The organism is Bacteroides sp. L10-4, assembly GCF_013373675.1.
In the GTDB taxonomy this organism is placed as follows: domain Bacteria; phylum Bacteroidota; class Bacteroidia; order Bacteroidales; family Bacteroidaceae; genus Bacteroides; species Bacteroides muris.
Genome location: NZ_JABXJH010000039.1, coordinates 1 through 49967, shown reverse-complemented (window position 1 = coordinate 49967; position 49967 = coordinate 1). Strand labels below are relative to the sequence as shown.

General features: G+C 46.4%; 44 protein-coding genes, 2 tRNA genes and 3 pseudogenes. 31 read left to right on the top strand and 18 right to left on the bottom strand.

From position 1 onward, the window contains the following. The first annotated feature begins 359 nt into the window (after nucleotides 1-359). From miaA to HU824_RS13030, 8 genes are all read left to right on the top strand, one after another. The gene (gene miaA, locus HU824_RS13065; RefSeq protein WP_176469064.1) at nucleotides 360-1277 is read left to right on the top strand and encodes a tRNA (adenosine(37)-N6)-dimethylallyltransferase MiaA; all 918 of its coding nucleotides are present in this window, start codon (nucleotides 360-362) and stop codon (nucleotides 1275-1277) included. 59 nt (nucleotides 1278-1336) lie between these two features. Continuing rightward, nucleotides 1337-2263 (top strand): diacylglycerol kinase family protein, encoded by a 927-nt coding sequence (locus tag HU824_RS13060; protein WP_176469063.1) that lies wholly within the window; start codon nucleotides 1337-1339, stop codon nucleotides 2261-2263. Nucleotides 2264-2286: 23 nt separating this feature from the next. Then, nucleotides 2287-3087, top strand: coding sequence for a 3-deoxy-8-phosphooctulonate synthase (gene kdsA, locus HU824_RS13055; protein WP_136010607.1), 801 nt, complete (start codon nucleotides 2287-2289; stop codon nucleotides 3085-3087). A gap of 103 nt (nucleotides 3088-3190) precedes the next feature. Beyond that, nucleotides 3191-6019 (top strand): pitrilysin family protein, encoded by a 2829-nt coding sequence (locus HU824_RS13050; RefSeq protein WP_176469062.1) that lies wholly within the window; start codon nucleotides 3191-3193, stop codon nucleotides 6017-6019. Between the two features lie 83 nt (nucleotides 6020-6102). Then, nucleotides 6103-7590: a DUF5687 family protein gene (locus HU824_RS13045; RefSeq protein ID WP_176469061.1), complete on the top strand. Its 1488-nt coding sequence runs from the start codon at nucleotides 6103-6105 to the stop codon at nucleotides 7588-7590. A gap of 25 nt (nucleotides 7591-7615) precedes the next feature. Next, nucleotides 7616-8440: an ABC transporter ATP-binding protein gene (locus tag HU824_RS13040; protein ID WP_176469060.1), complete on the top strand. Its 825-nt coding sequence runs from the start codon at nucleotides 7616-7618 to the stop codon at nucleotides 8438-8440. After that, on the top strand, nucleotides 8437-8949 hold the full coding sequence (locus tag HU824_RS13035) for a C40 family peptidase (RefSeq protein ID WP_176469059.1): 513 nt from the start codon (nucleotides 8437-8439) through the stop codon (nucleotides 8947-8949). Before HU824_RS13040 ends, HU824_RS13035 begins: the two co-directional genes overlap by 4 nt. A gap of 77 nt (nucleotides 8950-9026) precedes the next feature. Then, nucleotides 9027-9911 (top strand): TraB/GumN family protein, encoded by an 885-nt coding sequence (locus HU824_RS13030; protein WP_176469058.1) that lies wholly within the window; start codon nucleotides 9027-9029, stop codon nucleotides 9909-9911. A gap of 502 nt (nucleotides 9912-10413) precedes the next feature. Here HU824_RS13030 and HU824_RS13025 read toward each other — a convergent pair. The 4 genes and pseudogenes from HU824_RS13025 to HU824_RS13010 form a co-directional block, all read right to left on the bottom strand. Beyond that, nucleotides 10414-10683, bottom strand: a pseudogene (locus HU824_RS13025) (glycosidase); the annotation flags it as partial. A gap of 216 nt (nucleotides 10684-10899) precedes the next feature. After that, nucleotides 10900-11439, bottom strand: a pseudogene (locus HU824_RS13020) (glycoside hydrolase domain-containing protein); the annotation flags it as partial. Beyond that, nucleotides 11431-11986 (bottom strand): annotated as a pseudogene (locus HU824_RS13015) (RNA polymerase sigma-70 factor); the annotation flags it as partial. The pseudogenes HU824_RS13015 and HU824_RS13020, both read right to left, overlap by 9 nt. A gap of 11 nt (nucleotides 11987-11997) precedes the next feature. Continuing rightward, nucleotides 11998-14229 (bottom strand): GH92 family glycosyl hydrolase, encoded by a 2232-nt coding sequence (locus HU824_RS13010; RefSeq protein ID WP_176469057.1) that lies wholly within the window; start codon nucleotides 14227-14229, stop codon nucleotides 11998-12000. Nucleotides 14230-14402: 173 nt separating this feature from the next. On the opposite strand from HU824_RS13010, the gene HU824_RS13005 reads away from it, so the two are divergent. From HU824_RS13005 to rpmA, 3 genes are all read left to right on the top strand, one after another. Beyond that, complete coding sequence (locus HU824_RS13005) at nucleotides 14403-15092, top strand: HAD family hydrolase (RefSeq protein ID WP_136010600.1); 690 nt, start codon at nucleotides 14403-14405, stop codon at nucleotides 15090-15092. A 614-nt stretch (nucleotides 15093-15706) separates the two neighbouring features. Continuing rightward, nucleotides 15707-16024, top strand: a complete 318-nt coding sequence (rplU, locus tag HU824_RS13000) for a 50S ribosomal protein L21 (RefSeq protein WP_136010599.1) — start codon at nucleotides 15707-15709, stop codon at nucleotides 16022-16024. A 22-nt stretch (nucleotides 16025-16046) separates the two neighbouring features. Next, entirely contained in the window at nucleotides 16047-16316 is a 270-nt protein-coding gene (gene rpmA / locus HU824_RS12995) for a 50S ribosomal protein L27 (RefSeq protein WP_136010598.1), read from the top strand. A 486-nt stretch (nucleotides 16317-16802) separates the two neighbouring features. Here rpmA and HU824_RS19815 read toward each other — a convergent pair whose 3' ends face one another. Together HU824_RS19815 and HU824_RS19810 are read right to left on the bottom strand one after the other, a co-directional pair. Next, nucleotides 16803-17033 (bottom strand): transposase, encoded by a 231-nt coding sequence (locus HU824_RS19815; RefSeq protein ID WP_255260519.1) that lies wholly within the window; start codon nucleotides 17031-17033, stop codon nucleotides 16803-16805. Then, nucleotides 16979-17281, bottom strand: coding sequence for a transposase (locus HU824_RS19810; RefSeq protein WP_255260518.1), 303 nt, complete (start codon nucleotides 17279-17281; stop codon nucleotides 16979-16981). Before HU824_RS19810 ends, HU824_RS19815 begins: the two co-directional genes overlap by 55 nt. Before the next feature lie 515 nt (nucleotides 17282-17796). Here HU824_RS19810 and HU824_RS12985 point away from each other — a divergent pair. From HU824_RS12985 to HU824_RS12970, 4 genes are all read left to right on the top strand, one after another. After that, the gene (locus HU824_RS12985) at nucleotides 17797-18966 is read left to right on the top strand and encodes a 6-bladed beta-propeller (protein WP_217994201.1); all 1170 of its coding nucleotides are present in this window, start codon (nucleotides 17797-17799) and stop codon (nucleotides 18964-18966) included. A gap of 123 nt (nucleotides 18967-19089) precedes the next feature. Further along, nucleotides 19090-20364, top strand: coding sequence for a serine--tRNA ligase (gene serS, locus HU824_RS12980; RefSeq protein ID WP_176469056.1), 1275 nt, complete (start codon nucleotides 19090-19092; stop codon nucleotides 20362-20364). A 261-nt stretch (nucleotides 20365-20625) separates the two neighbouring features. Continuing rightward, nucleotides 20626-22926 (top strand): bifunctional dihydroorotate dehydrogenase B NAD binding subunit/NADPH-dependent glutamate synthase, encoded by a 2301-nt coding sequence (locus HU824_RS12975; RefSeq protein WP_176469055.1) that lies wholly within the window; start codon nucleotides 20626-20628, stop codon nucleotides 22924-22926. Nucleotides 22927-23032: 106 nt separating this feature from the next. Continuing rightward, the gene (locus HU824_RS12970; protein ID WP_255260517.1) at nucleotides 23033-23404 is read left to right on the top strand and encodes a hypothetical protein; all 372 of its coding nucleotides are present in this window, start codon (nucleotides 23033-23035) and stop codon (nucleotides 23402-23404) included. Nucleotides 23405-23468: 64 nt separating this feature from the next. Here the strand turns inward: HU824_RS12970 and panD are convergent, their stop codons facing one another. Both panD and panC read right to left on the bottom strand, forming a co-directional pair. Beyond that, nucleotides 23469-23822, bottom strand: coding sequence for an aspartate 1-decarboxylase (panD, locus tag HU824_RS12965; protein WP_005823568.1), 354 nt, complete (start codon nucleotides 23820-23822; stop codon nucleotides 23469-23471). A gap of 32 nt (nucleotides 23823-23854) precedes the next feature. Further along, nucleotides 23855-24712 (bottom strand): pantoate--beta-alanine ligase, encoded by an 858-nt coding sequence (gene panC / locus HU824_RS12960; protein WP_176469054.1) that lies wholly within the window; start codon nucleotides 24710-24712, stop codon nucleotides 23855-23857. A gap of 246 nt (nucleotides 24713-24958) precedes the next feature. Between panC and HU824_RS12955 the strand changes: the two genes are divergently transcribed. Further along, on the top strand, nucleotides 24959-25777 hold the full coding sequence (locus tag HU824_RS12955; RefSeq protein ID WP_136010592.1) for a glycogen/starch synthase: 819 nt from the start codon (nucleotides 24959-24961) through the stop codon (nucleotides 25775-25777). 28 nt (nucleotides 25778-25805) lie between these two features. Then, complete coding sequence (locus tag HU824_RS12950) at nucleotides 25806-27392, top strand: DUF4270 domain-containing protein (protein ID WP_176469053.1); 1587 nt, start codon at nucleotides 25806-25808, stop codon at nucleotides 27390-27392. A gap of 83 nt (nucleotides 27393-27475) precedes the next feature. Here the strand turns inward: HU824_RS12950 and HU824_RS12945 are convergent, their stop codons facing one another. From HU824_RS12945 to HU824_RS12935, 3 genes are read right to left on the bottom strand one after another with little or no spacing between them, the layout of a single operon-like run. Beyond that, nucleotides 27476-28891, bottom strand: a complete 1416-nt coding sequence (locus HU824_RS12945) for a glycoside hydrolase family 57 protein (protein WP_136010590.1) — start codon at nucleotides 28889-28891, stop codon at nucleotides 27476-27478. Nucleotides 28892-28908: 17 nt separating this feature from the next. After that, the gene (locus tag HU824_RS12940; RefSeq protein WP_136010589.1) at nucleotides 28909-30177 is read right to left on the bottom strand and encodes a glycosyltransferase family 4 protein; all 1269 of its coding nucleotides are present in this window, start codon (nucleotides 30175-30177) and stop codon (nucleotides 28909-28911) included. A gap of 14 nt (nucleotides 30178-30191) precedes the next feature. Further along, nucleotides 30192-32132 (bottom strand): glycogen debranching enzyme N-terminal domain-containing protein, encoded by a 1941-nt coding sequence (locus HU824_RS12935; RefSeq protein WP_176469052.1) that lies wholly within the window; start codon nucleotides 32130-32132, stop codon nucleotides 30192-30194. 170 nt (nucleotides 32133-32302) lie between these two features. On the opposite strand from HU824_RS12935, the gene HU824_RS12930 reads away from it, so the two are divergent. After that, a complete protein-coding gene (locus HU824_RS12930; RefSeq protein WP_176469051.1) occupies nucleotides 32303-32995 on the top strand; it encodes a rhomboid family intramembrane serine protease in 693 nt (230 codons plus the stop codon). Nucleotides 32996-33095: 100 nt separating this feature from the next. Continuing rightward, a complete protein-coding gene (locus tag HU824_RS12925) occupies nucleotides 33096-33758 on the top strand; it encodes a Crp/Fnr family transcriptional regulator (RefSeq protein ID WP_176469050.1) in 663 nt (220 codons plus the stop codon). A gap of 19 nt (nucleotides 33759-33777) precedes the next feature. Here the strand turns inward: HU824_RS12925 and HU824_RS12920 are convergent, their stop codons facing one another. The 4 genes from HU824_RS12920 to mscL form a co-directional block, all read right to left on the bottom strand. Further along, nucleotides 33778-34470 carry an SGNH/GDSL hydrolase family protein gene (locus HU824_RS12920; protein ID WP_136010585.1) on the bottom strand — a complete coding sequence of 231 codons (693 nt, stop codon included), beginning with the start codon at nucleotides 34468-34470 and terminating at the stop codon, nucleotides 33778-33780. Between the two features lie 149 nt (nucleotides 34471-34619). Beyond that, nucleotides 34620-36173: a glutamine-hydrolyzing GMP synthase gene (gene guaA, locus HU824_RS12915; RefSeq protein WP_136010584.1), complete on the bottom strand. Its 1554-nt coding sequence runs from the start codon at nucleotides 36171-36173 to the stop codon at nucleotides 34620-34622. A gap of 76 nt (nucleotides 36174-36249) precedes the next feature. After that, the gene (locus HU824_RS12910) at nucleotides 36250-36645 is read right to left on the bottom strand and encodes an HU family DNA-binding protein (protein WP_176469049.1); all 396 of its coding nucleotides are present in this window, start codon (nucleotides 36643-36645) and stop codon (nucleotides 36250-36252) included. A 167-nt stretch (nucleotides 36646-36812) separates the two neighbouring features. Then, complete coding sequence (mscL, locus tag HU824_RS12905; protein ID WP_136010582.1) at nucleotides 36813-37253, bottom strand: large-conductance mechanosensitive channel protein MscL; 441 nt, start codon at nucleotides 37251-37253, stop codon at nucleotides 36813-36815. 140 nt (nucleotides 37254-37393) lie between these two features. On the opposite strand from mscL, the gene gap reads away from it, so the two are divergent. The 7 genes from gap (at nucleotide 37394) to HU824_RS12870 (ending at nucleotide 44618) form a co-directional block, all read left to right on the top strand. Continuing rightward, nucleotides 37394-38404: a type I glyceraldehyde-3-phosphate dehydrogenase gene (gap, locus tag HU824_RS12900; protein ID WP_005835458.1), complete on the top strand. Its 1011-nt coding sequence runs from the start codon at nucleotides 37394-37396 to the stop codon at nucleotides 38402-38404. Nucleotides 38405-38543: 139 nt separating this feature from the next. Beyond that, nucleotides 38544-40607 (top strand): M3 family metallopeptidase, encoded by a 2064-nt coding sequence (locus tag HU824_RS12895; RefSeq protein WP_176469066.1) that lies wholly within the window; start codon nucleotides 38544-38546, stop codon nucleotides 40605-40607. Then, nucleotides 40604-41122 (top strand): DUF4847 family protein, encoded by a 519-nt coding sequence (locus HU824_RS12890; protein WP_136010581.1) that lies wholly within the window; start codon nucleotides 40604-40606, stop codon nucleotides 41120-41122. Before HU824_RS12895 ends, HU824_RS12890 begins: the two co-directional genes overlap by 4 nt. Nucleotides 41123-41134: 12 nt before the next feature. After that, a complete protein-coding gene (locus HU824_RS12885) occupies nucleotides 41135-41611 on the top strand; it encodes a dCMP deaminase family protein (protein WP_136010580.1) in 477 nt (158 codons plus the stop codon). Between the two features lie 31 nt (nucleotides 41612-41642). Beyond that, nucleotides 41643-43382 carry a S41 family peptidase gene (locus tag HU824_RS12880; protein WP_176469048.1) on the top strand — a complete coding sequence of 580 codons (1740 nt, stop codon included), beginning with the start codon at nucleotides 41643-41645 and terminating at the stop codon, nucleotides 43380-43382. After that, nucleotides 43300-43830: a 5-formyltetrahydrofolate cyclo-ligase gene (locus tag HU824_RS12875; RefSeq protein WP_176469065.1), complete on the top strand. Its 531-nt coding sequence runs from the start codon at nucleotides 43300-43302 to the stop codon at nucleotides 43828-43830. Before HU824_RS12880 ends, HU824_RS12875 begins: the two co-directional genes overlap by 83 nt. Continuing rightward, nucleotides 43827-44618, top strand: coding sequence for a histidinol-phosphatase (locus HU824_RS12870; protein WP_176469047.1), 792 nt, complete (start codon nucleotides 43827-43829; stop codon nucleotides 44616-44618). Before HU824_RS12875 ends, HU824_RS12870 begins: the two co-directional genes overlap by 4 nt. A 4-nt stretch (nucleotides 44619-44622) precedes the next feature. On the opposite strand, the gene HU824_RS12865 is transcribed toward HU824_RS12870, so the two are convergent. Continuing rightward, nucleotides 44623-44913, bottom strand: coding sequence for a DUF721 domain-containing protein (locus HU824_RS12865; RefSeq protein ID WP_136010577.1), 291 nt, complete (start codon nucleotides 44911-44913; stop codon nucleotides 44623-44625). Then, complete coding sequence (locus HU824_RS12860; protein ID WP_176469046.1) at nucleotides 44910-46022, bottom strand: DNA replication/repair protein RecF; 1113 nt, start codon at nucleotides 46020-46022, stop codon at nucleotides 44910-44912. The genes HU824_RS12865 and HU824_RS12860 overlap by 4 nt, the downstream gene beginning before the upstream one ends. Nucleotides 46023-46259: 237 nt before the next feature. Between HU824_RS12860 and HU824_RS12855 the strand changes: the two genes are divergently transcribed. The 5 genes from HU824_RS12855 (at nucleotide 46260) to HU824_RS12835 (ending at nucleotide 49114) form a co-directional block, all read left to right on the top strand. Next, the gene (locus HU824_RS12855) at nucleotides 46260-46943 is read left to right on the top strand and encodes a tol-pal system YbgF family protein (protein ID WP_136010575.1); all 684 of its coding nucleotides are present in this window, start codon (nucleotides 46260-46262) and stop codon (nucleotides 46941-46943) included. A 144-nt stretch (nucleotides 46944-47087) separates the two neighbouring features. Next, on the top strand, nucleotides 47088-47582 hold the full coding sequence (gene ribH / locus HU824_RS12850) for a 6,7-dimethyl-8-ribityllumazine synthase (RefSeq protein ID WP_136010574.1): 495 nt from the start codon (nucleotides 47088-47090) through the stop codon (nucleotides 47580-47582). Between the two features lie 73 nt (nucleotides 47583-47655). Then, nucleotides 47656-47738, top strand: a tRNA-Tyr gene (locus tag HU824_RS12845). 8 nt (nucleotides 47739-47746) lie between these two features. Continuing rightward, nucleotides 47747-47819: transfer RNA gene (locus HU824_RS12840), tRNA-Gly, on the top strand. A 536-nt stretch (nucleotides 47820-48355) separates the two neighbouring features. After that, nucleotides 48356-49114 (top strand): helix-turn-helix transcriptional regulator, encoded by a 759-nt coding sequence (locus HU824_RS12835; protein WP_176469045.1) that lies wholly within the window; start codon nucleotides 48356-48358, stop codon nucleotides 49112-49114. A gap of 19 nt (nucleotides 49115-49133) precedes the next feature. Here HU824_RS12835 and HU824_RS12830 read toward each other — a convergent pair whose 3' ends face one another. Then, nucleotides 49134-49670, bottom strand: coding sequence for a hypothetical protein (locus tag HU824_RS12830; protein WP_136011518.1), 537 nt, complete (start codon nucleotides 49668-49670; stop codon nucleotides 49134-49136). Nucleotides 49671-49967 lie beyond the last annotated feature (297 nt).

Genomic DNA, 49967 nt, shown 5'->3' with positions numbered 1-49967 from the left:
TAGCAAACCTCTTCGGTTTGGCCGATGAGGATATCTATGATGTGATGATTAACAGGTCGGAAGAGATGAACCATATATGCGATATTTACAAATTAAAACTAGCAAGCTGAACTTGCGAAACTTAAATAAGATAAATACTCGTTTTCACGTCCTTTTTCACTTTTTTTGCTTCAAAGTAGAAAAGAAGGTATAACATCACGTAAAAAAATAAGCAAGTTCTTTCCATTATACTCCCAGTTTGCATTATCTTTGCACTAACACGAAGATAAGCCACACCTTAGCATAAAAAATAAATGAGTTCATTTTATTCTGCATTCGGTTTGCACTATCTTTGTAGTGAGATTAACAAGAACTTATATATGCCAGACTATGATTTAATCGCCATATTAGGGCCTACCGCTTCAGGAAAGACTCCATTTGCAGCCGCTTTGGCCGCCAAACTCCATACGGAAATCATCAGTGCCGATTCACGGCAAATCTACCGGGGAATGGACTTGGGCACCGGCAAAGACCTTGCCGACTATACCGTCGATGGAAAACAGATTCCCTATCACCTCATCGACATAGTCGACCCGGGATATAAGTACAATGTTTTCGAGTATCAACGTGATTTCTTGAATGCTTACGAGAGTATTAAACACAAAGGCCGCCTGCCCGTTGTATGTGGAGGAACCGGAATGTATCTCGAATCAGTGCTGAAAGGCTACCGTTTGCTACCTGTACCCGAGAATTCCGAGTTGCGCACCCGTCTAGCAGACAAATCGCTGGAAGAACTGACCGACATACTGAAAGCTTACAAAAGCCTGCACAATAGCACGGACCTGGACACAGCCAAACGTGCCATACGAGCCATCGAAATCGAAGAATATTATGCCCATACCCCAGTAGACGAACGTTCCTTTCCCCAGCTAAACAGCCTCATCATAGGTGTTGACATCGACCGAGAACTACGTCGGAAGAAAATCACCCGCCGCCTACGCCAGCGCCTAGAAGAAGGAATGATAGACGAAGTACGCCGTCTGATAGAGCAAGGCATCCAACCGGATGACCTTATCTATTACGGACTGGAATACAAGTATCTGACACTTTATGTCATCGGCAAGCTAACCTATGAAGAAATGTTCACACAACTGGAAACAGCCATCCACCAATTTGCCAAACGCCAGATGACTTGGTTTCGCGGCATGGAGCGGCGCGGTTTTACCATCCACTGGATGAATATCCGATGCCCAATGGAAGAAAAGATAGCTTTTGTAAAGAAGAAATTGGAAGAATGATAAAATGAGAAAGTGACCAAGTGATTTAAATCGTAAATAGTCAAATTGTAAATAGAATCATGAGTGCAGAACCCAAAAAGTTGGGAGTGATATACAACCCCAAAGCCGGAACGCGGAAAGTGCAGAAACGGTGGAAAGAAATCAAAGAATACATGGACAGCAAAGGTGTTCCTTACGACTATGTGCAATCCGAAGGGTTCGGTTCGGTAGAACGTCTGGCAAGTATCCTTGCCAACAACGGCTACCGCACCATTGTTGTTGTAGGCGGTGACGGCGCACTGAATGATGTCATTAACGGCATCATGCTTTCCAATGCACCAGACAAGGAAAATATAGCCATTGGCATCATCCCCAATGGCATAGGAAATGACTTTGCCGACTATTGGGAAATGAGTTCGGACTACAAGAAAGCGGTGGATTGCATCATCAACAACCGCCGTCGGAAAATAGACGTGGGTACCTGCTATTATTACGATGGTGAAAAGCATCTGACACGCTACTTTCTCAATGCCATCAACATAGGTTTAGGAGCCCGTATCGTGAAAATCACTGACCAGTGCAGGCGTTTCTGGGGAGTGAAGTTCCTCTCCTACTTCATGGCACTGCTATCCATTATCTTCGAACGGAAGCTGTACCGCATGCATCTCAAGATAAACGGCGAGCACATACGCGGACGCATCATGACTGTCTGCATAGGCAGTGCGTGGGGATACGGACAAGCGCCTAGTGCAGTGCCCTATAATGGCTGGCTGGATGTTTCTGTCATTTACCGTCCCGAATTGCTGCAACTATGGTCGGGATTGTGGATGCTTATCCAAGGGCGGATTCTGAACCACAAGGTAGTGATGCCCTACCGTACGCAAAAAGTAAAAGTGCTGCGTGCGCAAAATGCCTCTGTCGATTTGGACGGACGTATTCTCGATCGTCATTTTCCGCTGGATATCAGCATACTACACGAAGCGATAACATTGATTATACCCAATTAAAAATACTTAATCAGCAACAACTTATGATTGAATTAAAGAATAATCCTGCCGGAAACTTCTTCCTACTAGCAGGCCCTTGCGTCATTGAAGGGGAAGAAATGGCAATGCGTATTGCCGAACGTATCGTGACCATCACAGAAAAACTGCAAATCCCATACGTATTCAAAGGATCGTACCGCAAAGCCAACCGTTCTCGCCTAGATTCCTTTATGGGCATCGGCGACGAAAAGGCCCTGAAAATACTGCAAAAAGTACACACCACCTTCGGAGTACCTACCGTGACCGACATTCATGCAGCCGAAGAAGCCACTACGGCTGCCGAATATGTGGACATTCTGCAAATTCCCGCCTTCCTCTGCCGGCAGACAGACCTACTTGTAGCCGCTGCCAAAACCGGAAAAACCATCAACATCAAGAAAGGGCAGTTCCTCTCTCCGCTTGCCATGCGCTTTGCAGCTGATAAAGTTGTGGAAGCAGGCAATAAAAACGTCATGCTGACGGAACGCGGAACTACTTTCGGTTATCAGGACTTAGTCATTGACTATCGTGGCATCCCCGAAATGCAGACCTTCGGTTTCCCCGTCATTCTGGATGTAACACACTCCCTGCAACAGCCCAACCAAACCAGTGGTGTCACGGGAGGTATGCCGCAACTTATCGAAACCGTAGCCAAAGCCGGTGTCGCCGTAGGAGTAGACGGACTGTTCATCGAAACTCACGAAAATCCCACCGTAGCCAAAAGTGACGGTGCCAACATGCTGAAACTCGACCTGCTGGAAGACCTGCTAACCAAATTAGTCCGCATCCGGGAGGCAGTCAGATAAATTCCATTTATCCGGAATGGAATCCGAAAAAAACAACAAAAGTTGTGATTTATCTAAGGACTGTCCGACAGATAGTTCAAGAACAATTTAAATTTATAATAAGATGAAACATCTATTACGTGGTTTATGGATTGTAGCATTAATTCTTTGCTGCAATTTTCAGCAGGTATTTGCACAGCAAATGCCGCTTATCCCAATCGACAAAAATGTCCGTATCGGAAAGTTGGACAACGGATTGACCTATTATATCCGCAAGAACGGACAGCCCGCAAACCGGGCCGACTTTTACATTGCCCAGAAGGTAGGCTCCATTCAGGAAGAAGCCGACCAACGCGGCCTTGCCCACTTCCTGGAACACATGTGTTTTAATGGAACGACCCACTTCCCCGGTGATGCACTGAAACAATACCTGGAGCGTATCGGGGTGAAATTCGGTGAGAACTTGAACGCCTATACTTCCGTAGACGAAACCGTATACAACATTTCCAATGTGCCGGTCACTACTCCGGGAGCCATCGATTCCTGCCTGCTGATTCTGCACGACTGGAGTAACGATTTAACTCTGGACTCGAAGGAAATAGACAAGGAACGCGGAGTCATCAACGAAGAATGGCGTACCCGTATGAGCGCCATACAACGTTTCCAAGAAAAGATGCTTCCAGTCATGTTCGAAGGAACGAAGTATGCCACTTGTTTCCCTATCGGAACAATGGAGGTCGTAATGAACTTCAAACCGCAAACTTTGAGAGACTACTATGAAAAGTGGTACCGTCCGGACCTGCAGGGTATTGTGGTAGTTGGTGATATAGATGTGGATGCCATCGAAGCCCAAATCAAGAAAATGTTTTCTGATATTCCCGCCCAGCCCAATGCCGCCAAACGTGAGTACTATCCGGTAAACGACAACAAGGAGCCCATCGTATTGGTTTATCAGGACAAGGAACAGTCCAATGTACAAGCCCTCTTCTTCAACAAGCACGAAGCCACTCCTGACGAGCAGAAAGGCGACATGGGCTATCTGGTACAGAATTATGCAGCCACTCTCATCAACAATATGCTGAATGCACGTCTGAACGAATTGGTACAGACCGCCAATCCTCCTTATATATATGCCGCCACTTATGACGATGACTTCTTCGTAGCCAAAACCAAAGATGCCTTCACCGGTGTCGTTGTCTGCAAGGAAGATGCCATAGAAAACGGAATAGCCACTCTCCTGCGCGAAACAGAACGTGCCCGCCAATTCGGCTTTACGGAAACGGAATACAACCGTGCCCGTGCCGAATATCTGCGCCAACTGGAATCTGCCTATAACGAACGTGACAAACGCAAGAATGAAGAGTACGTGAATGAATACGTCCGCCATTTCCTCGACAACGAACCTATTCCGGGCATTGAGAACGAATACACCATCATCAATCAGATAGCCCCCGCCATTCCGGTTGCCGCACTGAACCAAATGATACAAGCCCTTGTGACAGACAGTAACCAAGTGGTTGCCATCCTCGGACCGGACAAAGAAGGCCTGAAAATGCCGACAAAAGATGCAATCAAGAAAATCCTGAAGGATATTAAAGCTGAAAAGCTGACTGCCTACGTAGACAAGGTATCAGACGAACCTTTGATGGCCGAAGCCCCGAAAGGCGGAAAGATTGTATCCGAACAGACGGACGATACATTCGGCACTACAACGCTGACACTCTCCAACGGAGTCAAAATCATTATCAAGAAAACAGACTTCAAGGCAGACGAAATCCGCATGAAGGGAGTCAGCCTGGGCGGTAGTTCCCTGTTCCCCGACTCGGAAATCATCAACATCAACGGATTGGATGCAGTGAGTGTAGGTGGTCTGGGTAATTTCAGTGCCGTAGACCTGGAAAAAGTCCTGGCCGGCAAAAAAGCCTCTGTCGGCTATGGTATCGGTGACAAGACAGAAACCGTCAATGGCAGCTGTTCACCGAAAGACTTCGAAACAATGATGCAGCTCACTTACTTGACATTCACCGCTCCACGCCGTGACGACGATGCCTTTGCATCCTACAAGAACCGCAACAAAGCTGCCTTGCAGAATATGGAAATGAATCCCCAGGTAGCATTCAGTGATTCTATCTCGGCCAGTATTTACATGCACCATCCCAGAAGAGCCAGAATAAAGGCGGACATGATTGACAAGATGGATTATGACAAGATTCTGTCCATGTATCAAGACCGCTACAAAGACGCCAGCGATTTTACCTTTATCTTTGTAGGAAATGTGAATGTAGAGGAAATGAAACCACTCATCGCCGAGTACCTGGGTGCACTGCCTGCCATCAATCGCAAGGAAACATTCAAGGACAATAAAGTCGACATGCGCCAGGGAGTTTATAAGAACGAGTTCATAAGGAAACAGGAAACTGCTAAAGCGTCGAATTTTGTCCTGCTGAACGGTGACTGCAAATACGACCTGAGAAATGACATCCTGCTGGATATGACCAGCCAGATTCTCGACTTGGTTTATACAGCCAAGGTACGTGAAGACGAAGGTGGCACATACGGTGTATATGTAGGCGGCCAGTTAAGCAAGTATCCGAAAGAAAAGGCCCTTCTACAGATTATATTCGAAACCGCCCCGGCAAAAAGAGAAAAGCTGATGCAGATTATCTTTGCAGAACTCGGCAACATCGCCAAAGCAGGTCCGTCGGAAGGAGACCTGAATAAAGTGAAGGAGTTCATGCTGAAGAAACATGCCGAAGACTTGAAGGAGAACAGCTACTGGCTGGGAAGCATTGACGAATACCTGTTCACCGGCATGAATCCGATAAAGGATTACGAACAGATTGTCAACAGCATCACCGTGAAGGACATTCAGAAATTCACCGATGACTTGTTCAAGCAGAAGAATGAGATTGAGGTATCAATGATCAGTCCTGAAACTCCCGACAAAGAATAAGAGAGCCATACACACAGAAGGCTGCGTTGTTCGATGAAAGGCAGCGCAGCCTTTTTCATACCAACTATATATATACAAATACCATGAGTCTTTTCTTAGATTTGCGCAAACACGGAAAACTGGCGGAGAAACGAAATCCGATGTACGAAAAAAGTAAATTCGGAAAATTCTGGATGTACTTCATGTTCGTCTTCTGGGCCGGTTACCTGATATTCTTCGGTACGACCTTTGCATTCGCCTTTGACGGCGGTGCCACAGAAGCCTATCACGTAATGAACTCCGGATTGATATTTGTCCTCGTGCTGGATTTCCTTATACGCTTGCCTTTCCAAAAAACGCCCACCCAGGAAGTAAAACCCTACCTGCTGCTTCCCATCAAACGGAACCGTCTTATAGATTTCCTGCTAATCCGTTCCGCACTGGACGGCTTCAACCTGTTCTGGCTGTTTCTGTTTGTTCCGTTTTCCATCATCACCGTCACCAAATTCTATGGAATCAGTGGTGTGCTGACCTATTGCATCGGCATCTGGTTGCTGATGGTATTCAATAACTACTGGTTCCTGCTGTGCCGCACACTGATGGGCGAGCGCATCTGGTGGCTGGCATTACCGGCAGTAGTATACGGTGGCATTGCCGCTGCACTATTCATTCCGGACAACAGTCCACTTTTCGACTGTTTTGTCAATCTGGGAGAAGGGTTCATCACCGGCAATATTCTGTCATTCATCGGTGTGCTGGTCGCCATCGCCCTCATGTGGTTCATCAACCGCACTCTGATGCAGAAACTCATCTACAATGAACTGAACAAAGTGGAAGATACACGGATAAAGCACGTATCCGAATACAAATTCCTCGACCGGTATGGCGAAATAGGCGAATACATGAGGCTGGAGCTCAAGTTATTGCTTCGCAACAAAATTTGCAAGCGTTCGCTCTATTCCATCACCGGCGTAGTAATAATGTTCAGTTGCATCATCAGTTTTTCCGACATCTATGACGGAGGCATGAGAGATTTCTTCGTTCTCTATAACTATATCATCTTCGGTATCATGTTTTTGAGCGGACTGATGAGCTACGAAGGCAACTACATTGACGGACTGATGAGCCGCAAAGAATCCATCTATTCGCTGTTGCGTGCCAAATACATACTGTACAGCATTGCATTGCTCATCCCTACGATTCTGATGATTCCAGGTATGGTTACCGGCAAGGTATCCGTACTCGGTTGCATTGCATGGCTGATATTCATTCCGGGCGCTGTATACTGTTGTCTGTTCCAGTTGGCGGTCTACAACAACAAGACCACCGACCTGAATTCCAAAATGACCAGCCGGCAGAATATAGGTACCGGTCTGCAGAACCTGATTGCAGGAGGCGCCTTCGGCATACCTTTACTTCTGCTTTTTGCACTGAATACCATTTTCGGCAAGGAAGTTACCCCCTGGATACTTATCGGCATTGGCGTGGCATTTATCGCCACTTCCAAATTCTGGCTGATGAATGTATATCACCGACTCATGAAACGCCGCTACAAGAATATGGAAGGCTTCAGGGACAGTAGACAGAAATAGAAATCATTAAACATCAATCGCTAACATGATACACATCAACAATTTGCAAAAGAATTTCGGTACAAAAAAGGCCGTATATATAGAGAACTACACCATCGGGCAAGGCGATATGCTGGGACTGGTGGGCAACAACGGTGCAGGCAAGACCACCCTCTTCCGCCTTATTCTTGATTTGCTGCGGGCAGACCGTGGCAATGTAACCATCAATGACATTGACGTCAGCAAAAGCGAGGACTGGAAGAGCTTCACGGGAGCCTTCATAGACGACGGCTTCCTGATAGACTACCTCACCCCCGAAGAATACTTCTACTTCATCGGCAAGATGTATGGTCTGAAGAAAGAGGAAGTAGACGAACGCCTGCTTCCCTTCGAACGCTTCATGAACGGCGAAGTGATGGGACAGAAGAAATTCATCCGCAACTATTCTGCCGGAAACAAGCAGAAAATAGGCATCATCTCCGCTATGCTACATCATCCGCAACTGTTGATTCTGGATGAACCGTTCAACTTCCTTGACCCCAGTTCGCAAGCCGTAATCAAACACTTGCTGAAAAGATACAATGAAGAACACGGAGCCACTGTCATCATTTCCAGCCATAACCTGAATCACACTGTGGACGTTTGTCCGCGTATTGCATTGCTGGAAAACGGTGTTATTATCCGCGATATACGGAATGAGGGCAACTCTGCCGAGCAGGAACTGGAAGCTTACTTCAACGTCGGCGTGGAGGAAGAGGCCGTAGTAGAAGAAACGGTAGTAAAAGCAGAAGCTGCCGTAGAAGAAATAACGGAAAAAGAAGAAAAAACAGTAGAAGAAAAAACAGTAGAAGAAAAAAACGTGGAAGCATGAAAAAATATCTTTCTTATATAGTAACCTTTACCGCAATATTGATAGGTCTAAGTTCCTGCCATACCTCCGCGCCACGGCTGGACTACAAAGCCCTGGCACAGGCATCCGTCCGTTTGGGAGTGGATATTGAACTGCGGGACAACCACAAGCTGTACATCCATGCCTCCGAATGGATAGGCACGCCCTATCGTGCAGGTGGCGACAGCAAACGTGGAACGGACTGCTCCGGACTGGTATCGCAACTGTATAAGAAAGTTTACCACACCCGTCTGTCGAGAAGCACAGACGGGCAACTGAAAGAGAGCAGCAAAATCTCCCGCCGCAACCTGTGTGAGGGAGATTTGGTGTTCTTCACCAGCCGTGCTTCCCGCAAGAAAGTGGCACATGTGGGCATCTACCTCAAAGACGGCAAGTTTATACATGCCAGTACCAGCCGGGGAGTCATAGTCAGCAACCTCCGGGAAAAATATTACACCCAACACTGGCTCTGCGGAGGCAGAATAAAGTAATACAGATTTTTCCCTTCTTGTGATTTTCCTTACTCTATCCCGACTGATAGTCCAGAAACAATTAAAAGAAGAAAACAATGAAGAAACTTTTAGGTATCCTCTTATTCATCAGCATTGCGCTGAGCGCCAATGCACAACTTTTATGGAAAGTATCCGGTAAAGGATTGGAGAAACCATCCTATATTTTCGGTACTTACCATCTCTCTCCACTCAGCATCAAGGACAGCATTGCCGCCATGCCGCAGGCCATGAACGAAACCACCCAAGTCTACGGGGAGGTCGTGATGAGCGAAATGGCGACACCCGCCTTCATGCAAAGCATGCAACAGCAGATGATGATGTCCAAAGACACCACGCTGCAAAGCCTCTTTACTCCCGAACAATACGAAGAAGTGGGCAAAGCCGTCAAAGAAAACATGATGGTGGACATTGCCATGCTGGCACAACTGAAACCGGCTGCCATCAACCAGCAGCTTGTCGTCCTGCTATACATGAAACATACTCCGGGCTTCAACCCGCAAGAACAGCTTGACACTTACTTCCAGCAGCAGGCCGGACAGCAAGGCAAGAAAGTTGGTGGTCTGGAAACAGCCCAGTCACAAATAGACATTCTGTTCAACAGCCAGACGCTGCAACGCCAGGCAAACCTCCTCTACTGCGCCATCAGTGACATTGAGAAAGGCATCGACCAAAGCAAACGCCTGATTGCCGCTTATGAAAAGCAAGATCTGGATGCCATGCTGCAACTGATGGAAGAGCGCGACGGTAATTCATGCGACCCGCTGCCCGGAGAGACGGAAGCATTGCTGGACAACCGCAACAAGGCATGGGTTGAAAAGATGCCTGCCATCATGACAGAAGCCCCTACCCTTTTCGTAGTCGGCGCCGGACACCTGCCCGGAGACAACGGAGTGTTGAACCTTCTGAAGCAACAAGGATACACCGTAGAAGCCATGAAATAAATCCGCTAACAATTCTCTCTAACAACTTTTAATGGCAAGCCATACAAAGCGTGACGGTCAAATACCATCACGCTTTGTTTACATACATACTTTACTGCCCTCACCATATCGTACTTCCCGAAGAATATACAACTTTTGCACCAAGGTCTTGGCAGTTATAGCGATAATGGTCATTTTTGACTTAATAAGAACGCAAGAAGCGAAAGTTATTATCCCTGCTACTCGGAATCTGGAGTTAGTGAGCATGCTGCCCATGCCGATGTCATTGCATGCACTCTGCAAAGTTACTGCAAACGGTCTGCAGTGACACTGCAAACTACTTTGCAGTAGCGCTGCAACAGCTTTGCAGTGGCGCTGCATCAGCTTTGCAGTGACGCTGCAACGGCTTTGCAGTAGCACTGCAAAAAGCATGCAGCAGCTTTGCAGTGATATTACACTAAGTATAAAACAGTTACGCGAGACGCTTTTCAGCAATACCAAGCGCCTGCCCACTGCTTGGTACTTATAAAATACTTGTGCGCTTCGTGAACTCCAGAATCTCGCGGATATAGCCAAAGGCAAGCCCCACTACCGTATCGGCTGCACCGTAGCATACAGCTACACGTTCTCCATCCTGCAATGCCGCACAAGGGAGCACCACGTTGGGAACATCACCTTGCAACTCATAAGGAGCAGCAGGCGCAAGCAGATACTCACGGGTGCGGTAGAGCAACCTGGCAGGATTGTCCTTATCCAGAATAGCCGATTCCATGGAGTAACGAAAACCGCTGCACTTACTAAAAAAGTATCTTTTTTATCATTAATCCTTTTAAAAAAAAGTTCCCCCGAAAACAAGTCAATATATCATTTTGCTCAATATTACTAACGAAGTAAATATCTATTCTCACCCGATTCAAGAAAGCCATCCCTAACACAGATAGCAAATAACAAAATGATATCTCAACTTATTTCCGAAGCAACCCTTTTCTTACAATATTATTACTACTCTTTACTTCTTCAGCTCATTCGAGAAAGAATAAGGATAGTCTTCCGGCTGCGTACCTCTCTTCATATTAGGCCGGCTGCCCATATCAAACCTCAAGGTACCGCCATTCAGCAAATCGCCATGCTTCAGGTAGTTCCTGGAATAATCCACACCGTTCACCGTGAGAGACTCGATATACATGTTCTCCTGTGAATTATCCGGAGCGTCAATAGTAAGGGACCTGCCGTTCTCGAAACGGAGTGTGGCCTTCCGGAACAGAGGAGCACCCAGCACATATTCGTCCGTACCCGAATAGACCGGATAAAAACCGAGTGCGGAAAAGACATACCACGCGGAAGTCTGGCCGTTGTCCTCGTCACCGCAATAACCGTCGGGACTGGCAGTGTACATGCGGTTCATAACCTGACGAAGCCAATATTGAGCCTTCCAAGGTTCCCCGGTGTAGTTATAAAGGTAAATCATGTGCTGAATGGGGTGGTTGCCATGGGCATAGTTACCCATATTCATCACTGTCATCTCACGGATTTCATGGCTTACTTTCCCGATGAAAAACAGGGCCGACAACAAGTCCAGATACCCCAGTTTGTCGCGCAGCAACTTCAAAGCCTTGTACATGTGGGTCTCCACCGTACGCAATGATACCCCCATCGTATCAGCTATCTCCTTATTCTTCATATCATGCAGATAGCTGAGTTTGAATACCATCCGGCACTTGTCCGGCAATTCATTGATGGCATCTGACAGCTTCCTCCTGAGCTCGGCATCCTCTATCCGTTTCACCACATCATTGCTGTCGGGCTGATAGAACCCAACCCTCTTTTTATGGATTTCGAGCATGACAGCCTCATAGCCACTTACAATGTCCCGGTGCTTCAGAACGTTCAAGGCACGGGCATACACCGCCCTATACAGAAAAGCTTGGATTTGCCCCCACCTTTATAGTATCTTTCCGCTTCCACAATTCCACAAAAACATCCCGTACCACATCTTCCGCATCCTCTTCTCCCACAATGTGTGTGGCGTAGAACAGCAGGTTAGAGTAATACCTGCGGAAAAGGGATTTATATGTCAAGTCGAAATGTTCATCCATATTTTAGCCGGTTATCGGGAGCGGTACCATGCCTGACCTAGCTTATCCCCCATTTCAAATTCGAAAACACTTCCATCCATAATCTGTTCATGCGTAATATAACTTTTACTATAGCTCTTACCGTTGAGTTTTACAGATTGGATGTAGCAGTTTTCCTTGCTCACCGCCGGTGCCAGTACCGTAAAAGTCTTTCCACCGGGCAGGTGCATCTTCATTTCCGGATATAGGGGAGTACCGATTTCATATTTTCCGCCAACCGGGTCTACCGGATAAAATCCCATCGCGCTGAACACATACCATGCAGACATCTGTCCGCAATCCTCGTTGCCACACAAACCGGCAGGAGTGTTCAAATAGAGTTCATGCATCACCCGGGCTGCATATTTTTGGGTTTTCCAAGGTTGGTCCACAGCATTGAACAGATAGACGACGTGATGGCTGGGCTCATTTCCATGCGCATACTGGCCAATCATCCCAGTGCTAAAAATAGGCAGCTCATCATCTGCAGAAGGATTGTAAGTAAACATGCTGTCCAATTTCTGGGCAAACCGTTCCTTGCCTCCGGTCAAAGCTATCAGACCGTCAATATCCTGCTGCACAGACCAGAAGTACTGCCAGCCGTTGCTCTCGCATATGTGCGGAGTATAGTCGTCCGGCGAGAAGTTCTGGATAAACTCTCCCTTGTCATCACGGGGTTGCATGAAAGAACTTACCGGATTATAGACATTCCGGTAATTACGGGAACGCTTATAAAACTCGTCCGCAACCTCCTTATCGCCCAGCTTCTCTGCCATACGGGCTATGCAATAGTCATCGTATGCATATTCCAAAGTCTTGGAAAGTGACCAGTTTTCCGAATTATACCAATCCGTCACATTATAAGGAACATAGCCATATTTCTTATACAGCCCGATGCCACGATAGGAATCGATATTGGCAGTAGCCACACAAGCCTCCAGGGCCTTTTTCGCATCAAAATCCCCAATACCCTTCAGATAAGCGTCTACAATGACCGGCACAGAGTGGTATCCTATCATCATATCGGTCTCACCTCCCTGGAAGTTCCATACGGGAAGGCGGCCGTTCTGTTCGAAGAAAGCGAGGAAGGACTTCACCATATCGTTCACCCGCTCCGGCTCAATAAAGGTATAGAGAGGATGAGCCGCACGGTAAGTATCCCACAAGGAGAAAGTACTGTAATTTGTCCAGCCCTCTGCCCGGTGCACTCGCTTGTCTGGACCGTAATAGGCACCATCCACATCACTGTAAATGGTAGGAGCAATCATCGAATGATACAAAGCCGTATAGAACTTGACTTTCTCATCGCGGTCATCGCATTTTATTTCTATCCGGGACAAATGTTCGTTCCAATCATCCTGCACAGCAGCCAGGTATTTGTCGAAATCATCATCGGGTACTTCGGCTGCCAGATTACGTGCCGCCCCTTCCATGCTCACACCGGAAATGGCAGTACTGACAAGAATCTGCTCCCCTTCCTTAGTCTGAAAGTCGAATCGTGCAATGACAGATGTCCCTATCCGCTTGCCTTCTTTCTCTATGGCAGCTGTATCGAGCTGCATCGCAGCAAACGGTTTGGAGAAACGTGTACGGAAGTAGAGGCGCTGGTCGCGTGCCCAACCGTCAGAGTAACGGTAACCTTGCACCGTTACCGAATCGACAGCTTCTATATGAGAATCATTGGTAAAATCCCAGTTCATAGCTTTCCTCAAGTTCAGGAAAACGGCAGCATCGGCTTTTGGGAAAGTATACCGCTGAATGCCACAACGCTCGGTGGCCGTCAACTCTACATTTATATTATAATCTTTCAGACGCACCTGATAATATCCGGCGCTTGCCGATTCTTCCGAATGAGAGAACAAAGAGTGAATGCCGAGCGGAGCTTCCGCCTCCTTATAAGGCAATGTCACCGGCATAAAAGAGATGTCATACAAGTCACCAGCGCCGGTTCCGGAGAGATGGGTATGGCTGAAGCCTGCAATGGTACTGTCCGGATAAAAATATCCGGAAATACGGTCCCAGCCCGGCAGTCCGTTGTCAGGACTGAGCTGCACCATGCCAAACGGCGCCTGGGCACCCGGATAGGTGTTTCCGGTAAAATCCGTACCGATAAAGGGATTCACGAACTTTGTATAAGACACACTTTTCACGTCCGACACTTGCGGGGTACATGCCCCAAAGAGTGAAAAGACTACAACCCAACAATAAGACTTTATTAAATTCATAACATTATAGAGTTAACATGTATAGTGTAACAACCCAACCGAAGAAAACACTTACACATCTTGCAACTTTTAAACAGAACTCACGCAAACAAAAATAATACAAATTTCCGATTAATCCTCTTTTTAATTTTACAAAAATATACTTTACACTATCTTTGCCACAAAAAGTCACAATGAATTACACGACCTATCTTTTCGACTTTGACTATACGCTTGCTGATTCTTCCCGCGGAATCGTCACTTGTTTCCGCAACGTACTGACCCGTCACGGATATACAGAGGTGACGGATGATGACATCAAACGTACTATCGGCAAGACTCTGGAAGCCTCTTTTTCCATCCTCACCGGTATGACAGATGCCGGACAACTGGCAGGATTCAAGGCGGAATACCGAAAAGAGGCCGACACGCATATGACTGTCAATACGATGCTTTTTCCGGAAACCAAGTCCGTACTGACTGCGCTGAAGGACTCCGGCGCCCGCATCGGAATCATCTCGACCAAATACCGATTCCGCATCAAGGAACTCCTCGACCAGCATTTTCCCGCAGACTTTATGGAGATTATCGTGGGTGGTGAAGACGTGAAAGCCGCCAAGCCATCCCCCGAAGGGCTGCTCCTTGCCATTAAACGACTGCATGTCAGCAAAGCCGAGACCCTCTATATAGGCGACAGCACGATAGATGCAGAAACAGCCCAAGCAGCCGGAATAGACTTTGCCGGGATTACCCACGGAGTAACCACTGTCAAAGAGCTGGAGAAGTACCCCCACCGGAAAATAATGAGCACTTTGGAAGAGCTGCCGACAGTACAAGAGAAACATTCCTCATATTCAAGATTGAAAAACTCCTCCTGCCGGTAACGCAACCTGCACCCGCTTGAATTGCGGCACCACCTATACCGGCAACTACTGCAACCGTTGCGGACAAAGCCGCAACACTCCACGCTACCGGTTGAGTAACACTCTCAAAAACATTGCCGGAGGCTTATTCAATATAGACAACGTTTTTGGGCGTACCCTTCTCTTGCATTATTGTGCTTCCATATCTTTCACCTTTTTCTGAAACGCCCTATCCATCGGCATTTCCGGTGAAACTTCTTTTCCCTTCGGAGAGTGGCGGTGAACACCTTCTCCGGCATGTTTGTCAGACTCCGGTGCCTATCGCGACAGACTCCGGTGTCTGTCAGATTAAACACAAGTGTCTGTCAGATTAGACACAAGAGTCTGTCAACTTGCCATATACAGTTGTCAACTTCAGGATGCTCAAGTAAAGGTTTACACTCTCCAAACTCCTTCTAGCTACCTCAAATTAAAGAGCCATGTATACAAAAAAATAAAAAAGCAAAAGAACATTTGCCCGATTAGAATAAAAAGAGTACTTTTGTGCCCGATTATTCCGCACCGGGTTCGACCAAGTGCTTTCTAAGTGATTAGAGACCACCCGACGGAGCTAACTTATACATTATATATAAGAAATGTACGCAATTGTAGAAATCAACGGCCAGCAATTCAAAGCAGAAGCTGGCAAGAAACTGTTTGTACACCACATCCAGAATGCAGAAAACGGTACAACAGTAGAGTTTGACAAAGTTCTTTTGGTAGACAAAGACGGCAACATTACCGTAGGTGCTCCCACCGTAGAAGGCGCAAAGGTTGTTTGCCAAGTCGTATCAAACATGGTAAAAGGCGATAAAGTTCTCGTTTTCCACAAGAAAAGAAGAAAAGGTTATCGCAAGTTGAACGGTCACCGTCAACAATTCACAGAGTTAACAATCACAGAAGTAGTAGCTTAATCAATTAAAACAGTAAGAAGAAATGGCACATAAAAAAGGTGTCGGTAGTTCTAAGAACGGCCGCGAATCACAGAGTAAGAGATTAGGCGTTAAGATATTTGGTGGCGAAACTTGCAAGGCAGGTAACATCATCGTTCGTCAAAGAGGTACTGAATTCCATCCGGGTGACAACATCGGTATGGGAAAAGACCACACTCTTTTCGCTTTAGTAGATGGAACTGTAAAGTTCAAAGTGGGCAAGGAAGACAGACGTTCAGTTTCTGTTATCCCCGCAGAAAATGCAGAAGCATAAGTTTCACAGACAAGAAATAAAAGAAAGGCTGGATTCTTCAATGAGTTCAGCCTTTCTTTATTATAATACAACATGCTTCAAACGAGTTGCATAGCAATAAATATAGAAAAAGTATTAAAAAATAAAATAAGATGTTTTTTTCCGCGACATTTGTGAAAAACAGGTAGTATGAAAACCCAATTGACCTATATAATCATATTTGTCCTTTCAATAGGATTGATTCTATCGGTCAAATCCGATCTCCAACTTCATTATACCCTAAAAAGTAGCATACAAAAACAAACAGAAAAAGAAATCGAACTAAATTCTATCTTGTGGGCAATAAGAGCCTGTTTAAATTTTCTTCAATAATAATCTTATAGTGGCTAATTTGACCATTTCCTCTGCCGAGTCGAATGTTAGTTCATAGTTTCGGCAGAGCCTTCTATTGTAATCCATCCATGAGAATGTTCTTTCCACAATCCATCTCTTTTGAATGGGTCTGAATCACTGTTCCTTGTACGCGCTGATAACAACCTGAATGACATATCCGAATTTCTTTCTTATGTTATCGACAAGTTCTCCTCGGTAACCTCCATCGACAAGGATGTTTTTTACACTGGAGCACATCTCCTTAAGAACCCTCATCAGCAAATAAGCGGCTTTACTGTCATGCACATTAGCTATGGTGACCATAACGGCAATAAGAAAGCCATGCTTTGACCACGTTTCACACATACATGCCCACGTAATTTCTCTAACAACAAGTCAAAATCCAATTGAGAGGCACATTTGCGATAGTAGTAATAGACCAACTGCCACTTGGGAAAGTCAAGAGGAAGCATCCGCCATTGACAACCTGTCTTTACCAGGTAAAATATAGCGTTCCAAATCAATCGCAAATCATATTTTCGCTTTCTTTCTTGCAGGTTCAATACTTTTGTTATATATTGCCAATCGGTTTCCGTTAAATCTGTCTGATACATCTTTTTTTAAGTTTGGTCGCTTCAAAGAAAGAAATAATCTGGCGGATACGGAAACCTCTTTAGAAAAAGATTTCAGGCATTTTTAAACAGGCTCTTAGAGATATTTTCTTCCCAGTCAAAGAAGTGCCCGAATTTACCTTTATGCATTTTCAAACAAATACAAAAAAAAATATTCTAATGATTGTTTAACCTTTTAAATTGTAAATGCCATGAAAAGAAAAGTTATTATTTTAGCTATTACCAGTTTGGTTATTATCATTTCTAATTTATTTTTTTAATCAAATAGCAAATCAATATTAATCACCGACTTTGATTTACTAAATATTGAAGCCTTAGCCCAAAATGAGAGTGAAGGTGACAATCAATGGTATCAACCTGAGACCCGAAGGTGTAAACTAGAATTAGGTGGAGGATAGTTTGAAAGTAGTGTAGAAAGAGTTTGCGTATTTTGCGTAGTACCATATTCTTGTACCTCAGTAGCATGTGGTGGAGTCTTTTAATAAAAAATAACTATTATGAAACAACTATATTATATCACAACTTTCCTACTTATTTTCTGTTCTTGCCAAAACAAGAACAGAAGTAACGAATCCTTATTTCAAGCAGAGAATATATCCACCGAAGGACTACAAACCATAACGGTGGAAGTAGAAGACTATGATTTCGAGTACTTAGGAAAATACCTCAAGGCCGCTTCTTATGTTCAACTGGCCGCCGAACCTTTAATTGGCGCCATCAAGGAAGTGCAGATAAAAAACGAAAAAATATATGCGCTTGATGCATTTTCCAGAATTGTTTGTTATGACATGCAAGGCAATGTCATCTTTAAGATAGATGCAGTAGGGGCCGGACCGGGAGAATATGTACGTATCAGCGCTTTTGCAATAAACGAGCAAAGCAGAGAACTGGTTATTTACGACAACCCGAAGACGACACTGCTATATTATAACTCCGATAATGGGAAACATATTAAAACAGAGAAGTTTCCCAAGCCCAATCCCGGTGCAATGGCTTCATCGGATGGAGTTTATTATTACGATAATCAGTTTCACAGTAATTACCCCAACGACAGTACACTGCACTATTCCCTATTATTATCAAAAAACGGCACTGATATTGTTCAACGCTATTTTGCACACAATCAAGCAGAAGCCGAATATCATTTCAGTGCCACACCACAGCCGTTCAGTTACAATGATTCCGTACTATACTATTGCAGAAACTTCGATAACATAGTCTACAAACTAAGCCCGAATGGTTTAAAGGCCGTTTACGAGATAAAGATTCCCAATCCATTGCCATTCTCGAAGATTGAAGAAAAAGCAAATGAGATGGGACTCATGAAATCAGCCTACTCTTTGGGAATAGAATGTATATACAAGTGCGAAAATTTGCTTTATTTCCAGTTTTATAAAGGCGGCTATCTGCAAGTTGTCCTCTATGACCTATCCCGGAAAAAGCAGATATATTGTGGAAAAAGACTGGCGGACAAAGCAGGAAGAGAAGTTCCCTTTTACCGATTAATCAACGGAGTGTACAAAAACCGATTCTGGGGGTATATAACCCCGGAAACCATCGAGTGGGCTTTAGCCAATGAACCAGACAAAGATTATCCTGAAATATTCCGCAGCTACAATCCCGATTCCGGCAATCCGATTATCGCATTCTATGAAGTTGTGAAATGACAGGAAGATAAAACCACGCAAATAGCAGGCAATACAAAAAATAAGCAACTATCTTTTTGTATTACCTGCTATTTGCGTTATCTTTGCCCTCAAAATCAGAGTATTTAAATTGTATATAAGAATATGCTTACCATCAAACAGATTACAGAAAACACCGACGCGGTTCTCCGCGGACTGGAAAAGAAGCACTTCAAGAATGCAAAAGAAACCATTGCACAAGTGCTGGACTTCAACAACAAAAGAAAAGCCAACCAAACCCTCTTAGATAAAAACCTGGCGGAAGCCAACTCACTCTCCAAATCCATCGGACAACTGATGAAGGAGGGCAAGCGAGAAGAAGCGGAAGCCGCCAAGAGCCGTGTGGCCGAACTGAAAGAGGGTAACAAAGAATTGCAAGCCAATATGGAGCAGGCTGCCAATGATTTGCAGACTTTGCTTTACACCATTCCCAACGTTCCCTACGATAGCGTGCCCGAAGGCGTAGGCGCCGACGACAATGTGGTGGAGAAAATGGGAGGCATGGAAACCGAACTTCCCAAAGATGCCCTGCCCCACTGGGAACTGGCCAAGAAATATGACCTGATTGATTTCGACCTGGGCGTTAAGATTACAGGCGCGGGATTCCCTGTATATAAAGGTAAAGGCGCACAATTGCAACGCGCCCTCATCAACTTCTTCCTGGACGAAGCACGCAAATCGGGCTATACGGAAATTATGCCGCCGACAGTGGTGAACGCTGCTTCCGGCTATGGTACGGGGCAACTTCCCGATAAAGAAGGACAAATGTACCATTGCGAAGTGGACGACTTATATCTGATTCCTACAGCCGAAGTTCCGGTAACAAACATCTACCGCGATGTGATTCTGGACGAAAAGCAGTTGCCCGTCAAGAATTGCGCTTATACCCAATGCTTCCGTCGCGAAGCCGGCTCATACGGAAAAGATGTACGCGGCCTGAACCGTCTGCACGAATTCTCCAAAGTAGAGCTGGTGCGCATTGACAAGCCCGAACATTCCAAGCAGTCTCATCAGGAAATGCTGGACCATGTGGAAGGATTGCTCCAGAAGCTGGAACTGCCCTACCGCATTCTTCGTCTTTGTGGCGGTGACATGAGTTTTACAGCTGCCCTCTGCTTCGACTTCGAAGTGTATTCCGAAGCACAAAAACGTTGGCTGGAAGTAAGTTCCGTCTCCAATTTTGACACTTATCAAGCCAACCGTCTGAAATGCCGCTACCGCACGGCAGAAAAGAAAACAGAGCTTTGCCATACGCTGAACGGTTCTGCACTGGCTCTGCCACGTATCGTTGCCGCCTTGCTGGAAAACAATCAGACTCCGGAAGGAATCCGCATTCCGAAAGCATTGGTACCGTATACCGGATTCGAGATAATTGACTAAAAGCCGCATCTTTTGTGCTATAAAAAGAGAATAGCACGCAGATGACAAATAAGGCAGATGACCACAGATAATTGTTGCTATAAATAATTAATCTGTGGTCATCTGCCTTATCTGTGTCATCTGCGTGCCATCCCCTCAACTCCCTCACCTCCATCATTTTTTCCATCCCCCTTTCTTTGTTATTAACAAATAACCCTTATCTTTGCAAAATCTATCAATCTGACAGTAATTACGTAATTATACCAACAAAATCATTAGATAATGAATAAAATCATTAGCAAAAAACATTTTTCAGAAAAGGTATTCAAATTAGTCATTGAAGCACCGCTAATTGCTAAGTCACGTAAGGCAGGACATTTTGTCATTGTGCGCGTAGGCGAAAAAGGCGAACGTATGCCGCTTACCATTGCAGAAGCCGACCCGGTAAAGGGAACCATCACTCTGGTGGTTCAGGAAGTCGGACTCTCCTCTACCCGTCTTTGCGAACTGAATGAAGGCGATTACATTACGGATGTTGTCGGTCCGTTGGGACAAGCCACCCACATTGACAACTTCGGAACCGTGGTTTGTGCCGGAGGCGGTGTAGGCGTAGCTCCCATGCTCCCCATCGTACAGGCGCTGAAAGCTGCCGGCAACCGTGTCATTACCGTACTGGCAGGTCGTACCAAAGAACTTATTATCCTTGAAAAGGAGATGCGCGAAAGTTCCGATGAAGTCATCATCATGACCGACGACGGCTCCTACGGACGCAAAGGTCTGGTGACGGAAGGTGTGGAAGAAGTCATCAAACGCGAGAAAGTGGATAAATGCTTCTGCATCGGCCCTGCCATCATGATGAAGTTTGTTTGTTTGCTGACAAAGAAATATGAAATACCCACCGACGTATCGCTGAACACAATTATGGTGGACGGCACGGGCATGTGTGGAGCCTGCCGCATCACGATAGGCGGAAAAACGAAGTTCGTATGCGTAGATGGCCCCGAGTTCGACGGACATCAAGTGGATTTCGACGAGATGCTGAAGCGTATGGGCGCCTTCAAAAGTATCGAACGCGAAGAAATGCACAAGCTGGAAGAACCGCAAACCTGCCAGGCCACCGGTGAGAACAAAGAAGACGAGAAAAGCCGTAACGCTGCCTGGCGCCAGGAACTGCGCAAATCCATGAAAGCCAAAGAACGCACGGCAATTCCGCGTGTGGAGATGAACGAACTCGATGCAGAATACCGCTCGCACAGCCGCAAAGAGGAAGTCAATCAAGGGTTAACGAAAGAACAAGCGCTGGCAGAGGCCAAACGTTGCTTGGACTGCGCCAACCCCGGATGTACGGAAGGTTGTCCCGTAGGCATCGACATCCCCCGCTTCATCAAGAACATCGAGCGCGGCGAATTCCTCGAAGCTGCCAAGACCCTGAAAGAAACCAGTGCACTGCCCGCAGTCTGCGGTCGCGTCTGTCCGCAGGAGAAGCAGTGCGAATCCAAATGTATCCATCTGAAGATGAACGAGAAGCCGGTAGCCATCGGCTATCTGGAACGTTTTGCCGCCGACTACGAACGGGAAAGCGGACAAATCTCCATACCGGAAATCAAGGAAAAGAACGGTATCAAAGTTGCCGTCATCGGTTCGGGACCTGCAGGTCTGTCGTTTGCCGGAGATATGGCAAAGTATGGCTATGACGTGACCGTTTTCGAAGCACTGCACGAGATTGGCGGTGTATTGAAATACGGCATTCCGGAGTTCCGCCTGCCCAACAAGGTGGTGGATGTGGAAATTGACAACCTTGCCAAAATGGGAGTGGAATTCGTCAAAGACTGTATCATCGGCAAGACGCTCAGCGTGGAACAATTGGAAGAAGAAGGCTTCAAGGGCATATTCGTAGCTTCGGGTGCAGGACTGCCCAACTTTATGAATATCCCCGGCGAGAACTCCATCAATATCCTCTCGTCCAATGAATACCTGACCCGTGTCAACCTGATGGATGCGGCAAGTGAAGATTCCGATACACCGGTTCCTTTCGGTAAATGCGTAGCCGTGATAGGTGGCGGCAATACTGCCATGGACTCTGTGCGTACTGCACGCCGCCTCGGTGCAGAGCGCGCCCTGATTATCTACCGCCGCTCGGAAGAAGAAATGCCGGCACGTATCGAGGAGGTGAAGCATGCCAAGGAAGAAGGCGTAGAGTTCCTGACCCTCCACAACCCGATTGAATACATCGCCGACGAACAAGGAAAAGTAAAACAAGTGGTGCTTCAGAAGATGGAGTTGGGTGAACCGGATGCCAGCGGACGTCGTAGTCCCGTACCCATCCCCGGAGCCACGGAAACCATCGACATCGACCTTGCCATCGTCAGCGTAGGTGTATCTCCCAACCCGATTGTCCCAAGCTCCATCAAGGGATTGGAATTGGGCCGGAAGGGAACGATTGCCGTCAATGATAATATGCAGTCGTCCATCCCGACCATCTTTGCCGGAGGCGACATTGTCCGCGGAGGTGCTACCGTAATCCTTGCCATGGGAGACGGACGAAAGGCAGCAGCAGCGATGAACGAACAGCTAAAAAAATAAGAATCTGTCATGAAAGGTGGAGACATACGAACTCCACCTTTTTTATTCTACTACAACCTCTCCCTCTGCTTTCCCCTTCTAACATACAATTTAATATTTCAAGAAAATGAAACGTATTCATCTATCCCTACTTCTCTGCCTGGCTTCCCTATTGGCAAGCGCCCAAGAGCCCCTAAACGGGGATTCCCTTGCTTCAGACTTTCGGTATCTGGTAAAAGAACTGGCAAATACCTATATGGAACAAACCTTATTCCGGCTACCCTATACCGGTATGCAAGGCTCTATCTCCAACTCCATACAAATATGCTTTCCGGGCAAAGACCGGTGTGCCCACACACTTTATCCGGACCTGATGCCCACCTATCAGGATTACCAAAGATATAATTTTGATGTCCAAACTGAGATTCTGTATTTACTCGACAAGATTAAATCGGCTCCTCATTCTCATACGAACCCTGCGGAGAAGTATCAGAAGTAAAAACAAAGCCCCGTTTACAGATAAATTGCAAACGAGGCTTTATTTCTATATTTCAATAAAGAGACTACTTCACCACCTTGTTCGTTGCCGGGTCGGGGAAAATCACCGTCGGCTTGAACGACTTGGCTTCTTCAAAGTCCATCAGCGCGTAGGACATGATAATAACAATGTCATCGGGTTGCACCTTGCGGGCTGCCGCACCGTTCAGGCAAATTTTGCCAGAACCACGCTCGCCCTTAATAATGTAGGTTTCAAAACGCTCACCGTTATTATTGTCGGCTATATATACCTTCTCGCCGGCAATCATGTTGGCGGCATCCATCAAATCTTCATCGATCGTGATGCTTCCCATATAGTTCAGGTTCGCTTCCGTGACGCGGGCACAATGGATTTTCGACTTCAACACTTCAATCATCATATCTTTATAAATTACGAATTACTAATTATAAATTACAAGGCAGCAGGCTCTTTGTACTTGATATTATCAATCAGACGAACTTCCCCGCAGAACACTGTGATGCAACCCACAGCATAAGAAGTTTCCTCCCAATCGGCAATCTTCTGTAAGGTATTGCCATCCACCAGTTCAAAGTATTCCAAACGCAATCCGGGGGCGGCTGCGATGGTGTCTTCCACAAACTTCCGTGTCTCAGCTACCGTGTGTGAGGCTGCAAAGGTACGACTTTCAAATAAAGTCTGGGAAATTTTCAGTGCATTTTTGCGTTCTTCGGCAGACAAACGGGCATTGCGACTGCTCAGAGCCAACCCGTCTTCCTCACGCACAATCGGACACCCTACAATTTCCAAAGGATACTTCATCTGGCAGACCATCTCGCGGATAATGGCCAACTGCTGGAAATCTTTCTCGCCAAAGTAGGCACAATCCGGCTTCACCGCATCAAACAGCTTGCTCACAATCTGGCAGACACCGTTAAAATGCCCCGGACGGAATGCCCCTTCCATCACTGTGTCCAGCGGCGCATAGCTGAAACGGCGGGTATCCGGTTCCGGATACATCTCCTCCACCGAAGGTGCAAAGACAAATGCAGCTCCACACGCTTCCAGCAGACGGCAGTCAGCCTCCGGCGTACGGGGATATTTCACTAAATCATTCTTGTCATTAAACTGAGTCGGATTTACAAAAACGCTTACTACAGCAGCGTCATTTTCTGCCACACAACGTTTCACCAATGAGGCATGACCGGCATGCAAGGCACCCATCGTAGGCACCAGACCTACCTTCTTTCCTTGGGCTCTCAAAGCCGAAAGTCCGGCCTGCAAGTCCTTGATAGTATGTACTATTTCCATTTTAATTGGTTATATGATAACTTGGTTGTTCGCAAAAGCGGTGCAAAATAAACCATTATTTAGCATATAAAGAAGAAATATCGCAAATTAATGCAAAACCCAATACACTTTCCAGCCAAGCCCCAAGCACTTTAATCACTGAAAAACAAACAGTTAACAATTCATAAGGAATTATAGACAGGCTACGTTTGCTTTATTGCCCGTTTTTTTTTATATCTTTGCAAAATAATTGAGAACATTGTTATTATGACAAAGGCGAACAAGGTTTTATTTATAACCCAAGAAATTACTCCTTACGTTTCAGAATCCGAAATGTCCCTCGTAGGCAGAAACCTACCTCAGGCTATTCAAGAAAAAGGCAGAGAAATCAGAACGTTTATGCCCAAATGGGGAAATATCAACGAACGCAGAAACCAGCTGCATGAAGTGATACGACTCTCTGGCATGAACCTCATCATTGACGATACCGACCACCCGCTCATCATCAAGGTTGCCTCTATCCAGTCTGCACGTATGCAAGTGTACTTCATCGACAATGACGACTACTTCCAAAACCGCTTGCAGGCAATGGATGAAAACGGTGAAGAGTATGAAGACAATGATGCCCGCGCCATCTTCTATGCCCGCGGTGTACTGGAGACAGTGAAGAAACTGCGCTGGTGTCCTGACATCATCCACTGCCACGGCTGGATGACCGCTTTGGCGCCTCTGTATATCAAGAAAGCTTACAAAGACGAACCTTCCTTCAGAGATGCCAAGGTCGTATTTTCTCTTTATGAAGATGACTTCAAGCAACCTTTCCACGCAGACTTCCCCAACAAGCTGTTGCTGAAAGGCATCACCAAGAAAGATATTGCCGGATTGAAGGAACCTATTGACTACGCTTCACTTTGCAAACTGGCTGCGGACTTCTCCGACGGCATTATCCAGCAAAGCAAGCATGTCGATGAGGAAGTGATGAACTATGCCCGCGAATCCGGAAAACCGGTATTGGAATATCAATCTCCCGAAAACTTTACCGAAGCCTGCAACGACTTCTACGACAAAGTATGGGAAACAAAATAAAAATAAAATTGATTTAGACAATAAAGCTATGAAAGTAAGATATCTGGGAACATTGCTTTTGGCAGTCCTGACTTTCTTTGGATGCGATGACAACACCGGTACATTAGGTTTGGGCATGTTACCCGATTCTGACCGCATGTCAGCGCATACTACAACTTTTGATGTAATAACACGTTCATTTGCCGTTGATTCCGTATTTGCCAAGACGAGTACCGGATATATAGGCAAGTTTTCCGATCCGGAATTCGGTTATTACGAAACAAGTTTCCTCACGGAATTGAACTGCACGGAGAACTTCTCCCTTCCTGAAGTGTATAAGGAAACTGAATGGGACAGCGAAGGAAATCCGACAAAAGCCACCGGTACAATGGCAGGAGACTCGGTAGTTGCCGTGCAACTGACCATACTTTATGAGAACTGGTTTGGCGACTCCTTGAATGCGTGCCGGATGAGCGCCTACGAGCTGACCAAAAAGCTGGATAAAAACCGCTACACCAACATCAAGCCGGAAGAATATTACATCGACGAAGGCGGCCATTTCAAATTGCTTGGACGCAAAGCCTATTCTGCTTACGATACTTCTGTACCTGACTCAATAAGAAATGCGACAGATGCGTATGGCACCAAGACCTTCTATCCCAATGTAACGTTCCCATTGGACAAGAAAGCCTTCGGCGAAGACAGAATATTGAAAGTTTATCGGGAACACCCCGAATACTTTAAAGACGCTGCAACTTTCATAGACAAAATTTTCAAAGGAGTATACGTGAAGAGCGATTATGGAGATGGAACCATCCTCTATGTGGATTATGTGGCTTTGAATATGCAATTCCGTTTCCACCACGTAAATGATACTACCGGTGTAGCACTGAAGAAAAAGGATGGTACAGACTCTTTGTTCTATAGCATGCAGACTGTATTTGCCTCTACCAAAGAGGTTATCCAGGCAAACCGGTTCTTGAATTCCGATTTGATAAAGGAAAAGGCCCAAAAAGAGACGGGACACACTTACATCAAATCTCCTGCCGGTATCTTCACCGAAGCTATCATGCCATACGATTCAATATACAACAAACTGTCCAATGACCCCCTGAATGCCGTGAAGTTGACTTTCACGAATTACAATATAAACAGCGACTACGAATATAGCATGAGTGCCCCCAATGACGTGCTGTTGATACGTAAGCAGGACTTGAAGAGCTTCTTTGAAGACAACAAAGTCAGGGATAATATCACCTCATTTACAACAACCCACAATGCATTTGCCACCAATCAATACGTATTCAGCAACATAGCCCGGTTGGTTACCACTTGCATCAACGAAAAACAAGCTGCCAAGAAAGCCGCCAAAGATAAAGCCGGCAGTTCTTGGAATGAGACAGAGTGGGAGAAAACTTGGAACAAAGAAAATGAAGACTGGGATAAGGTATTGCTGATTCCGGTTTCCATTACCTATGACAACAGTACAAACAGTAGTGGCAACAAAACCATGACCGGTATCCAGCATGATCTCAAGCCGGGATATGCCAAACTGAAAGGAGGTCCGGAAGAAGAAAACGGTAAAGTAAAATCTCCATTGAAGATAGAAGTAACATACACCAGTTTCAACAAGTAACTGACAGATATTCCATAAAAAAGCCTTCCGTTCATTGTAGAACGGAAGGCTTTTTTTATGATTGATGGGACAAGCTGCCGATATTATTCAACAGCCTTTTTAGTTGTTTTCTTAGCAGCAGGCTTTTTGGCAGAGGCCTTGGCCTTTGCCGGTTTTTCAGCGGCAGATTTAGCTGTAGCCTTGCTCTCTTTCTTTTCCGCAGCCTTTATCTTCTCCAGTTTGGTCTGCGCTTTCGCCAATTCCTTGTGAAGTTCCTCTATCTCGGTACCTTGGTTCTGGATGGTGGTCAGCAATGCATTCAGCTCTTCATTATCTATATCCACCGGATAGAGAGAATCTACACGTTTGATAAAGTCACCAAGAATATTCATATAATTGGTGAAAGCATCGAAAGGAGATTCATAAATGCCACGGTTCAAACCGACACCGCTTTGCTTGGTAGTCATGAAACGGAAGTTGTTACTTGCCTGCAGATAATCCCAGTCTTGCTTGATACGGCGGTCATCACAGAGATGGACACGTTCGGCAACACTATACAGCTTGTTGAATGCTTCACGCTGCATCACATTACCCAGCCAGCAGCTGGTATCTCTTTCTTCGTCCACCCAAGACATCGGGTATGGAACGTCCAACTGGGAAACAGATTTCAGTTTGGTAACGATTTCCGTCGGTGTAGAGAAAGTAATTCCCTTTTCTTTAGCACAATACGGCAATGCCTTCAGGAATTCCAGAATATTGGAAGACAACGGCTGTGCCATACCCAGAGCAGAAAGTTCCATAAAGATATTGATAACCTGCTCTTCTTGCGGCAAAGCATCAATCCAACTGATATATTTGTCGGCAAACAAAGGATACTCGCTCCACTCAGAGTTGGAGAAACGCAGGCTGATGTCGTCAGACAACTTAAAGTCACGCAACAGCAACTTCAAGTTAGGATTCATAGAACAGTGATATACATAGTGCGGACTCTTCCACCCCAGCACATGCTTGGCTCCTTCCGTCAGCATACCCTTGAATCCCAGAGCTGCCACCATCGCACCAATCTCGTCATTATAAATCAGGCTGGAATTACGGAATACCTTCGGCGCCTTACCGAACATTTGCTTCATCTTGGCACTCTGCCGCATCACTTCTTCCTTGAAACAATCTTCGTTGGCCAAAGAAGAAAGACCATGAGAATAAGGTTCAGCCAGGAATTCGCAACAGCCCGTTTCGCTGAGCTGACGCAGCAGGTCTATAACAGCCGGCGCATGTATCTCCAATTGCTCCAATGCCACGCCGGAGATGGAGAAAGCCACTTTAAACGCACCTCCGGAATTCTTCACCATTTCAATCAAGGTGTTCAATGCCGGGATATAAGAGCGTTCGGCTACATCATTGATACTGGTTTCATTGGCATAATCATCGTAGTAATAATGATCGGTACCGATATCAAAGAAACGGTAACGTTTCAGATGAATAATTTGATGTATTTCAAAATAAAGACAGATAGTTCTCATTTCTATTATTGTTTTTGTTATTTACCATAGTTTCTTAACACATCCTCGTAGAGGGCGCGGATTCTCAAGCCTACTTTTTCCCACGTAATTCCATCCACTTCCTTCTTGCCCTCTTCCTGCAGATATCGGAAGAGAGCGGGATTGGTGCAGAGGGAATAAATGGCATCTGCCATTGCATGAATGTCCCAATAATCGGTCTTGATGACCTTATCAAGGATTTCACCGCATCCCGACTGTTTGGAAATGATGGAAGGGGTTCCACACTGCATGGCTTCCAATGGAGCGATACCGAAAGGCTCGGAAACGGAAGGCATAACGAATACATCACTGTTCTTGTAAACCTCATATACCTGCTTTCCCTTCATGAAGCCCGGGAAATGAAAGCGGTCGGCAATACCCCGTTCGGCTGCCAGATTAATCATAGCATTCATCATATCGCCCGAACCGGCCATTACGAAACGAATGTTACGCGCACGTTTCAACACGAGTGCAGCAGCTTCCACAAAGTATTCGGGCCCCTTCTGCATCGTGATACGTCCCAAGAAGGTAACCACCTTCTCCTTGGTATGTTCGGGACGAGGTATATCCTGATATTCCTGCGAAAGCGGATATACAGCATTGTGCATTGCAAACACTTTGTTAGGGTTCTGGTGATACTGCTCAATCACCGTGCGGCGGGTCAGCTCGGACACACACATGATGCAGTCGGCATAATCCATACCGTTCTTCTCCATAGAATAGACGGTAGGATTGACTTTTCCACGCGAGCGGTCAAAGTCCGTAGCATGGACATGGATGCAAAGCGGCTTTCCGCTCACCATTTTGGCATGTACTCCGGCAGGATACGTCAGCCAGTCATGGGCATGGATAATATCAAATTCCTGCTGGCGAGCCACTACTCCGGCAATCACCGAGAAATTGTTTATCTCTTCGTGCAGGTTGCCGGGATAACCGCCGGCAAAATCCATGCAGCCTATGTCATTGACGTGCATATAAGAGAAATCCGAATAGATATGGTCGCGGAAAGAATAATAATCTTCCGGTGTCATGTTGCGCGTCAGCCTCGACTTCAAATAATTGTAATCGACATCACGCCACACGATGGGCACCTGGTTCATGCCCACTATCTTCAAGAAATCCTCTTCTTCACCCGTCGGCTTGGGCATGCAGAAAGTAGTTTCCACATCACCCTGCAAACTTAATCCCTTAGTTATTCCATAAGAAGCAACCGCAAGACCACCATATATTTTGGGAGGGAATTCCCATCCAAACATTAAAACTTTCATCTTCGTTCCTCCTTTTATAAATTATATTTAGACAATAACTTCAAGATACGCAGGATTTCTGCCGTATTCATGGCAAATGACACTGCCCCTCTTCCTACAAACGGAGGATTACCATCGAAGAGTTCGGGCAATGCGCCAATACAGTGGGAAGTCATTTCATCTTCCATACCGATAAGGTATCTTTCTACAAACGACACGCCACTCACTTTATAGATGCGCAGATATGCTTCCATGTAGAAACCCATCAGCCACGGCCATGCCGTACCCATATGATAAGCATAATCTCTTTGAATCTGAGGACCTACATAATTCGGATTGTATCCGCCACTCTTGGGGCTCAGAGTACGCAAGCCCTTCGGAGTCAACAGTTCTTTCGTCACAATATCGAGCACCTGCTTCTTCTGCGACCTATCCAAAGGAGAATAGTCAAAGGCAACGGTAAATATCATGTTGGGGCGTACGCTCCAATCCATCATATAACCATCCACATAGTCGAACAGATAACCATACTCATTACGGAAGACTTCTACGAAAGATTTTCCGGTTATTTCCGCCTGAGCGTCCAGAGTATCGGCAAGAATTTCATTGCCTCCCTCCCGAACCATATCGGCCACAAAACGCAAGGCATTATACCACAGTGCATTCACTTCCACAATGTAGCCCGTACGCGGAATAACCGGACGGCCATTGGCGGTGGAATTCATCCAGGTAACCGCTTTTTCGGTGCCATTGGTATACAACAGTCCGTTTTCGTGCAGGAAGAGATTGTCGTGCCTGCGTTCACGGATATAGTCAACAATCTCCTCCAGAAGATTACCGTACATCTGCCGGCAATTTTCACGCGAAGTCTCCTTGGCATACTGCTGTAAAGCCCAGATAGCCCACAACAGCACATCCGGATGCTCCATCTCGTATATCTTGTAGGAGGAAGGTTCTCCATTGATAAACTCGCGGATAGCCTTTTCCGCTGTTTTCATCACGTCTTCAAATTCATCCTGCTCGCCTAAGGCCAAAGTAAGACCAGGCAAAGAGATGAACAAGTCACGGGCGCGGCACTTGAACCAGGGATAGCCTGCAAGCACATAATGCTCCTCTCCCTGCTTGTTGTGGAACTGGTGCGCCGAATTTTTCAGACAGTGGTAGAAACTGTCACGCGGAGTGCGGTCGGCCACCTCAGACTCAAACGTCTGCTTCAACTTACGGGGAGAAATCTCGGAGATACCGGCAGAGAAGACCACGCTTTCGCCTTTCTTTATATCCACTTCAAAATATCCCGGCACATAAAGGTCTTCGTTGAAGTCATATCCGCGTTCCTGTTCTTTAGAATACTCGATACCACGATACCAGTCAGGCTGAAAGTGGAACTCATTCTTTTTGTTGAGCTGCATGAACAACTCAGGATAACCGGGATACATGCAAGTTTTAATGCCATTCTCCACCAACTGGTAGTCGCGGCTTGCCTGCGCATTTTCGTGCGTGTACTCGCGCACACTGCGGAATGCCAGGAAAGGGCGGAATCTGAGTGTGGTTGCCGAATGGGCATCGACCAAGGTATAACGAATCAGAATCCGATTTTCATGATGTACGAAAATCTTTTCCTTACGAAGGATGACGCCTCCTACACGATAAGTAGTTGTCGGGATGTTTTCACAGTCGAACTCTCGGATGTACTTGTGTCCATTGGGACTGAAGTGGTTTCCTTGATACTTATGTAACCCCAAGTTGAACTCCGCACCGTGCTGAATTACAGTTTCATCCAAAGAAGACAGCAGCACATGGTTTTCATCATCGAGATTGGGGACTGGTATCACCAACAGACCGTGATATTTGCGTGTGTTACAATCTACAATTGTTGTACAATGATAGGCTCCTGATCTATTCGTCCGCAATATCTCCCTTGGCAAAGATTCTTGCAGATTAATCATCAGGGTCTTGTCAAATCGTAAATAACTCATAGTTGTGCATTATTTAAAGGTTAATTATTTCGGTATATGCGCTACAAGCCATGTAGCGATGCCCAAAAATACGAATTAAAGCTTATAGCCAAAATAAAAAGTCAGTTTTTTTTCGGTTTTCGTCAAATATTCCGTAGTATTGTACAAAAATAGCAATCAACGTACGAAATATGAAGCATGACATACAGAAAATGGCATTGGCAGCGGTTATACCTCTATTCCTGCTATTCATTTTATACATTTTGAAGTTTTTGGAGATAGGCATGGATTGGAACTTCACGCAACTGGGAGTATATCCGATGGAACAGCGGGGCATGTTCGGAATTTTCGCACACCCACTGGTACACAGCAGTTTCAAGCATCTGTTCGCCAATACGATTCCACTTTTTTTCCTGATGTGGTGCCTGTTCTATTTCTACCGCCACATAGCCCCCTACATCTTTTTTGCCATTTGGATAGGATGCGGTACGCTTACCTTTCTTATAGGGAAACCGGGATGGCATATCGGAGCCAGCGGCATCATATACGGACTGGCATTCTTTCTGTTCTTCAGCGGCATACTGCGCAGGCACGTACCGCTCACCGCCATTTCATTGCTGGTAACGTTTCTATATGGCGGCCTGGTATGGAACATGTTCCCTCAGTTTGCCAAGACGACCACTTCCTGGGAAGGGCACCTCAGTGGAGCCATAGCAGGCACGTTGTGTGCCATAGGCTTTATGGGATACGGTCCCCAACGGCCTGACCCGTTTGCCAGAGAGGAAGACGAGGAAGACGATGAGGAAGATAAGGAAGACAATGAGGATGAGGACGATAGGAAGGAAGAGAAAAAGAACGAGGATTCGTCTACAAGGATTGAATAGCACGTTTAAGAAACAATAAAAAAACAAAAAGAGGGGTAAAGAGTTTACAGTACACCTTGATAATGTCTATTTTTGTTTCAAAACAAGAAGAAAAAGCATTATGAATACAATGTTTGATACATTATTGCAACTGCCACTCTTTCAAGGACTCGCACAAGAAGACTTTACCAATATCCTGGGAAAAGTAAAACTGGACTTTACGAAACACAAGGCAGGCGAAGTCATTGTGAAAGCAGGCGACACATGCAGTCAACTGATATTTGTATTGAAGGGTGAAGTTTCCTCATACACATCATCTGCGGATGCATCATACAGTTTCACGGAATATTATCAGGCACCCTACGTCATAGAGCCGCAATCTTTGTTCGGAATGAACACCTCCTACGTTTCAACCCACACAGCTCAGACAGAAACCCACACCGTAAGCATCAGCAAGGCTTTCGCCATGAGCGAATTGTTCAGATACGACATATTCCGCCTGAATTACATGAATATCATCAGCAACCGCGCCCAAAGCCTGAACAACCGTCTTTGGGCGAAAACCGCCGACAACCTTGAAAAACGTATCGGCAACTTTATCCTGACACATACCGAACGTCCGTCGGGCAGGAAAATACTGAAAATTAAAATGGAAGAATTGGCCCAGGTAGTCAATGATACCCGCATGGGAGTATCGAGAGCGTTGAACGGCATGCAGGAGAAAGGCCTGCTCGAACTGCGCAGAGGCGAGATAATGATTCCCGACGCGGAAAAGCTCTTATAGCCACCTGAGCCGGGGTTTACTACAGCACCTTGTCTATCGCTTTCTTTATCAAGGTTTCCATCACTTTATATCCTTCCAAAGTGGGGTGTACCCCGTCTTTGGTATACGAGGGGTTCAAAGCGTTATTACCGCCTTCCACTTCTACCATCTCACTGTAATAGTCGACATAAGGAATCTTGTTTTCCCGGGCATACTTCCGGATTCTGGCATTCAACTGCATTATCTTTTGAGGAGCATCCTTGACAGAAGGGTTCCAGCCAAAGGCAGCAGCAGGCAGCACAGAGGTCAAAATCACCTTTATCTTATTGGTCCGTGCCAACTCTACCATAGACACTATATTTCCAAAAGTGTATTCTTCATTATAAGCGCCTGCATTTTCCGCTACGTCATTGGTACCTGCGTTTATCACGACCAGCGCCGGAGCAAGCTTGATGACATCTTCGCGAAAACGGAGCAGAAAATGAGAAGAGGTCTGCCCGCTTATGCCACGGCCCACATAACCGTTGTCCTCAAAGAAAGCGGCATCGTTTGCCACCCATCCTTCCGTGATGGAGTTTCCCATAAAAACCACCCGGTTCTTTTGCTTTCCCTTTCGCAGCAATTCCTTGTTTGCCTCTGCATAGCGTTTCAAATTTCCCCAATCCTGCTTTTGTGCGTCAGAGGCTACCCAGGGGAAGCACAAAAAGACAGCAATCATACATAAAAGTTTCATCGTTCTATTCATTATTATTCTATTTATAAAAAACGGGAATGTGCCAAAACACCAAAAATATGAAAATCACCCCTGTCACAGATATCTGTAGCAAGGATGATTTTGTTAAAGAGAAGGTTTTGACCCCTCATCACTATCATTGGTCAATCTCACTCCCACTCTATTGTGCTGGGTGGTTTTGAAGAGATGTCGTATGTGACGCGGTTCACGCCTTTCACCTTATTTATAATGTCGTTGGACACCTTGCCCAAGAATTCATAGGGCAAATGCGCCCAGTCGGCTGTCATGGCATCGGTGGAAGTGACGGCACGCAAGGCCACTGCACGTTCGTAGGTACGTTCGTCGCCCATGACGCCCACACTCTGTACGGGCAGAAGAATGACACCAGCCTGCCACACCTGATGGTAGAGCGATGTCTCGTTGCCGTCGGCATCCTCCACTTTCCAGTCGCGCAAGCCCTGGATGAAAATATCGTCGGCTTCCTGCAAAGTATGCACCTTCTCCGGTGTTATATCCCCCAGGATACGGACAGCCAGTCCCGGACCAGGAAAAGGATGACGGGTAATCAGATGTTCGGGCATTCCCAATTCGCGTCCCACGCGGCGTACTTCGTCCTTGAACAGCCACTGCAACGGCTCGCACAGACGGAGGTTCATCTCCTCGGGCAGACCGCCCACGTTGTGATGGCTCTTGATGGTCTTACCCGTAATGTTCAGACTCTCGATACGGTCGGGATAAATGGTGCCTTGTGCCAACCAGCGGGCATCGGTTATCTTGTGCGCTTCGGCATCGAAGACTTCGACAAAATCGCGGCCGATGATTTTACGCTTCTGCTCAGGCTCGGTCACTCCCTCCAGATCCTTGAAGAACTTCTCGCTGGCATCCACGCCAATCACGTTCAGCCCTAAGCACTCGTAGTCGTTCATCACATTCTTGAACTCATTCTTACGAAGCAGCCCGTGGTCTACGAAGATGCAGGTCAGGTTCTTGCCGATGGCACGATGCAGCAACACGGCGGCTACCGAAGAATCAACACCGCCACTCAGTCCCAAGATAACGCGGTCGTTGCCAAGCTGCTCCTTCAGTTCGGCCACAGTGGTATCTACAAACGATGCAGCGCTCCAGCTCTGGCTGCAACCGCAAACGTCTACCACAAAGTTACGCAGCATCTGCGTACCATCCTCGCTATGGAATACTTCCGGATGGAACTGCACTCCCCACATGTCTTCACCTTCTGCCTGGTAGGCGGCAATCGCCACCTTATCCGTAGAAGCTATAGGCTTAAAGTTATCGGGAATGGCGGTAATCGTGTCTCCGTGGCTCATCCACACCTGTGTATTCTTCCTTACCCCTTTAAAAAGGACGTTCTCCGAATCGAACGAGCCGAGATGGGCACGCCCATACTCGCGGGTACCGGCTGGTTCCACCCGTCCGCCGTTGCTGTAAGAGATGAACTGTGCACCGTAGCAGATACCCAGGATGGGGTATTTCCCGCGAATCCCGCTCAAATCTACCTTGAATGCACTCTCATCATAAACCGAAAAGGGGCTACCCGAAAGGATAACTCCTTTTACACTCTCATCTCCGTATGGAAACTTGTTGTAAGGCACAATCTCGCAATAGACATTCAATTCGCGCAACCGACGGCCGATGAGCTGCGTGGTTTGCGAACCGAAATCAAGAATAACAATCTTCTCTTGCATATAAATCCGTATAGACTTTAATAAATGATTTGCAAAAGTAGAAAAAAGTAAGGGAATATCTCGTAAAATCTGCGATTTATTTCCCGAACTCCACCAATTCCACGCCTTCACCCAACACACGGCGATAACCGTCCGCTTGTTTGTTCCGCTCGGGAATGAACTGCACACGCACTGCCCGCACCTGCTCTACACTTACCTCTTCGGGGCTGTCCACCCCTTTTCCGGCACAACTCAGTTTGTAGTAGAACGACCCCAGACCGTCCAGATGCACACTGCGCCCGTTTTCGAGATAGAACGCCATCACTTCGGGCATGGCACGGATAACGGCATGCACATCAGCCGGGGTTACCGTGCATTTGCGACTGATGGCTTCGCCCAATTCTTGCGTATTCACAGGATGCTTCAACACACACGCACGAGGAAACCATTTGAATTTTCCCGCTATTTTGGCACGGCTTTTCTTAAAGAACATAATTTTTTCGTTATTTGAGATTCATACAAGCCGGAAGTCAGGCCGGCCATCCCGCAGGAAGAAGATTGATTGAAAGCCTTACAATGCTTTATTAAAAGGCTTTCAATCATCATTCACTCCTATACTCCGCATCTCTCCGTCCAAGAGGCAGGCGCACAGAGCCACAATCACTTCCGTTCTTTCAGCAAGTCACGGATTTCGGTCAGCAGCACCTCTTCCCTGCTCGGTGCTGGAGGAGCCGGAGGAGCGGCAGGTGCCTCTTCTTTCTTCTTTTCAGTCAGCTTGGTCAGCAACTTGATGAACATGAAAATGGAGAAGGCAATGATCAGAAAATCAAAAGTTACCTGAAGGAAGTTACCATAATTCAACGTAACAGCAGCAACCACTTCTTTTCCATCTTCCAAAACAGCCGGTTTCAGCACCCACTTTAAATCCGTAAAGTTGACACCGCCCACCAGCAATCCGATAGGAGGCATAATCACATCTGCCACAATGGAAGAGACGATTTTTCCGAATGCCCCACCGATAATCACGCCGACAGCCATATCTATCACATTGCCCTTCATGGCAAAAGCCTTAAATTCCTGTAAAAACGAACATTTTCCCATCTTTTCAATTATTTAATTATGATTTTGGTTACGAATATAAAAACATTTTCTTACTTTTGCACCGCAAATCTGGAAGAAATGCAATTTATAGACGAAAGTTTATTTTTAAACATTATAAAACCCTTAAAAGTTTAAACAAAATGATTAAAGTAGGTATTAATGGATTCGGACGTATCGGACGTTTCGTTTTCCGCGCTGCAATGAAGAGAAACGATATTCAGATCGTAGGTATCAACGACCTTTGCCCGGTAGATTACTTGGCTTACATGCTGAAGTATGATACTATGCACGGCCAATTCGACGGTACTATCGAAGCAGATGTTGAAAACAGCAAATTGATCGTTAACGGCCAGGCTATCCGCATCACTGCAGAAAGAAACCCAGCTGACTTGAAATGGAACGAAGTAGAGGCAGAATATGTTGTAGAATCTACAGGTTTGTTCCTGAGCAAAGACAAAGCACAAGCTCACATCGAAGCTGGCGCAAAATATGTTGTAATGTCTGCTCCTTCTAAGGATGACACTCCGATGTTCGTTTGCGGTGTTAACGAAAAGACTTACGTTAAGGGTACTCAATTCGTATCTAACGCTTCTTGTACTACCAACTGCTTGGCTCCTATCGCTAAGGTATTGAACGACAAATGGGGTATCACTGACGGTTTGATGACTACCGTTCACTCTACAACTGCTACTCAAAAGACAGTTGACGGTCCTTCTATGAAAGACTGGAGAGGTGGTCGTGCTGCTTCCGGTAACATTATCCCGTCTTCTACCGGTGCTGCCAAGGCTGTAGGTAAAGTTATTCCGGCATTGAACGGCAAGCTGACCGGTATGTCTATGCGTGTTCCGACTTTGGACGTATCTGTAGTTGACTTGACAGTTAACTTGGCTAAGCCCGCTACTTATGCTGAAATCTGCGCTGCCATGAAGGAAGCTTCTGAAGGCGAATTGAAAGGTGTTCTGGGTTACACTGAAGATGCAGTTGTTTCTTCTGACTTCTTGGGTGACACTCGTACTTCTATCTTCGACGCTAAGGCTGGTATCGCTTTGACTGATACTTTCGTTAAGGTTGTATCTTGGTATGATAACGAAATCGGTTATTCTAACAAGGTTCTCGACCTGATTGCTCATATGGCATCGGTTAACTGCTAATATACAGTTAGAAAATAATAAAAAACAGGCGGCTTCTATGAAGTCGCCTGTTTTTTTTGCAACTTTGCAGGAAGTTCGAGCTTTATTGATAAAAGTAATCATGAAAAAAATTATATTCACTTTAATTTCGTTCTGCATCATGACAAGTTGTACAACCGACCAGAAAAATCCTTTTTTCGAGACGTACTCCACACTACACGGGGCCGTTCCGTTCGATAAGATAGAAATCACCCACTTTGAGCCGGCAATCCGCGAAGGCATCCGCAGGCAACAGGCAGAAATCGATGCCATCACCGGCAATCCCGAAGCTCCGACCTTTGCCAACACCATATTGGCATACGAGAAGTCCGGTGATATGCTCCAGCGTGCCGGCACCGTGTTCGGCAACCTGCTTAGCGCGGAGACCAACGACGAATTGCAGGAGCTTGCACGCAAGATGATGCCGCTGATGAGCCAGCACGAAAACAACATCAGCCTGGACGAGAAGCTGTTTGCCCGTATCAAGACCGTCTACGAACAGCAAGACAAGGAAGGGCTGAACTCCGAACAGAAGAAACTGCTGGAGAACATCTACAACGGGTTTGTGCGCAGCGGTGCCAACCTCAAGGGCGAGGCAAAAGACAAATACCGCGCCTTGAGCCAGGAGCTCAGCCTGCTCACCTTGCAATTCAGCGAGAATGCGCTGAAGGAGACGAACGACTACCAACTGGTGATTACGGACTCCACCCAACTTTCCGGCCTGCCGGAAAGCGCCATAGAAGCCGCTGCAGAGACAGCTGGAGAAAAAGGCGTCGAAGGCTGGGTATTCACCTTGCAGGCTCCTAGCTATGGCCCTTTCCTGACGTATGCGGACAACCGTGACCTGCGTCATGAGCTGTATATGGCCTATAATACGAAATGTACGCACAACAATGCCAGCAACAACCTGGAAACCGTAAAAAAACTGGCCAATGTCCGTATGGAGATTGCCCAACTCTTAGGGTATGACAACTTTGCCGAATACAACCTACAGGAGCGCATGGCACAGAACAGTGAGTCCGTGTATAAGCTGCTGGACCAACTGCTGGAGGCTTACACGCCTACCGCCAAACAAGAATATGCCGAAGTGCAAGCCCTGGCACGCCGGACGGAAGGAGAAGACTTCACCCTGATGCCGTGGGACTGGGCGTACTATTCTCATAAACTGAAGGACCGGAAGTTCAATATTGACGATGAGCTGCTCCGCCCTTACTTTGAGCTGAACAATGTGAAGAAAGGCGTATTCGGTCTTGCCACCAAGCTGTACGGCATCACCTTTAAGAAGAATCCGGATATTCCCGTCTATCATAAGGATGTGGATGCTTACGAGGTATTCGACAAAGACGGGAAATTCCTAGCCGTGTTCTATGCCGACTTCCACCCCCGGGCAGGCAAGCGCTCGGGAGCCTGGATGACCAGCTACAAGGAACAGTGGATTGACGAAAAAACCGGCGAGAACAGCCGTCCCCACATATCCATCGTGATGAACTTCACCAAACCGACACAGGGCAAGCCTGCTTTGCTGACCTTCGACGAAGTAGAAACCTTCCTGCACGAATTTGGACACAGCCTGCATGGTATGTTTGCCAATTCCACCTACGGAAGCCTGAGCGGAACCAACGTATATTGGGACTTTGTAGAACTCCCCTCCCAATTCATGGAGAACTTCGCCATCGAAAAGGAATTCCTCCATACGTTTGCCCGCCATTATCAGACCGGAGAGCTGATACCGGACGAACTGGTACAGCGCATCGTGGATTCATCCAACTTCAACGCGGCATACGCCTGCCTCCGCCAGGTAAGTTTCGGCTTGCTCGATATGGCCTGGTACACACGCAATACCCCGTTTGAAGGTGACGTGAAAGCCTATGAAAAGAAGGCTTGGGAAAAAGCACAGATTCTGCCTTCTGTGGCAGAAGCCTGCATGAGCACACAATTCTCCCATATCTTTGCCGGAGGATATTCTGCCGGATATTATAGTTACAAGTGGGCAGAGGTGCTGGATGCAGATGCTTTCTCGCTATTCAAGCAGACGGGCATCTTCAACCCGGAGACCGCCGCCTCCTTCCGCGAGAATATCCTTTCCAAAGGCGGAACGGAGCATCCGATGGCTCTCTATAAACGCTTCCGTGGACAAGAGCCTACAATCGACGCATTATTAATCAGAAATGGAATAAAGAAATGAAAAAACTTATAAGAAACATCAGTTGTATGCTGCTCGTGCTTTCGTTGCTTCCCCTGCTAAGCAGTTGCGACAACGAGGACGATGTTATCGGGATATTCACAGGGAAGACGTGGAAGCTCAGCCGGCTCACCAATAAGGACAGTAACAGACAGTTCTATTCAGGTTTATGGCAGGATGAAAAGGCCGAGAGAAAAAGCAGAGAAGCACTTAAGACAGAAGGCAACTTCACTCTAAACTTTGAAGGTACCGAACTGGATGGAGAATTGATGGGCACCAGCGTCAACGGACAAGGCATCAACTCAAGCGTCAACGGAACCTGGAGTGCCGATGGAAAATCGCAATCATTGAACTTCAACCTAAAAATCAGCGGCTCTGCAGAGAGCGATGCACTGGCCAAGGCATTCATCTCCGGACTGCAAAACGTGTACAAGTATGAAGGGGATGCCAATTCACTGACCCTCTATTTTAAAGACGGACCGACAACCAGAATCATGGGATTCACCCCGCAACAATAAAACATAAATATAATGGACGATTCTACAAAAGACAAACAAGAAGCATTGGACAAGCGTTATATACGTATGGCAAGCATTTGGGCTGAAAATTCGTATTGCAAACGCCGCCAGGTCGGTGCACTGATTGTAAAAGACAAGATGATTATCTCTGACGGCTACAACGGTACCCCTTCCGGCTTTGAGAATGTGTGTGAAGAGGAGAACAACGTAACCAAACCATACGTGCTCCATGCCGAAGCAAACGCCATAACCAAAATAGCCCGTTCGAACAACAGTAGTAACGGTGCTACCATGTACGTCACTGCCTCCCCCTGCATAGAATGCGCCAAACTGATTATCCAAGCAGGCATCAAGCGAGTGGTCTACTCCGAAAAATACCGCCTGGAGGATGGTGTCGAACTTTTGAAACGAGCAGGCATCGAGGTGGTGTTTATTTCAATGGATAATGGAAAGTTAAAATCGGAGGCTGCTTGTGCATCCGAACAGTAAATTGTAAATAGTCTAATAGTAAATAAACATCATGAGTACAAAAAACACATCCCGCTTTATGCCGCTTATCATCGCAATCAGTGTAGTAGCGGGAATTCTTATCGGAACGTTTTACGCCAGGCATTTTGCCGGTAACAAACTGGGAATCATCAATAGCTCGTCCAACAAGCTGAATGCTTTGCTGCGTGTTATTGACGACCAGTATGTGGATACCGTCAACATGACCAATCTGGTAGAAAAGGCCATGCCGCAGATATTGGCGGAACTTGACCCCCACTCCACCTACATCCCCGCACAGAAACTGGAAGAGGTCAATTCCGAACTTGAAGGCAGTTTCAGCGGTATAGGTATCCAGTTCACCATTCAAGAAGACACGATACACGTGAACAGCGTGATTCCCGGCGGACCGTCCGAGAAAGTGGGTCTGATGGCAGGCGACCGCATTGTGATGGTCAACGACAGCCTATTTGCAGGCAAAGACCTGACAAATGAAAAGGCCATGCGCAATCTGAAAGGTCCGAAAGGCAGTCAGGTGAAGTTGGGTGTCAAGCGTGCCACGGAAAAGGAATTGCTCGAATTCACCATTACACGCGGCGACATCCCGCAAAACACCATTGATGCAGCCTATATGGTCGACGATGACTACGGATATATACAAATCAGCAAATTCGGACGTACCACGCATGTAGAACTGTTGAATGCAATAGCACAACTGAGTCATGAGAAGTGCAAAGGACTGATTATCGACCTGCGCGACAATACCGGAGGCTACATGGAAGCAGCCACGCGCATGGTGAACGAATTCTTGCCGGAAGGAAAATTGATAGTATATACCCATGGCCGCAAATACCCCCGCATGGAGGAATATGCCAACGGCACCGGCAGTTGCCAAAAACTGCCGCTGGTAGTATTGGTAAACGAAAGTTCTGCTTCGGCCAGCGAAATCTTTGCAGGCGCCATTCAGGACAATGACCGCGGAACCATTGTAGGACGCCGTTCCTTCGGCAAAGGACTCGTACAGCAGCCCATCGACTTCAGTGACGGTTCCGCCATCCGCCTGACCATTGCCCGCTATTACACTCCATCGGGCCGTTGCATCCAGCGTCCTTACGAAAACGGCAAGGACAGCAAATACGAAATGGACTGGATTACCCGTTACGAACACGGCGAATTCTTCTCCAAAGACAGTATCAAACTGGACGAAAAACTGCGTTACTCTACCGGCTTAGGTAGACCCGTATACGGAGGAGGAGGCATTATGCCAGACGTATTCGTTCCGCAAGACACTACCGGAGTATCTTCTTACCTGATAGAAGTAAGCAACAAGGGACTGATTCTGCAATTCAGCTTCCAGTATACCGATCGTAACCGCACGAAATTGAGTGAATACAACAATGAAGTGGATTTGTTGAAGTACCTTCGCCACCAAGGTGTTGTGGAACAGTTTGTACGTTTTGCAGACTCCAAGGGAGTAAAGCGGCGCAACCTGCTTATCCACAAGTCCTACAAGCTACTGGAAAGGAGCATTTACGGCAACATTATCTACAACATACTGGGGAGGGAGCAATACATCCGCTACATCAACCAGAGCGATGCTACCGTCAAGAAGGCACTAGATATTCTGGAACGTGGAGAGGCATTCCCAAAAGCCCCGGAAGCAACACCAATCATAGAGGATAAAAAAGATGATGGAAAAGAAAGAAGAACTGCGCAGGCAGATAGCTTTGTTGAAGACCCGACACAGCTCTTCCGCTATGCGTCAGTCTGCTGAAATACTTGCCGCCCTCGAAGCACACCCTACTTTCAGGGCGGCAAAAACCGTACTGCTTTACCACTCTCTCAAAGACGAAGTGGATACACACGAATTTATCCGGAAGTGGAACCGCAAAAAGCGGATACTGCTTCCGGTAGTTGCAGGTGACGGCCTGGAACTGCGACTGTACACCGGACCTGAGGACTTGAAACCCGGTGCATACGGCATCAAAGAACCGACCGGCAAGTTATTTACCGACTATGCAGACATTGACTTCATTGTGGTTCCCGGCGTGGCATTCGACCGTAACGGCAACCGTCTTGGGCGCGGTAAAGGTTACTACGACCGGCTTCTGCCCCACATCCCATCAGCCTACAAAGCCGGCATCTGTTTCCCGTTTCAACTCGTAGAAGAAGTTCCTGCAGAACCATTTGACATACGCATGGATGAAATAATAACGCAATGAAAACCAATTATCATACACACACCACACGCTGCATGCATGCCACCGGAGATGACGAAGACTATGTGCTCAGTGCCATCAAAGGCGGTTACCGGATACTCGGTTTCTCAGACCATACTCCTTGGAAATACCGTACCGACTACGTAGCCGACATGCGGATGCTCCCCGAAGAGCTTCCCGGCTACGTGGAGAGCCTCAAGATGCTCCGTGGAAAATACCACGACCGGATAGACATCAGGATAGGACTTGAATGTGAATACTTCCCCCAACATATCCATTGGCTGAAAGAACAAATCAAGAAGTACCGGCTGGACTATATCATCTTCGGAAACCATCACTACCACACCGATGAGAAATTTCCCTATTTCGGCCATCATACGGACAGCCGCGATATGCTCGACCTTTACGAAGAAAGCGCCATCGAAGGTATGGAAAGCGGATTATTCTCTTGTCTTGCCCATCCGGACTTGTTCATGCGCTCCTATCCGAAGTTCGACCACCATTGCTCTACCATCAGCCGGCACATCTGCCGTACTGCTGCACGCCTGAATGTCCCGCTGGAATACAATATAGGCTATGTAGCCTACAATGAAGCGCACGGTTTATCCACATACCCATGCCCGGAGTTCTGGCGAATCGCTGCCAATGAAGGCTGTACAGCCATCATCGGACTGGATGCGCATGACAACAAGGATTTGGAAACTCCGGTGTATTATGACCGGGCAGTCCGGGAATTGAAGGAACTGAAGATTGAAAGAATAGATGAGCTGAGGATGCTGACAGACCGGTGATAATTTATCTGAATATGATATTTGTTATGACCTGCGCCCCCACATGACGGTTCAAGTTGCGCACCAACAGCTCACGCCCCATCATCAGTTCCTGGCGCAGGGCAGCAGAAGCGAGGTGCACATAAAGCACCTGGTTCTTTATATAAAGTTCGCGGGTGTAGGAAGCAATGGTAGGCCCCAGCACTTCGGGCCACGCACTGATAAGCCGCCGTTCATTCAGCGGAGACTCCAGACTTTCCTGCCTGAGGTAATGACGGATAAGTTCACCTATCTGTTCGGCATTATTGCGTTTCATGCCTCTTCCTCCTTCATCTCGGCAACCGTTCCCTGCTCCACACGGAACATCTTATAATCACTGCCCACTTTATGCAGAATACAGTCCAGATGTTCACGGTTGGTATCTGTTATAAAAATCTGTCCAAAACTGTCGCTTGCCACCAACTTGATGATTTGCTCCACACGCGAGGCATCCAGCTTGTCAAAAATATCGTCCAGCAACAACAAGGGAACAGTAGTCCCGGTACGTTTCAGAAAATCAAACTGTGCCAGCTTCAACGCCACAAGATAAGTCTTGTTCTGTCCCTGCGACCCTTCACGCTTGATAGGGAAATCCCCCAAAAGCATATTCAGTTCGTCCTTGTGCACACCGCGCAACGAATAACCCATAATCCGGTCGCGTACACGGCTTTCCTTCAGCACTTCCAGCAAAGAGACATCGCGGGCATGGGAATCATAACTCAATCCCACCTTCTCTCTATCCTGCGAAATGAATGAATAGAAAGACTGGAAAATAGGAATAAACTCACGGATAAAGGCCTCACGTTTGCGGAACACCACTTCGCCGGCTTGCGCCATCATCTCCTCCCAAACCAAAAAGAGTTCTTCTTCCACCGGCTGTTCACTCTTCAGCAAGGTATTCCGCTGCACCAGGGCTTTATTGTATCGTATCAAAGCTTCCAGATACTCTTTGTCGTACTGTGAGATGACTACATCCATAAAACGTCGGCGCTCATCACTACCTCCTGCTATCAACCCCGCATCGGCAGGAGAGACCATGACCAAAGGCAGAAAACCTATATGATCCGACAAACGCGTATACTCTTTCTTGTTGCGCTTAAACTGCTTCTTCTGTCGTCTCTTCATGCCACAGTATATTTCCTCAGGGGTTCCGCCGGCAGCCTCATAAAATCCTTGAATAACAAAGAAGTCGGCATCATGGCGGATATTCTGGGAATCAATGGGATTACCGGCACTTTTACAGAAAGACAAAAAATATACCGCATCCAGCAGATTCGTTTTCCCCATACCGTTCTGTCCGAAAAAACAGTTCAACTTGGGCGAGAATGAAAGCTCTGCCTGCTCCAAGTTCTTATAATTGAGTATAGATATACGCTTCAGTATCATTATAACAACGATGAGTTCGGTTACAAAGATAATACAAAACCGAAAGCAGTACAAAATAAGCCTGCTTATTTTTAATACAGAGGTGAAGCCCGGCTCATTGAAAAGTAGAAATAATTCCAGTGTTTTCTGATACAAAACAAAAAAAGATGCCGCTAAATTTCGTTGATAGCTATAAAAAACTTACTTTTGCGGGTCGAAATAGATAAATAAGAATAATAACAAAAAGATTATATAAAAATGGCAGAACAAAAAAAGACGAATGAAGCCTTAAACGTGGAGGATGCACTGACACAATCGGAGGCCTTTTTCATTAAAAACAAAAAAGCAATCATCGGCGCTGTAGCAGCAGTAATCATCATCATTGCCGGCGTAGTGATGTACAAGAACCTTTATGCAGACCCCCGTGAAGAAAAAGCACAAGCAGCCCTATTTAAAGGACAAGAATACTTTGAGGCAGACGCTTATGCACAAGCACTGAACGGCGACAGCATCGGTTTTGCTGGATTTACAAAAGTTGCAGACGAATACAGCGGCACAAAAGCAGCCAATCTTGCAAAAGCCTATATGGGTCTCTGCTATGCACACCTCGGCAAATATGACGAGGCAGTGAAAGCATTGGACAGCTTTGACGGAGATGACCAAATGGTTGCTCCTGCCATGAAAGGTGCCATGGGTAACTGCTATGCGCAGCTCGGTCAACTGGACAAAGCCGCTTCTATGCTGCTGAAAGCCGCCAACGAAGCTGACAACAACTCACTCAGCCCCATCTACCTACTGCAAGCCGGAGAAATCTTGGTAAAGCAAGGTAAGTATGACGATGCAATCCAGGCGTATACCACTATCAAGGATAAATACTTCCGTTCATACCAGGCAATGGATATCGACAAGTATATCGAACAAGCCAAACTGTTGAAGAAGTAATATACCTTATTATAAAGACATCTTAGGCACGGATTACACGGAAAACACGGAAAATAGCCGTGAATCCGTGTAGTCCGTGCCTCTTTCTTCTCCCCTCTCTCTTCTATTTTCAATTATTAGTTTTTAATTCTTAATTCCTTATTTATGGCAACAGCTTATCACAATCTTTCAGACTACGATTTCAGTTCTGTACCCAGCGCGGAAAAAATGAAATTCGGCATCGTTGTATCCGAGTGGAATTATAATATTACCGGTGCTCTCCTAAAAGGTGCTATAGACACCTTAAAAAGACATGGAGCCAAAGATGAAAATATCCTGGTAAAAACAGTACCTGGCAGTTTTGAACTGACTTTCGGTGCCAACCAACTTATCGAATACAGTGAAGTCGATGCAGTTATTGCAATTGGTTGTGTAATCAGAGGAGATACTCCACATTTTGATTATGTTTGCATGGGTGCTACCCAAGGAATCACCCAATTAAACGCAAGTGGCGATGTACCAGTAATTTACGGATTAATTACCACCAATACAATGGAGCAAGCAGAGGATCGCGCCGGTGGTAAGCTGGGCAATAAAGGAGACGAATGTGCAATTTCTGCAATAAAAATGATAGATTTTGCTTGGAGTTTACAAAAATAGTCGTATCTTTGCACCGCAATTGAGAAACAAACCTACTCAATGAGAGAATTGAAATAGAATCTTAAGTGCAAAGGGGCAAATACCAGAGTGGCCAAATGGGGCAGACTGTAAATCTGCTGGCTTACGCCTTCGGTGGTTCGAATCCATCTTTGCCCACAAAAATTGCGGAAGTAGCTCAGTTGATAGAGCATTAGCCTTCCAAGCTGAGGGTCGCGGGTTTGAGCCCCGTCTTCCGCTCTTAAGAGAATCCTGAAAGTCAAGCAATTGGCATTCAGGATTTCTTCTTTTAATGCTGACTGATTAAGGCGAATACAGGAAGCTGCATATATGTCAACAACACTTTATCCGGTTATGGATATGCGGAATTTACACGTCCAAAGAAAAAGAATGGAGCAGCCCGAAAACCCTGTGGACATGTTAATAATTAACTAATCATATTTGTGAGTACGCAAACAAGTACATATATTTACAGAATAAAAAGGAGGATTTATGAGAACAGCCAATTACACAGATTTAAGAGCCAACCTAAAAGGTTATATTGACTCGGTTTTTGGCGATAACTAAATATATAAAACATATCCTATTGTAAATCAAAGATATTAAATCGATTAATTAGCTATTAAGTCACAAATTGGCAACAAAAGTTTGAGGTAATTTTACTTTTGTGATTTTAGCAGGAGGCGTTTCTTATATAGGTTCATCAAATCGGTTGAGACTATATTACGGCGGTATCGGCATTTTTTAGTAATTTAGCGGAGTGAATCTCTTTGAATATGGATAGAATGATAGACGATTTCTTCATACCCGACAATGAGGTCAGGCTCCCGGAGGAGCTTGACTACAGCCGTGTGTCGGAATATGTGAGGTCGGCTGAGGCGTTCTCCCGCTCGACTTATCAGAGCGTCTATATCATTGACTATTTCAGGCAGAATTTCTTGTATGTGTCGCCCAATCCGATGTTTCTCTGCGGACTGCCGCCGGAGCAGATGACGGCACTCGGTTACCGTTTTTATTCACGTTATGTGCCGGAGGATGAACAGCCGATGCTCATTAAACTGAACAGGGCAGGTTTCTCGTTCTACAACAATATTCCGGTCAATGAGCGTAAGGACTGGTACATCTCCTACGATTTCCATATCCTCAACGACGGGCGAAGGATCCTTGTCAACCACAAGCTAACTCCGCTTGCCCTCACCTCCGACGGGCGGATATGGCTCGCCCTATGCATGGTGTCGGCTTCGACACACACCGAGGCCGGACATATTGAGATGCACCGCGTAGGCTCGTCAGATTTCTTTGAGTACAATCTGACCACACGTCGCTGGGACAAACGGCAGATGCCCGTGCTGACCGACGGCGAAAAATCGGTGCTAACTCTATCTATTCAAGGCTACACAATGACTGATATTGCCGACCGCATCTGCCTCTCGCCGGTGACCATAAAGAAATACCGCCAACGCATATTCGAGAAACTTGATGTGCGCAATATCTCCGAGGCGATTATGGCGGCAACCAACAACAAACTGTTGTGAGCTGACTCTCCGCACTCCACTATTCACTCTCCGCTAAATAGAAACGCGGAAAATGCTTCACTTCCCGACCGACTGCGATATTGGCGGCTATCCGTGCGCAGATGTGGGCTGCAAGCCGTTGAGCGGATTCGTTGATTACTCCAGCTTTTATCTCCGGCAATGCTTCACCGAGCCAGTCGCATCCCCCCATATTCCAGAAAGCGCAGTATCCCGATATATATTCCGCCGCCCACAGCCGTAAATCAGGCTGTGCAAGAAGTTCCCTGTCATCATGGGGCATTATCACCATTGCCCCTGCGCCTCTGACAAAATCGAATGGACAGATTACCGGAGTCTTAATCTCCTTTAGATGCTTCAGGCATGATTCTCCGTTGCCGCCATATTCTGCGATGATATTGACATGAGATAGTTCAGCAAGGGCGACGAGGTCACAGCCGGTCTGAATATCCCTGAATCCGATCCGCTCCAGTTCCGGCAACACATATCTGGTGAAGTGCGGTGTTCCGATAACCATCACACGGCTCTCCTTAATAATATATCTTTCTTCGTCAGTCATATCAGATTATTTAATCCACCGCAAAATTAGGCATAGCCACAGGACTGCACCATATCCAAAAGTATATATTTACGCCTCACAGCCGCCGCAGGATGCAATCATATACTTTTGGATATGGCAAGGTATTTTCCACGGCTGTAACTTTGCAGCAGAAAACATAAAACTTACAAAGATATGAACTATAATATAAAAACAGAATACGGTTAACGATAATTAGCATACTCATGCAAGTTATCGTGCATGGAAGGCTCGTCGGGGCTGACTGCTCAGCCCCTTGCCGCATGGCGTTCCCTCCGC

Excerpts from the sequence above, each read along its gene's own strand:
- miaA (WP_176469064.1), top strand. The coding sequence starts at position 360 with ATGCCAGACTATGATTTAATCGCCATATTAGGGCCTACCGCTTCAGGA.
- HU824_RS13060 (WP_176469063.1), top strand. The coding sequence starts at position 1,337 with ATGAGTGCAGAACCCAAAAAGTTGGGAGTGATATACAACCCCAAAGCC.
- kdsA (WP_136010607.1), top strand. The coding sequence starts at position 2,287 with ATGATTGAATTAAAGAATAATCCTGCCGGAAACTTCTTCCTACTAGCA.
- HU824_RS13050 (WP_176469062.1), top strand. The coding sequence starts at position 3,191 with ATGAAACATCTATTACGTGGTTTATGGATTGTAGCATTAATTCTTTGC.
- HU824_RS13045 (WP_176469061.1), top strand. The coding sequence starts at position 6,103 with ATGAGTCTTTTCTTAGATTTGCGCAAACACGGAAAACTGGCGGAGAAA.
- HU824_RS13040 (WP_176469060.1), top strand. The coding sequence starts at position 7,616 with ATGATACACATCAACAATTTGCAAAAGAATTTCGGTACAAAAAAGGCC.
- HU824_RS13035 (WP_176469059.1), top strand. The coding sequence starts at position 8,437 with ATGAAAAAATATCTTTCTTATATAGTAACCTTTACCGCAATATTGATA.
- HU824_RS13030 (WP_176469058.1), top strand. The coding sequence starts at position 9,027 with ATGAAGAAACTTTTAGGTATCCTCTTATTCATCAGCATTGCGCTGAGC.
- HU824_RS13010 (WP_176469057.1), bottom strand. The coding sequence starts at position 14,229 with ATGAATTTAATAAAGTCTTATTGTTGGGTTGTAGTCTTTTCACTCTTT.
- HU824_RS13005 (WP_136010600.1), top strand. The coding sequence starts at position 14,403 with ATGAATTACACGACCTATCTTTTCGACTTTGACTATACGCTTGCTGAT.
- rplU (WP_136010599.1), top strand. The coding sequence starts at position 15,707 with ATGTACGCAATTGTAGAAATCAACGGCCAGCAATTCAAAGCAGAAGCT.
- rpmA (WP_136010598.1), top strand. The coding sequence starts at position 16,047 with ATGGCACATAAAAAAGGTGTCGGTAGTTCTAAGAACGGCCGCGAATCA.
- HU824_RS19815 (WP_255260519.1), bottom strand. The coding sequence starts at position 17,033 with ATGTGTGAAACGTGGTCAAAGCATGGCTTTCTTATTGCCGTTATGGTC.
- HU824_RS19810 (WP_255260518.1), bottom strand. The coding sequence starts at position 17,281 with ATGTATCAGACAGATTTAACGGAAACCGATTGGCAATATATAACAAAA.
- HU824_RS12985 (WP_217994201.1), top strand. The coding sequence starts at position 17,797 with ATGAAACAACTATATTATATCACAACTTTCCTACTTATTTTCTGTTCT.
- serS (WP_176469056.1), top strand. The coding sequence starts at position 19,090 with ATGCTTACCATCAAACAGATTACAGAAAACACCGACGCGGTTCTCCGC.
- HU824_RS12975 (WP_176469055.1), top strand. The coding sequence starts at position 20,626 with ATGAATAAAATCATTAGCAAAAAACATTTTTCAGAAAAGGTATTCAAA.
- HU824_RS12970 (WP_255260517.1), top strand. The coding sequence starts at position 23,033 with ATGAAACGTATTCATCTATCCCTACTTCTCTGCCTGGCTTCCCTATTG.
- panD (WP_005823568.1), bottom strand. The coding sequence starts at position 23,822 with ATGATGATTGAAGTGTTGAAGTCGAAAATCCATTGTGCCCGCGTCACG.
- panC (WP_176469054.1), bottom strand. The coding sequence starts at position 24,712 with ATGGAAATAGTACATACTATCAAGGACTTGCAGGCCGGACTTTCGGCT.
- HU824_RS12955 (WP_136010592.1), top strand. The coding sequence starts at position 24,959 with ATGACAAAGGCGAACAAGGTTTTATTTATAACCCAAGAAATTACTCCT.
- HU824_RS12950 (WP_176469053.1), top strand. The coding sequence starts at position 25,806 with ATGAAAGTAAGATATCTGGGAACATTGCTTTTGGCAGTCCTGACTTTC.
- HU824_RS12945 (WP_136010590.1), bottom strand. The coding sequence starts at position 28,891 with ATGAGAACTATCTGTCTTTATTTTGAAATACATCAAATTATTCATCTG.
- HU824_RS12940 (WP_136010589.1), bottom strand. The coding sequence starts at position 30,177 with ATGAAAGTTTTAATGTTTGGATGGGAATTCCCTCCCAAAATATATGGT.
- HU824_RS12935 (WP_176469052.1), bottom strand. The coding sequence starts at position 32,132 with ATGAGTTATTTACGATTTGACAAGACCCTGATGATTAATCTGCAAGAA.
- HU824_RS12930 (WP_176469051.1), top strand. The coding sequence starts at position 32,303 with ATGAAGCATGACATACAGAAAATGGCATTGGCAGCGGTTATACCTCTA.
- HU824_RS12925 (WP_176469050.1), top strand. The coding sequence starts at position 33,096 with ATGAATACAATGTTTGATACATTATTGCAACTGCCACTCTTTCAAGGA.
- HU824_RS12920 (WP_136010585.1), bottom strand. The coding sequence starts at position 34,470 with ATGAAACTTTTATGTATGATTGCTGTCTTTTTGTGCTTCCCCTGGGTA.
- guaA (WP_136010584.1), bottom strand. The coding sequence starts at position 36,173 with ATGCAAGAGAAGATTGTTATTCTTGATTTCGGTTCGCAAACCACGCAG.
- HU824_RS12910 (WP_176469049.1), bottom strand. The coding sequence starts at position 36,645 with ATGTTCTTTAAGAAAAGCCGTGCCAAAATAGCGGGAAAATTCAAATGG.
- mscL (WP_136010582.1), bottom strand. The coding sequence starts at position 37,253 with ATGGGAAAATGTTCGTTTTTACAGGAATTTAAGGCTTTTGCCATGAAG.
- gap (WP_005835458.1), top strand. The coding sequence starts at position 37,394 with ATGATTAAAGTAGGTATTAATGGATTCGGACGTATCGGACGTTTCGTT.
- HU824_RS12895 (WP_176469066.1), top strand. The coding sequence starts at position 38,544 with ATGACAAGTTGTACAACCGACCAGAAAAATCCTTTTTTCGAGACGTAC.
- HU824_RS12890 (WP_136010581.1), top strand. The coding sequence starts at position 40,604 with ATGAAAAAACTTATAAGAAACATCAGTTGTATGCTGCTCGTGCTTTCG.
- HU824_RS12885 (WP_136010580.1), top strand. The coding sequence starts at position 41,135 with ATGGACGATTCTACAAAAGACAAACAAGAAGCATTGGACAAGCGTTAT.
- HU824_RS12880 (WP_176469048.1), top strand. The coding sequence starts at position 41,643 with ATGAGTACAAAAAACACATCCCGCTTTATGCCGCTTATCATCGCAATC.
- HU824_RS12875 (WP_176469065.1), top strand. The coding sequence starts at position 43,300 with ATGGAAAAGAAAGAAGAACTGCGCAGGCAGATAGCTTTGTTGAAGACC.
- HU824_RS12870 (WP_176469047.1), top strand. The coding sequence starts at position 43,827 with ATGAAAACCAATTATCATACACACACCACACGCTGCATGCATGCCACC.
- HU824_RS12865 (WP_136010577.1), bottom strand. The coding sequence starts at position 44,913 with ATGAAACGCAATAATGCCGAACAGATAGGTGAACTTATCCGTCATTAC.
- HU824_RS12860 (WP_176469046.1), bottom strand. The coding sequence starts at position 46,022 with ATGATACTGAAGCGTATATCTATACTCAATTATAAGAACTTGGAGCAG.
- HU824_RS12855 (WP_136010575.1), top strand. The coding sequence starts at position 46,260 with ATGGCAGAACAAAAAAAGACGAATGAAGCCTTAAACGTGGAGGATGCA.
- ribH (WP_136010574.1), top strand. The coding sequence starts at position 47,088 with ATGGCAACAGCTTATCACAATCTTTCAGACTACGATTTCAGTTCTGTA.
- HU824_RS12835 (WP_176469045.1), top strand. The coding sequence starts at position 48,356 with ATGGATAGAATGATAGACGATTTCTTCATACCCGACAATGAGGTCAGG.
- HU824_RS12830 (WP_136011518.1), bottom strand. The coding sequence starts at position 49,670 with ATGACTGACGAAGAAAGATATATTATTAAGGAGAGCCGTGTGATGGTT.